The 55,233-nt window shown below is 67.4% G+C and carries 54 protein-coding genes and 2 tRNA genes (2 of these 56 running past the window's edge); 29 read left to right on the top strand and 27 right to left on the bottom strand.

All coding sequences use genetic code 11. The features are described from left to right. The 3 genes in view from rpoZ to BM43_RS28140 are tightly spaced (at most 59 nt apart) and all read right to left on the bottom strand, a layout consistent with a single transcriptional unit that may run on beyond the window. Positions 1 to 25: the beginning of a DNA-directed RNA polymerase subunit omega gene (rpoZ, locus tag BM43_RS28150; protein WP_006999799.1), read on the bottom strand. Its footprint begins 179 nt before the window's first position; 25 of the gene's 204 nt are visible here — the first part of the coding sequence; it begins with the start codon at positions 23 to 25; its stop codon lies beyond the left edge, outside the window. Positions 26 to 84: 59 nt separating this feature from the next. Continuing rightward, positions 85 to 759: a guanylate kinase gene (gmk, locus tag BM43_RS28145; protein WP_013696952.1), complete on the bottom strand. Its 675-nt coding sequence runs from the start codon at positions 757 to 759 to the stop codon at positions 85 to 87. Between the two features lie 5 nt (positions 760 to 764). After that, positions 765 to 1,688, bottom strand: a complete 924-nt coding sequence (locus BM43_RS28140; RefSeq protein ID WP_045577492.1) for a YicC/YloC family endoribonuclease — start codon at positions 1,686 to 1,688, stop codon at positions 765 to 767. A 309-nt stretch (positions 1,689 to 1,997) separates the two neighbouring features. Between BM43_RS28140 and rph the strand changes: the two genes are divergently transcribed. From rph to BM43_RS28100, 9 genes are all read left to right on the top strand, one after another. Then, positions 1,998 to 2,729, top strand: coding sequence for a ribonuclease PH (gene rph / locus BM43_RS28135; RefSeq protein WP_013696950.1), 732 nt, complete (start codon positions 1,998 to 2,000; stop codon positions 2,727 to 2,729). Position 2,730: 1 nt separating this feature from the next. Next, positions 2,731 to 3,360: an RdgB/HAM1 family non-canonical purine NTP pyrophosphatase gene (rdgB, locus tag BM43_RS28130; protein ID WP_036052442.1), complete on the top strand. Its 630-nt coding sequence runs from the start codon at positions 2,731 to 2,733 to the stop codon at positions 3,358 to 3,360. Further along, complete coding sequence (gene hemW / locus BM43_RS28125) at positions 3,357 to 4,586, top strand: radical SAM family heme chaperone HemW (protein ID WP_036052445.1); 1,230 nt, start codon at positions 3,357 to 3,359, stop codon at positions 4,584 to 4,586. Before rdgB ends, hemW begins: the two co-directional genes overlap by 4 nt. 85 nt (positions 4,587 to 4,671) lie before the next feature. Beyond that, a tRNA-Ser gene (locus BM43_RS28120) sits at positions 4,672 to 4,759 on the top strand. A 357-nt stretch (positions 4,760 to 5,116) separates the two neighbouring features. Next, positions 5,117 to 5,638, top strand: a complete 522-nt coding sequence (locus BM43_RS39475) for a glycoside hydrolase family protein (RefSeq protein WP_080742156.1) — start codon at positions 5,117 to 5,119, stop codon at positions 5,636 to 5,638. Further along, positions 5,635 to 6,060, top strand: coding sequence for a lysozyme inhibitor LprI family protein (locus tag BM43_RS28115; RefSeq protein WP_036052448.1), 426 nt, complete (start codon positions 5,635 to 5,637; stop codon positions 6,058 to 6,060). The genes BM43_RS39475 and BM43_RS28115 overlap by 4 nt, the downstream gene beginning before the upstream one ends. A gap of 115 nt (positions 6,061 to 6,175) precedes the next feature. After that, entirely contained in the window at positions 6,176 to 6,682 is a 507-nt protein-coding gene (locus BM43_RS28110; RefSeq protein WP_036052451.1) for an energy transducer TonB family protein, read from the top strand. A gap of 405 nt (positions 6,683 to 7,087) precedes the next feature. Next, positions 7,088 to 8,398 (top strand): MFS transporter, encoded by a 1,311-nt coding sequence (locus BM43_RS28105; protein ID WP_036052458.1) that lies wholly within the window; start codon positions 7,088 to 7,090, stop codon positions 8,396 to 8,398. A 268-nt stretch (positions 8,399 to 8,666) separates the two neighbouring features. After that, positions 8,667 to 10,250 carry a chloride channel protein gene (locus BM43_RS28100; RefSeq protein WP_036052459.1) on the top strand — a complete coding sequence of 528 codons (1,584 nt, stop codon included), beginning with the start codon at positions 8,667 to 8,669 and terminating at the stop codon, positions 10,248 to 10,250. A 139-nt stretch (positions 10,251 to 10,389) separates the two neighbouring features. Here BM43_RS28100 and BM43_RS28090 read toward each other — a convergent pair whose 3' ends face one another. The 5 genes from BM43_RS28090 to BM43_RS28070 form a co-directional block, all read right to left on the bottom strand. Next, entirely contained in the window at positions 10,390 to 10,710 is a 321-nt protein-coding gene (locus BM43_RS28090; RefSeq protein WP_036052460.1) for a YXWGXW repeat-containing protein, read from the bottom strand. A 278-nt stretch (positions 10,711 to 10,988) separates the two neighbouring features. After that, entirely contained in the window at positions 10,989 to 11,243 is a 255-nt protein-coding gene (gene minE / locus BM43_RS28085) for a cell division topological specificity factor MinE (protein WP_013696929.1), read from the bottom strand. Positions 11,244 to 11,255: 12 nt separating this feature from the next. Beyond that, positions 11,256 to 12,071 (bottom strand): septum site-determining protein MinD, encoded by an 816-nt coding sequence (gene minD, locus BM43_RS28080; protein WP_013696928.1) that lies wholly within the window; start codon positions 12,069 to 12,071, stop codon positions 11,256 to 11,258. A 62-nt stretch (positions 12,072 to 12,133) separates the two neighbouring features. After that, positions 12,134 to 12,946 (bottom strand): septum site-determining protein MinC, encoded by an 813-nt coding sequence (minC, locus tag BM43_RS28075; protein ID WP_036052461.1) that lies wholly within the window; start codon positions 12,944 to 12,946, stop codon positions 12,134 to 12,136. 152 nt (positions 12,947 to 13,098) lie between these two features. Beyond that, positions 13,099 to 13,737: a GNAT family N-acetyltransferase gene (locus tag BM43_RS28070; RefSeq protein WP_226284977.1), complete on the bottom strand. Its 639-nt coding sequence runs from the start codon at positions 13,735 to 13,737 to the stop codon at positions 13,099 to 13,101. Between the two features lie 400 nt (positions 13,738 to 14,137). Here BM43_RS28070 and BM43_RS28065 point away from each other — a divergent pair, with 400 nt between their 5' ends. Then, positions 14,138 to 14,353 carry a hypothetical protein gene (locus BM43_RS28065; protein WP_036052462.1) on the top strand — a complete coding sequence of 72 codons (216 nt, stop codon included), beginning with the start codon at positions 14,138 to 14,140 and terminating at the stop codon, positions 14,351 to 14,353. A gap of 189 nt (positions 14,354 to 14,542) precedes the next feature. Here BM43_RS28065 and BM43_RS28060 read toward each other — a convergent pair whose 3' ends face one another. The 6 genes from BM43_RS28060 to BM43_RS28035 form a co-directional block, all read right to left on the bottom strand. Beyond that, a complete protein-coding gene (locus BM43_RS28060) occupies positions 14,543 to 15,685 on the bottom strand; it encodes a hypothetical protein (protein WP_144417699.1) in 1,143 nt (380 codons plus the stop codon). A 396-nt stretch (positions 15,686 to 16,081) separates the two neighbouring features. Beyond that, positions 16,082 to 16,172: transfer RNA gene (locus tag BM43_RS28055), tRNA-Ser, on the bottom strand. A gap of 159 nt (positions 16,173 to 16,331) precedes the next feature. Next, positions 16,332 to 17,633, bottom strand: a complete 1,302-nt coding sequence (gene serS / locus BM43_RS28050) for a serine--tRNA ligase (protein WP_036052464.1) — start codon at positions 17,631 to 17,633, stop codon at positions 16,332 to 16,334. Between the two features lie 87 nt (positions 17,634 to 17,720). Beyond that, entirely contained in the window at positions 17,721 to 19,031 is a 1,311-nt protein-coding gene (locus BM43_RS28045; RefSeq protein WP_013696922.1) for a replication-associated recombination protein A, read from the bottom strand. Positions 19,032 to 19,247: 216 nt separating this feature from the next. Continuing rightward, on the bottom strand, positions 19,248 to 19,931 hold the full coding sequence (gene lolA, locus BM43_RS28040; RefSeq protein ID WP_013696921.1) for an outer membrane lipoprotein chaperone LolA: 684 nt from the start codon (positions 19,929 to 19,931) through the stop codon (positions 19,248 to 19,250). 44 nt (positions 19,932 to 19,975) lie between these two features. After that, positions 19,976 to 22,288 (bottom strand): DNA translocase FtsK, encoded by a 2,313-nt coding sequence (locus tag BM43_RS28035; RefSeq protein WP_013696920.1) that lies wholly within the window; start codon positions 22,286 to 22,288, stop codon positions 19,976 to 19,978. A gap of 294 nt (positions 22,289 to 22,582) precedes the next feature. On the opposite strand from BM43_RS28035, the gene trxB reads away from it, so the two are divergent. Together trxB and BM43_RS28020 are read left to right on the top strand one after the other, a co-directional pair. Next, the gene (gene trxB / locus BM43_RS28025; protein ID WP_036037547.1) at positions 22,583 to 23,545 is read left to right on the top strand and encodes a thioredoxin-disulfide reductase; all 963 of its coding nucleotides are present in this window, start codon (positions 22,583 to 22,585) and stop codon (positions 23,543 to 23,545) included. Between the two features lie 138 nt (positions 23,546 to 23,683). After that, positions 23,684 to 24,475 (top strand): Smr/MutS family protein, encoded by a 792-nt coding sequence (locus tag BM43_RS28020; protein WP_036052466.1) that lies wholly within the window; start codon positions 23,684 to 23,686, stop codon positions 24,473 to 24,475. A gap of 116 nt (positions 24,476 to 24,591) precedes the next feature. On the opposite strand, the gene BM43_RS28015 is transcribed toward BM43_RS28020, so the two are convergent. The 4 genes from BM43_RS28015 to BM43_RS28000 form a co-directional block, all read right to left on the bottom strand. Then, a complete protein-coding gene (locus BM43_RS28015; RefSeq protein ID WP_013696917.1) occupies positions 24,592 to 25,710 on the bottom strand; it encodes an ABC transporter ATP-binding protein in 1,119 nt (372 codons plus the stop codon). A 109-nt stretch (positions 25,711 to 25,819) separates the two neighbouring features. Beyond that, complete coding sequence (locus tag BM43_RS28010) at positions 25,820 to 26,677, bottom strand: carbohydrate ABC transporter permease (protein ID WP_036052468.1); 858 nt, start codon at positions 26,675 to 26,677, stop codon at positions 25,820 to 25,822. Continuing rightward, positions 26,667 to 27,608 carry a carbohydrate ABC transporter permease gene (locus tag BM43_RS28005; protein WP_013696915.1) on the bottom strand — a complete coding sequence of 314 codons (942 nt, stop codon included), beginning with the start codon at positions 27,606 to 27,608 and terminating at the stop codon, positions 26,667 to 26,669. The genes BM43_RS28010 and BM43_RS28005 overlap by 11 nt, the downstream gene beginning before the upstream one ends. A 132-nt stretch (positions 27,609 to 27,740) precedes the next feature. Then, positions 27,741 to 28,988 carry an ABC transporter substrate-binding protein gene (locus tag BM43_RS28000; protein WP_036037544.1) on the bottom strand — a complete coding sequence of 416 codons (1,248 nt, stop codon included), beginning with the start codon at positions 28,986 to 28,988 and terminating at the stop codon, positions 27,741 to 27,743. 536 nt (positions 28,989 to 29,524) lie between these two features. Between BM43_RS28000 and zwf the strand changes: the two genes are divergently transcribed. The 3 genes from zwf to BM43_RS27985 all read left to right on the top strand — a co-directional run bounded on the left by zwf (position 29,525) and on the right by BM43_RS27985 (position 33,670). Then, the gene (zwf, locus tag BM43_RS27995) at positions 29,525 to 30,997 is read left to right on the top strand and encodes a glucose-6-phosphate dehydrogenase (RefSeq protein ID WP_013696913.1); all 1,473 of its coding nucleotides are present in this window, start codon (positions 29,525 to 29,527) and stop codon (positions 30,995 to 30,997) included. 101 nt (positions 30,998 to 31,098) lie between these two features. Then, the gene (gene pgl, locus BM43_RS27990; protein ID WP_036052470.1) at positions 31,099 to 31,779 is read left to right on the top strand and encodes a 6-phosphogluconolactonase; all 681 of its coding nucleotides are present in this window, start codon (positions 31,099 to 31,101) and stop codon (positions 31,777 to 31,779) included. Then, complete coding sequence (locus BM43_RS27985) at positions 31,757 to 33,670, top strand: bifunctional transcriptional regulator/glucokinase (protein ID WP_036052472.1); 1,914 nt, start codon at positions 31,757 to 31,759, stop codon at positions 33,668 to 33,670. Before pgl ends, BM43_RS27985 begins: the two co-directional genes overlap by 23 nt. 124 nt (positions 33,671 to 33,794) lie before the next feature. Here the strand turns inward: BM43_RS27985 and BM43_RS27980 are convergent, their stop codons facing one another. Beyond that, positions 33,795 to 35,009 (bottom strand): Bcr/CflA family multidrug efflux MFS transporter, encoded by a 1,215-nt coding sequence (locus BM43_RS27980; protein ID WP_025098123.1) that lies wholly within the window; start codon positions 35,007 to 35,009, stop codon positions 33,795 to 33,797. A gap of 263 nt (positions 35,010 to 35,272) precedes the next feature. Between BM43_RS27980 and BM43_RS27975 the strand changes: the two genes are divergently transcribed. The 4 genes from BM43_RS27975 (at position 35,273) to BM43_RS27960 (ending at position 39,013) form a co-directional block, all read left to right on the top strand. Next, positions 35,273 to 35,728: a hypothetical protein gene (locus tag BM43_RS27975; protein ID WP_036052476.1), complete on the top strand. Its 456-nt coding sequence runs from the start codon at positions 35,273 to 35,275 to the stop codon at positions 35,726 to 35,728. 200 nt (positions 35,729 to 35,928) lie between these two features. After that, positions 35,929 to 37,215, top strand: coding sequence for a glutamate-1-semialdehyde 2,1-aminomutase (gene hemL, locus BM43_RS27970; protein ID WP_036052478.1), 1,287 nt, complete (start codon positions 35,929 to 35,931; stop codon positions 37,213 to 37,215). A gap of 21 nt (positions 37,216 to 37,236) precedes the next feature. After that, positions 37,237 to 38,355: a bifunctional diaminohydroxyphosphoribosylaminopyrimidine deaminase/5-amino-6-(5-phosphoribosylamino)uracil reductase RibD gene (gene ribD / locus BM43_RS27965; protein ID WP_036052479.1), complete on the top strand. Its 1,119-nt coding sequence runs from the start codon at positions 37,237 to 37,239 to the stop codon at positions 38,353 to 38,355. Between the two features lie 22 nt (positions 38,356 to 38,377). Next, positions 38,378 to 39,013 carry a riboflavin synthase gene (locus BM43_RS27960; protein ID WP_036052480.1) on the top strand — a complete coding sequence of 212 codons (636 nt, stop codon included), beginning with the start codon at positions 38,378 to 38,380 and terminating at the stop codon, positions 39,011 to 39,013. 115 nt (positions 39,014 to 39,128) lie between these two features. On the opposite strand, the gene BM43_RS27955 is transcribed toward BM43_RS27960, so the two are convergent. Continuing rightward, positions 39,129 to 39,848, bottom strand: coding sequence for a DUF1223 domain-containing protein (locus BM43_RS27955; protein WP_036052482.1), 720 nt, complete (start codon positions 39,846 to 39,848; stop codon positions 39,129 to 39,131). Between the two features lie 195 nt (positions 39,849 to 40,043). Between BM43_RS27955 and BM43_RS27950 the strand changes: the two genes are divergently transcribed. Then, positions 40,044 to 40,481 carry a hypothetical protein gene (locus tag BM43_RS27950; protein ID WP_036052484.1) on the top strand — a complete coding sequence of 146 codons (438 nt, stop codon included), beginning with the start codon at positions 40,044 to 40,046 and terminating at the stop codon, positions 40,479 to 40,481. Positions 40,482 to 40,560: 79 nt separating this feature from the next. Here the strand turns inward: BM43_RS27950 and BM43_RS27945 are convergent, their stop codons facing one another. The 3 genes from BM43_RS27945 to BM43_RS27935 all read right to left on the bottom strand — a co-directional run bounded on the left by BM43_RS27945 (position 40,561) and on the right by BM43_RS27935 (position 42,687). Next, the gene (locus tag BM43_RS27945; protein WP_036052485.1) at positions 40,561 to 41,316 is read right to left on the bottom strand and encodes a molybdopterin-dependent oxidoreductase; all 756 of its coding nucleotides are present in this window, start codon (positions 41,314 to 41,316) and stop codon (positions 40,561 to 40,563) included. Further along, positions 41,316 to 41,942, bottom strand: a complete 627-nt coding sequence (locus BM43_RS27940; RefSeq protein WP_013696902.1) for a cytochrome b/b6 domain-containing protein — start codon at positions 41,940 to 41,942, stop codon at positions 41,316 to 41,318. The genes BM43_RS27945 and BM43_RS27940 overlap by 1 nt, the downstream gene beginning before the upstream one ends. A 61-nt stretch (positions 41,943 to 42,003) precedes the next feature. Further along, a complete protein-coding gene (locus BM43_RS27935) occupies positions 42,004 to 42,687 on the bottom strand; it encodes a hypothetical protein (RefSeq protein ID WP_036052487.1) in 684 nt (227 codons plus the stop codon). A gap of 103 nt (positions 42,688 to 42,790) precedes the next feature. On the opposite strand from BM43_RS27935, the gene BM43_RS42020 reads away from it, so the two are divergent. Further along, positions 42,791 to 43,144: a hypothetical protein gene (locus tag BM43_RS42020; RefSeq protein WP_080752215.1), complete on the top strand. Its 354-nt coding sequence runs from the start codon at positions 42,791 to 42,793 to the stop codon at positions 43,142 to 43,144. A 106-nt stretch (positions 43,145 to 43,250) separates the two neighbouring features. Here BM43_RS42020 and BM43_RS27925 read toward each other — a convergent pair whose 3' ends face one another. Together BM43_RS27925 and BM43_RS27920 are read right to left on the bottom strand one after the other, a co-directional pair. Beyond that, positions 43,251 to 43,964 (bottom strand): LbetaH domain-containing protein, encoded by a 714-nt coding sequence (locus BM43_RS27925; protein ID WP_036052492.1) that lies wholly within the window; start codon positions 43,962 to 43,964, stop codon positions 43,251 to 43,253. Positions 43,965 to 44,096: 132 nt separating this feature from the next. Next, a complete protein-coding gene (locus BM43_RS27920; RefSeq protein WP_025098134.1) occupies positions 44,097 to 44,549 on the bottom strand; it encodes a winged helix-turn-helix transcriptional regulator in 453 nt (150 codons plus the stop codon). Positions 44,550 to 44,680: 131 nt separating this feature from the next. Here BM43_RS27920 and BM43_RS27915 point away from each other — a divergent pair, with 131 nt between their 5' ends. From BM43_RS27915 to BM43_RS39465, 5 genes are all read left to right on the top strand, one after another. After that, on the top strand, positions 44,681 to 45,910 hold the full coding sequence (locus tag BM43_RS27915; RefSeq protein WP_036052495.1) for an MFS transporter: 1,230 nt from the start codon (positions 44,681 to 44,683) through the stop codon (positions 45,908 to 45,910). A gap of 93 nt (positions 45,911 to 46,003) precedes the next feature. Then, entirely contained in the window at positions 46,004 to 46,891 is an 888-nt protein-coding gene (locus BM43_RS27910) for an EamA family transporter (RefSeq protein WP_036052497.1), read from the top strand. Between the two features lie 17 nt (positions 46,892 to 46,908). After that, entirely contained in the window at positions 46,909 to 47,145 is a 237-nt protein-coding gene (locus BM43_RS27905; protein ID WP_036052499.1) for a DUF7661 family protein, read from the top strand. 275 nt (positions 47,146 to 47,420) lie between these two features. Then, positions 47,421 to 48,677, top strand: a complete 1,257-nt coding sequence (locus BM43_RS27900; RefSeq protein WP_036052501.1) for a transglycosylase SLT domain-containing protein — start codon at positions 47,421 to 47,423, stop codon at positions 48,675 to 48,677. Positions 48,678 to 49,039: 362 nt separating this feature from the next. Beyond that, positions 49,040 to 50,179, top strand: a complete 1,140-nt coding sequence (locus BM43_RS39465; protein WP_080742159.1) for a LysR family transcriptional regulator — start codon at positions 49,040 to 49,042, stop codon at positions 50,177 to 50,179. Here BM43_RS39465 and BM43_RS27890 read toward each other — a convergent pair. Further along, a complete protein-coding gene (locus BM43_RS27890) occupies positions 50,066 to 51,370 on the bottom strand; it encodes an Nramp family divalent metal transporter (RefSeq protein WP_036052502.1) in 1,305 nt (434 codons plus the stop codon). The genes BM43_RS39465 and BM43_RS27890 overlap by 114 nt on opposite strands. Before the next feature lie 118 nt (positions 51,371 to 51,488). Further along, positions 51,489 to 52,745, bottom strand: coding sequence for a cupin domain-containing protein (locus BM43_RS27885; RefSeq protein WP_013696893.1), 1,257 nt, complete (start codon positions 52,743 to 52,745; stop codon positions 51,489 to 51,491). Between the two features lie 337 nt (positions 52,746 to 53,082). Here BM43_RS27885 and tatA point away from each other — a divergent pair, with 337 nt between their 5' ends. The 3 genes from tatA to BM43_RS27870 all read left to right on the top strand — a co-directional run. Beyond that, complete coding sequence (gene tatA, locus BM43_RS27880) at positions 53,083 to 53,322, top strand: Sec-independent protein translocase subunit TatA (protein WP_013696892.1); 240 nt, start codon at positions 53,083 to 53,085, stop codon at positions 53,320 to 53,322. Between the two features lie 616 nt (positions 53,323 to 53,938). Next, complete coding sequence (locus BM43_RS27875) at positions 53,939 to 54,622, top strand: type 1 glutamine amidotransferase domain-containing protein (protein WP_036052506.1); 684 nt, start codon at positions 53,939 to 53,941, stop codon at positions 54,620 to 54,622. 286 nt (positions 54,623 to 54,908) lie between these two features. Then, positions 54,909 to 55,233, top strand: the 5' end (the start) of a protein-coding gene (locus BM43_RS27870) for a KAP family P-loop NTPase fold protein (RefSeq protein ID WP_158380929.1). The gene runs 2,726 nt beyond the window's last position; 325 of the gene's 3,051 nt are visible here — the first part of the coding sequence; it begins with the start codon at positions 54,909 to 54,911; its stop codon lies off the right edge, out of view.

The following is a 55,233-nucleotide window of genomic DNA, read 5'->3' as shown; positions in this document are numbered from 1 at the left end:
AGTCTTCGACGGTAATGCGAGCCATGTTGGGTATTCCTTCTGAATATGTTGCGTATTCTACCTTATGTCCCTCGTGCGCCGCCTTCAGTCGGCGTGCGGGAGATGGATGCCGAGCTCGATGAAAAGCTCGGTGTGCCGCGCGTATTGCGAGGCCACGCGCAAGCGCGTGGCCGCCACGATGCGTTGCAGCTCGGACAGCGCCGTGTCGAAGTGCTCGTTGATCACCACGTATTCGGCTTCCGAGGCGTGCGCGATCTCGCTGCCGGCGGCCAGCAGGCGCCGCGTGATCACGTTCGGCTCGTCCTGGCCGCGCTTCTTCAGGCGCTCCTCGAGCGCTGCCAGCGAGGGCGGCAGGATGAAGATGCCGACCGCGTTGCGGAACTGCTTCTTGACCTGCTGCGCGCCCTGCCAGTCGATCTCGAGCAGCACGTCGCGACCGCTTTGCATCTGCTCCTCGATCCACACGCGCGAGGTGCCGTAGTAGTTGCCGTGCACCTCGGCGCTTTCGAGGAATTCGTGACGCGCGTGGCGCGCGCGGAAATCCTCGACGCTGGTGAAGTGGTAGTGCTCGCCGTCCTGCTCGCCAGGACGCGGCTTGCGCGTGGTGTACGAGATCGACAGGCAGATCTCGCTGTCCTTGGCGAGCAGCGCGTTCACCAGGGTCGACTTGCCCGCGCCCGAGGGCGCCACCACCATGAACAGGTTGCCGGGATACGCGCCGGCATGCAGCGCATGCGCGTCTCGGTTCGATTCGATCATCTTGCTTACTCCAGGTTTTGCACTTGCTCGCGCATCTGCTCGATCAGCAGCTTCAGCGCCATCGAGGCGTCGGCCAGTTCCTTGGCCGCCGCCTTCGAGCCGAGCGTGTTCGCTTCGCGATTCAGTTCCTGCATCATGAAGTCGAGGCGCTTGCCGACGCGGCCGCCCTTCTCGATCACATGGCGCGTTTCGTTCAAGTGCGCGGTGAGGCGCGACAGCTCCTCGGCGATGTCGATGCGGATCCCGTACATGGTCACTTCCTGGCGGATCCGTTCGGCCGCTTCCTCGCGCGTGACCACCGTCTGCCCGCCTTCGGGCGCGGCCAGGCCGAGCGCTTCCTGCAGGCGCTCGACGATCTTCTGCTGATGCCTGGCGATCAGCTCCGGCACCAGCGGCGTGATGCGCGCGACGATCGCCTCCATCTCGGTGACGTTGCCCAGCAGCATGGTGGCCAGTTGCGCGCCCTCGCGCTGGCGCACCACCACCAGCTCGCCGGTCGCTTCCTTGCCGCAGGCCAGCACCGCCTCGCGCAGCGCCTCGGCCGACACGCCGCTCTCGGCCAGCACGCCGGGCCAGCGCAGGATCTCGCCGGTGCGCAGGCGCTCCGAATCCGGGAACGACTCCAGCACCGCGCGCTCGAGCTCGGCGAGCTGGTCGAGCGCCGCGCGATTGAGCGCGCCGGCCTGGCTCATCTGCTCGCTGCGCTGCAGGTTGATGCGCACGTCGACCTTGCCGCGCGAGAGCTTGTTCATCAGCATCTCGCGCAGGGCCGGTTCGCACACGTGCACGTCGTCGGGCATGCGGAAATTCAGGTCGAGAAAACGCGAATTCACCGTGCGCAGTTCGACCGACACGCTGGTGGCGCCGTTGCCCGAGTTGGCCACGAGTTCGCGCGTCGCGCTCGCATAGCCCGTCATGCTGTAGATCATGGTTGGTCTCGCCGGTGAGGGGGCCGGTATGGCCCGGAAATCCAGGAGCGCCCAGTGCTCACGAGGCACGGGGCGCGAAACCGGCATTATCCCATTTTTGGCGACACCCTCGCCCGGCTGGACAATCGGCTCGCGCGTGCCCGACGAGGGCCGCTTTGCGACGATCGATGCAGGTGCCGCACGGCCGTTCATGAAAGCGCGCAGCGCGGCGGAAACCAGACCTTGGCCAGCGGCTTGCCGAGCGACGGCCGGTGCGCGGCCGGCATGCGCGGTAAAATCGCGGTTTCCCTCCGAATGCCCCACTTCCCCATGACGAATTCCTCCTCCCGCCCGAGCGGCCGCCCAGCGGATCAACTGCGTGAGGTGCGCCTGACGCGCCATTACACCAAGCACGCCGAAGGCTCGGTGCTGGTCGAGTTCGGCGATACCAAGGTGATCTGCACGGCCAGCGTGGTCGAGCGCGTGCCCGAGTTCCTGCGCGATCGCGGCCAGGGCTGGCTGACAGCCGAATACGGCATGCTGCCGCGCGCCACCCACACCCGCAGCGACCGCGAGGCCGCGCGCGGCAAGCAGACCGGCCGCACCCAGGAGATCCAGCGCCTGATCGGCCGCGCGCTGCGCGCGGTGGTCGACCTGGAGCAGCTCGGCGCGCGCACCATCCACATCGACTGCGACGTGATCCAGGCCGACGGCGGCACGCGCACGGCCAGCATCACCGGCGCCTTCGTGGCGGTGCAGGACGCCGTCGCCAAGCTGATCGCCGCGGGCAAGCTGGCGAGCTCGCCGATCACCGATTCGGTGGCCGCGATCTCGGTGGGCGTCTACCAGGGCACGCCGGTGCTCGACCTCGACTACGCCGAGGATTCGCGCTGCGATACCGACATGAACGTGGTGATGACCGGCAAGGGCGGCCTGGTCGAGGTGCAGGGCACGGCCGAGGGCGTGCCGTTCACGCGCGACGAGATGAACGCGCTGCTCGATCTCGCGCAGAAGGGCATCGGCGAACTGATCGCGCTGCAGAAAGCGGCGCTGGGCGACTGACATGAGCATCGCCAAGGATCCGTCGCACGGCCTCTCGCGCATCGTGCTGGCCTCGAACAACGCCGGCAAGCTGCGCGAATTCGCGGCCTTGTTCGAGACGGTCGGCATCGAGATCATTCCACAGGGCAAGCTGGACGTGTCCGAGGCGGACGAGCCCTATCCGACCTTCATCGAGAACGCGCTGACCAAGGCGCGCCACGCCTCGCGCGCCACCGGCCTGCCCGCCATCGCCGACGATTCGGGGCTCTGCGTGCGCGCGCTGCGCGGCGCGCCCGGCGTGCATTCGGCGCGCTACGCGCAGCTCGCCGGCCTGGAGAAGAGCGACGCGGCGAACAACGCGCACCTGGTGGCGCAACTGCGCGAGACCGACAATCGTCGCGCCTACTACTACTGCGTGCTGGCACTGGTTCGGCATCCCGACGATCCCGAGCCGCTGTTCGCCGAAGGGCGCTGGCATGGCGAGGTGGTCGACACGCCGCGCGGCGAGCACGGCTTCGGCTACGACCCGCATTTCCTGCTGCCGGCGCTGGGCGCCACCGTCGCCGAGCTCGAGCCGGCCGTCAAGAACGGCATCAGCCATCGCGCGATCGCCCTGCGCGCGCTGCTGGCCCGCCTCGGAGAATCAGCGTGAGCCAGGCCGCCGAAACCGGCCAGCGCATCGTCGCCACCTTCGCCTCGCCGGGCAAGGTGCGCCTGAGCGCGTTGCCGCCGCTGGCGCTCTACGTGCATTTCCCATGGTGCGTGCGCAAGTGCCCCTATTGCGATTTCAACTCGCACGAATGGAAGGGCGAGCGCTTCCCCGAGGAGGCCTATCTCGACGCGCTGCGCGCCGATCTCGAGCAGGCGCTGCCCTTCGTCTGGGGCCGCCAGGTGCATACCATCTTCATCGGCGGCGGCACGCCCAGCCTGCTTTCGGCGGCCGGGCTCGACCGCCTGCTGTCCGACGTGCGCGCCCTGCTGCCGCTCGATGCCGACGCCGAGATCACGTTCGAGGCGAATCCCGGAACCTTCGAGGCGGCCAAGTTCGCGCAGTTCCGCGCCAGCGGCGTGAACCGCCTGTCGATCGGCATCCAGAGCTTCAACGAGGCGCACCTGAAGGCGCTGGGCCGCATCCACGACACCGCGCAGGCGCGCGCGGCGGTGGAGATCGCCGCCAGCACCTTCGACAACTTCAATCTCGACCTGATGTTCGCGTTGCCGAAGCAGACCCTCGCGCAATGCCAGGCCGACATCGAGACCGCGCTGTCGTATGCGCCGCCGCACCTGTCGCTCTACCACCTCACGCTCGAGCCGAACACGCTGTTCGCGAAGTTCCCGCCGGCCGTGCCCGACGACGACGCCTCGGCCGACATGCAGGAATGGATCCAGGAGCGCACCGCGCAGGCCGGCTACGGGCGTTACGAGGTGTCGGCCTATGCGCGGCCGAACCGGCAGTGCAAGCACAACCTCAACTACTGGCGCTTCGGCGACTACCTCGGCATCGGCGCGGGCGCGCATACCAAGCTCTCGTTCCCGAACCGGATCCTGCGGCAGGCGCGCTACAAGCATCCCGCCACCTACATGGAGCAGGCGATGGCCGGCACGCCGGTGCAGGAGGAGCGCGAGGTCGGTCCGCGCGACCTGCCCTTCGAGTTCATGCTGAACACGCTGCGGCTGGCCGAGGGGTTCCCGGTGGCCAGCTATGCCGAGCGCACGGGGCTGCCGCTGTCGACCATCGAACCGGTGCTGGCCGAGGCCGAACGGCGCGGGCTGATCGCGCGCGACTACGCACGCATCGCACCGACGCCGCTGGGCCAGCGCTTCCTCAACGACCTGCAGGAGCTGTTCCTGCGCGACGCCGACGACGCGGCGGGCTGAGCCGGCAGGCCGACCACGCAGGATGCGCACGATGCCGCCCCAAAGCTGGGGACGGCAGCGGCATTTCGGTTACAATGCCGGCCGTGGAAGCGTGGCCGAGTGGTTTAAGGCACCGGTCTTGAAAACCGGCGACGGGCAACCGTCCGTGAGTTCGAATCTCACCGCTTCCGCCAGGAATGCCCGCTCAGCCTGATGGAGCAAGGATGAAAATTCTTGCTGTGGCTCCCGCCCATATGGCAACACGCGCTTTGTGCAGCGCGATTCCCCTTCCTCGAAACGAAAATCGTATTTCTGCCCCTCAAGGCACGAAATGTCGGGGTTCATACCGCCTCGGCCGCGCTACTCCCGCCTTTTGCCGGCAATCTGTTCGAATTGTTCGCTGACCGGCAATCTCAAAGACACTTTTACACCTCGAATAATTTGTCGCGGTGCAGTTGCCGTTGTCGGGCTAGACATCCCTTTCGACGATGCTACAGTGCGTTGTCCGCGCGGCAGTCGCGGATTGACCACTACGTTTGAGAGGACGACAGATGGCAAACGAAAACATGCGGTTGAGCCAGGCAGGCTGGGCAGCGCTACGCCAGCGCGAGAACGCGATCATGGCCTACTACAACGATCAGGCTAACAATTGCACCTACGGCGTCGGTACGCTGGTTCACGCCGGACCATGCACGCCGCAAGAGCTGGCGCGCCCCGTGTCGGCCGCACAGGTCAATGCGCAACTGGCGGCTCGAGTCAGCACTGCGGAGGCGGCCGTGCGGCGCGCGGTATCGAATCGAGACTTGACCCAGGCACAGTTCGACGAACTGGTCAGTTACACATACAACGCCGGCAATACGGGCGCACAGACGGCTCTCAGGGCCGCGAATCAGAGCAACGACGCGGGCGTGGTCTCATCCATCAACCAGCGCGTATATATCCATCCACGCGATGCACAGGGTCGCCGGCTCGCTCCGGTCCGATCGCGAGGGCTCGTGAATCGCCGGCGCCTCGAATCGGCGCCGTTCGCGCAGCAGCCCGCCGCGTCACAACCGCAACAGAGAACGCGATGAAAAGCGCTGTTGTTGTCCTCGCCTTGTTCGTCGCGACGAATGCGTTCGCCGAGCCGTCGCCGGCCGACGAGATCGCGGCACGCAGCGGGTTGCCGGCAAGCCAGGTCCAGGCACTCCTGCAGGACTGTGACTCGAACCAGACCAGCATGAATTTTTGCGCCTGGCGCGACCAGATCGTCGCGGAGCGTGAGCTGCAGCAGGTCGTCGATCAGCGCATCAGCGAGCATCCCGATCGGAAATCGGCCCTTGAGTCGAAAATCGCGAAGTGGAAGAAGGCCCGCGACGCCTCATGTGACAAGTCCGCCCGCAAGGAATGGAGCGACGGCTCGATGCTGCCGGCCGCGCGGGCCACTTGCGCGACGGCGGCCACCAGGGCGATGGCCGAAAAACTGGCCAAGAAACCGGCTCACGGGCCGTCCTAGCTGGATTGCCGATGGCGCTCGCCATCGGCACGGGATCGTTTATCCCGATGTTTTCCGGGCGGGCAAGGCCTATGCTCAAGAAGATCCGATCGCTCCTCCCGCCGAGCCATCCGCCATGTCCACCCTGCTCCCTCCCGCCTCGCCCGGCAGCATCGCCCGCCTCAGCGGCAGGATCGCCGCGCTCGCCGGCGCCCTGCTGCTGGCCGCCTGCACCGTCACCCTGCCGCAGCGCGCCCTGGTGCTCTCGCCGGGGCCGGGCGCCGGCGCCGCGACCCAGGCCCAGTATCGCGACGCGGTCGCCCAGCGGATCCTGGACGCCAACGCCGCGCGCGTGCTGCACGGCACGCCGCAGGCGATGCTGCGCTCGCTGGTCGTCGTGTCCTTCACCGTCGATCGAGACGGGCGGCTCGCGCAGTCCTCGGTCTACCGCAGCAACGGCGACGACGACGCCGAGGCCATCGCCCTGCAGTCGCTGCGCCGAGCCGCTCCGCTGCCGCGTCCGCCCGCCGGCCTGCTGAACGGCCGCGGCCAGGTGGAGATGATGGAAAGCTGGCTGTTCAACGACAACGGCCAGTTCCAGCTCCGCACCCGCGCGCAGCAGCAGGCGCAAACCATCGAGTGAAACGCGTGCCGACCGCACGCGCGTGCCGGCGCGGATTGCTTCGGTCTGCCAAGCGCGGCCAGCGCCGCGGCAACGCGCTGCCCGGCCACGGCGCGCCCGCTTCGGATCCACGCACGACGCAGCGCCGGCGGCCGAAACGCCGCCCGGCCGCTTGCTATAATCGCGGCCAACCCGCCCCGTCCTTCTTCAGGACACCTCGCCACGGCCCGCCTACCCGGCCGGTACGACTCGCGAGCCAGACAGGCCTGCGCTCGCGCGACGCGCGCGACCCGCCCTAGACATCGCCGGCACCACGAGCCGGCGCCCGCGCCGCCGGATGCCCCGGCGCGGCAGGAACCCCAACCCGAATCGATCCTCCGTCCGGCACGCCCCTCGCGCCGTTCGAACCCGCACCACGGAACCAACATGTCCTCTACCTCACCGGCCGTCAGCGACGCGTCGAATGGCGCGAGCCCCGTCAGCCAGCGCCGCATCGTGTTCGCCAGCTTCATCGGCACCGCGATCGAGTTCTACGATTTCTACGTCTACGCCACCGCCGCCGCGCTCGTGATCGGCCCGGTGTTCTTCCCGCACGGCTCGGCCACCGCGCAGGCGCTGTCGGCCTTCGTCACCTTCGGCATCGCCTTCATCGCGCGCCCGATCGGCTCCTTCCTGTTCGGCCATTTCGGCGACCGCTTCGGCCGCAAGTCGACCCTGGTCGCCTCGCTGCTGGTGATGGGCGTCTCGACCACCGCGATCGGCTTCGTGCCTGCCTACGATTCGATCGGCGCGCTGGCCCCGGTGCTGCTCTGCGTGCTGCGCTTCGGCCAGGGCATCGGCCTGGGCGGCGAATGGGGCGGCGCGGCGCTGCTCGCCACCGAGCACGCGCCGGCCGGCAAGCGCGGCTGGTTCGGCATGTTCCCGCAACTGGGCCCCTCGATCGGCTTCCTGATGTCCAACGGCCTGTTCTTCGCGCTCGCGATCGGCCTGTCCGACGAGCAGTTCCGCAGTTGGGGCTGGCGCGTGCCGTTCCTGGTCAGCGCGGCGCTGGTGGCGGTCGGCCTCTACGTGCGTCTGAAGATCGCCGAGACGCCCGCCTTCCAGGCCGCCATCGAGCGCAACGAGCGCGTGCGCGTGCCGGTGGTCACCCTCGTCACGCAGCACTGGGCGCCGACCTTGCTCGGCGCGCTGTCGATGGTGGTCTGCTACACGCTGTTCTACATCTCGACGGTGTTCTCGCTGTCCTACGGCGTCGGCACCCTGCATATCGCGCGCCCCGACTTCCTCGGTCTGCTCTGCATCGCCGTGGTGTTCATGGCGATCGCCACGCCGATCTCGGCCTGGGCGGCCGACCGCTACGGCCGCAAGCCGGTGTTGATCGTCGGCGGCCTGCTGGCCCTGCTGTCGGGCTTCACGATGGCCCCGCTGCTCGGCAGCGGTTCGATGCCCCTGGTAGCGCTCTACCTGATCATCGAGCTGTTCCTGATGGGCGTGACCTTCGCGCCGATGGGCGCGCTGCTGCCCGAGCTGTTCCCGACCAATGTCCGCTACACGGGCGCCGGCGTCGCCTACAACCTCGGCGGCATCCTCGGTGCCTCAATCGCGCCGTACATCGCGCAACTGCTGGCCGCGCGCGGCGGCCTGTCGTGGGTCGGCGGCTACGTGTCGGTGGCCGCGGCGATCAGCGTGATCGGCGTGCTGCTGATGCGCGAGACGCGCGATACGCGGCTGATGTAAGCCGGGCACGCTGCCTGCCCGCGGCGGCAGGCAGCCCCTCGGGCGCGGGCGCGCCGCCTTCGGGCAAGCCTTGCCGCGCCCCACCTCCCGCGCCGTCCACCGCGCTCGCCGCCCGCCCCGGGGCCTGGCGCAATTGCCTGTCGCCCGCCGGCTTTCGATTCGCCGACAGTGCGCCGACGCCCCCTCCGAGCCGGTACCCTTATGGATTGACCCGGCTGCGCCTGCCGGCGACCTCCGTATAATTCTCCCTTTGCCCCCGCCCGCAGCCATGTCGCGAACCACCGCCTTTCTCCAGACCTTGCCGCGCCGCTCCCTGCGGCTGTGGCGCCTGTACGGAGTGTTCTGGCTCGGGGCGATCGTGGTCGGCATCGTGGCCGTGCTCTATGCGCGCCTGATCGACTGGGGCTACAACAGCTTCCGCTCGCTGCAGCACGAGCACGCCTGGCTGCCGCTGATCCTCACGCCGGCGGTGGCAGCCGCCTCGGTCTGGCTCACCCGCCGCTTCTTCCGCGGCGCCGAGGGCAGCGGCATCCCGCAGGTGATCGCCACCCTGCAGGCCAGCCCCGCCGCCTTCGGCTCGCGCCTGCTCACGCTGCGCATCCTGTTCGGCAAGGTGCTGATCTCGCTGCTCGGCATCCTGGGCGGCTTCACCATCGGCCGCGAGGGGCCGACCGTGCAGATCGGCGCCGCGCTGATGTTCAACCTGCGCCGCTTCTACCCGCGCTCGAACGCCCTGATCGAGCGCCAACTGGTGCTGGCCGGCGCCGCGGCCGGGCTGTCGGCCGCCTTCAACACGCCGCTGGCCGGCATCGTGTTCGCCATCGAGGAGCTCACGCGCAGCTTCTCCGCGCGCGCCAGCGGCGTGCTGATCACGGCCATCATCATCGCCGGCGTGATCGCGCTCGGCATGAACGGCAACTACACCTATTTCGGCACCATCGACGCCGGCACGCAGTTCTCGCGCCTGGTCGCGCTCGCCGTGCTGGCCACGGCCGTGCTCACCGGCATCGCCGGTGGCCTGTTCGTCTGGCTGCTGCTGAACACCGGGCGCTGGCTGCCGGCCCGCCTGCTGGCGATGTATCGCGGCCGGCCCGTGATGTTCGCGGCGCTGTGCGGGCTGGTGATCGCGGTGGTGGGCCTGCTGTCCGGCGGCACCACCTTCGGCAGCGGCTACGCCGAGGCGCGCGGCCTGCTCGACGGCCACAGCCAGCTCTCGCTGTTCTACCCGGTCACCAAGATGATCTCGATGGTCGCGTCCTACCTGCCCGGCATCCCCGGGGGGATCTTCGCGCCCTCGCTGTCGATCGGCGCCGGCTTCGGCAACCTGCTGCACCTGGTGTTCGGCGACATGCCGCTGGCGCTGCTGATCGCGCTGGCGATGGTCGGCTACCTGGCTGCCGTCACGCAGTCACCGATCACCTCCTTCGTGATCGTGATGGAGATGATCAACGGCCATGCGCTGGTGATCTCGCTGATGGCCACCGCGCTGATCTCGAGCCGCGTCTCGCGGCTGTTCGTGCCGCCGCTCTACGAAGCGCTCGCGCATCGCTACCTGCATCCGACCGCGCCGCCGGCAACCGCCACGAGCGCGGAAAAGCCGGCGCCCGCCGCGCACGACGACGACCGCCTGACCAATGCCGAGGATGCCGAAGCGTCGCCGGCCGATCCGCTGCGTCGGCTGCGCGATGCCCACGCCGGCGCACCGCACGAGGCGTCGGCGGAGCACGACGCGCAGCCCAAAAGCAAGGATGACGAAGCATCGGCACCAGACGACAAAGTCGAGGCGGAAGCGGCGCGGAGCGCCTCGCCCCCGGCCGCGCCGCGCGAGGCGGACGAGCCGCCGCCGCGCTGACACGCCGGCCGCGTCAATACACGACGACGCGCGCCGGATGGTAGTACACGGGCCGGGCCGGCACGACCACGCAGCCGGCCAGCACGATCGCCGCGAGCGCGACGACGAACAGGGTTCGTTTCATGCTCGTGCTCCCGCATCAGGCCCAGTGGCCGCGCACCCAGACCCAGTTCGGGCCGCGCGGTGCCCAGTGGCCCGGCGCCCAATGCAGACCGACCCGCTCGGCCTCCCAGTGGCCGCCGATCCAGACATAGCGGCCATGTTCCCAGTTCCAGTGGCCACGATCCCAGACATAACCAACGCGCGGCGCCGGCACCACTTCGTAGCGCACCGGCGGCGGCGCGCTCGGCGCGACGATCACGACTTCCGCGGCGCTCGCCGTGAGCGGCGCGACGGTGGTGCCGAATGCCGTCAGGGCCAGCGCGAGCGGAACCAGATAACGGGCAGCAATGCGAATCATGGTGACCTCCTTGTGATCGATTCGGATACGCGTTCAGTGCGTACCGGTTCAATGCGCGAGCCTCGTCGGCCGCCTACAGCGGCCGTATTACGGCGGGGGTCAAAGTGCAACAGCTGGTAAGAGCGGCAATCCGAATGAAAGCCACCCTCGGCGCGACGCGTCCGATGGAGCGCTGGAAGGGACTTGGGGAAACAGCGGGATGAGCCGGGAACGGCGGAGGAAAACGGGCGGCGGGCAGCGGGCGGCGCGCCGCATTGCGCGGCGCGCCCGGATCACGCTCAGGCCTGCGGGATCTCGATCTTGACCTCGAGCACCTCAAGGTCGTCCTGGCGCTCGAGACTGACGCGGATATCGTCGTTCGAGATCTTGACGTACTTCGAGATGACGTCGAGCAGTTCTTTCTGCAGCGCCGGCAGGTAGTCCGCCGGCGGGCGACCGCCGATGCGCTCGTGCGCGATGATCAGTTGCAGGCGCTCTTTCGCGACGGCGGCGGACTTCTTCTTCTCCCCGAGGAGGAACGACAGGATCGACATGATGCGCCTCCCTTACTTGCTGCCGAAAAGGCGTTGCAGCAGGCCCGGCTTCGAGTAGTCGACGAAACGCATCGTCTTTTCCTCGCCGAGGAAGCGCGACACCACGTCCTTGTAGGCCTCGGCGACGTCGGTGCCGTCGAGGTGCACCGCCGGCAGGCCCTGGTTGGAGGCATGCAGCACCGCCTCCGATTCCGGGATCACGCCGATCAGCTTGATGCGCAGGATCTCGCCGATGTCCTCCAGCGAGAGCATCTCGCCTTCGCTGACGCGCTTCGGGTTGTAGCGCGTGATCAGCAGGTGCTCCTTGATCGGATCGCCGCCGTCGGCCGCGCGCTTGGTCTTCGAGGCGAGGATGCCGAGGATGCGGTCCGAATCGCGCACCGAGGACACTTCCGGGTTGGTCACCACCACCGCCTCGTCGGCGAAGTACATCGCGTGCAGCGCGCCCGACTCGATGCCGGCCGGCGAATCGCAGACGATGTAGGCGAAGTCCATCGCGATCAGGTCGTTGATGACCTTCTCGACGCCCTCACGCGTGAGCGCATCCTTGTCCCGCGTCTGCGAGGCCGGCAGGATGAACAGGTTCTCGCACTTCTTGTCCTTGATCAGCGCCTGGTTCAGGTTCGCCTCGCCCTGGATCACGTTGACCAGGTCGTACACCACGCGGCGCTCGCAGCCCATGATGAGATCGAGATTGCGCAGGCCGACGTCGAAGTCGATCACAGCCGTCTTGTGGCCGCGCAGCGCGAGCCCGGAAGCGAAGCTCGCGCTCGTCGTCGTCTTGCCGACACCGCCCTTGCCCGAAGTCACCACGATGATTTTTGCCATTACCCTACCCTGTGTTCGTCAATGAGGTCCGATCGATCCGTTGCCGCGTCGCGCGCTCGCGCTCAGGTCAGCCGCAACGGCTCGATCATCAGTTTTTCGTCCTCGAGCCGGATCTGCACCGATTTGCCAACCACCTCGGCCGGCAGCGGGTTCTCCGTGGTTCGATAGATACCGGCAATCGAAATGAGTTCCGGCTCCAGGCACGTACAGAAGATGCGCGCATCGTGATTGCCGAGCACGCCGGCCAGCGCGCGGCCGCGCAGCGGCGCATAGACGTGGATGTTGCCCTCGGCGATCACCTCGGCGCCGTTGCTGACGGGCGCGAGCACCACCAGGTCGCCCTTCGCGTAGATCTGCTGGCCCGAACGCAGCGGCCGGTCGATCACCAGCGTCTGCGGCGCGCCGCCCGAGGCCGCTGCCGAAGCGCCCATCGCCCCTGAAGCCGCGCCAGCCGGCTCCGCCGCGACGGCCGCCACCTCGGCCACGCCGGCGGCCGGTGTCGCCGAGGCCTCGGCCGCCGGTGCCTCGTCCTGCGCCGGCTTGGCGGTCGGTGCCCGGCGATCGCGCGCCTCCAGCAGCGGCAGCCCGCCCGCAGCGGCCCAGCCCTGCTGCTCCGGCTGCGCGACCACGCCGATCGGACGCATCCGTACGTCGTTCAGCATGGCTCGGAGTTCGTCGAGCGAGACACGCTCGTCCTCGGCCAGGCGCCGCACGTCGATCGCCACCACGTCGTCGGCGAAGAATTCCGGCGTCGCCTCGAAACGCTTGACCAGCTCGGCCCGCAGGACATCGAGATCGGCCGTCTTGACAACGAACAGCAAGGAATCGACCGAGCCGCTGCGAAGCTCGAAGAATGGCGATTTTTTAAGCGACATGGACGTCCTGCAAAAAATTTTTGCGTATTTTACAGGCGTCCGGGCGGGCGGCCATCATTTTCAGGGCGCCAGGGCAGGCGCGATGGGCGTTTTGGGAAAGGCCGGGGCGGCAATCGGAAAAGCGAGGCGGGAATCGGTGCGCGGCGGCGAGCTCAGGCACCGAAACGCCAGACGAATAGCGACTTCATCGCGCCCGGTACGCGGGCGATCGGCGCATGCTCGCCGAGATTGGTGAAGCCCATGTGCTCGTAGAAGCGGATCGCGTTGCGGTTCTGCTCGGCGATCCATGCGTAGATCTCGGTGGCGCCCTGCCCGGCCAGCCAGTCGCGCGCGGTGTTGACCAGCAGCACGCCGCCGCGCAGGTGCCGCACCGCGTGCGCGACCCACAGCTCGCTGACGAAGGCGCGCCGCTCGGGCGTGTTGTCGAGATAGGCGCCGATCATGCCGGCGGGATGGCCTTCGGTATAGAGCAGGAAGGTGGTGGACTGATCGGAACTCGCCCGCTGCGCGGCAATCGCATCGGCCGCGTCGGCGTCGACGGACAGCTCCGCCTCGGGCGCTTCGCCGGGCGCATAGGGCTCGCGCAGCGACGCAGCGCGCAGCTCTCGATACACGCTGCCCTGGTCGGCGGCGATACGGCGGACGGTCAAAGTCGAACTCATGCAGGGACATCCTTCGGACAGCAAGCTATTAGCTTCAACCGAAAGCGGGGTATGAGTCAAATCGTTATTTTCAAACGATCGAGCGAATTGGCAAAGCCTAAAATCGAGATACGGGCGATGAAAAATCATGCTGCGGCGCACACTGGATTTCAGCACGTTACAGGGATGGAGAACGGCTTTTCGATCAGGGATTTCCGAGTGTGAATCGGTAGTCACGATGGGGGTTTCGGAAGAGTTCACGACTCGGAATGCCGCAACGCAACAATCGAGACTGGGAAGCCACCTATTGTTGGAGAGGTATGCCTCGTTAGTGACAGCGCTGCGATCGCGCTGATGATCGCCGGCCATGGCGCGTCAATCGTCGTCTGCCCAGACGCCGCGAAAGCCGTAAGCTGCGGTCTCGATGAAAAACCTGATCCGATGGCTGCTATCGATGAGCCACTCAATCATCTGGTTCGACGCGCGGACAGTCCAGAGGCACACGCGACATGCCTACGGCTTTCATGCGCCAACGCGAGGCGAAAATCGCATGAACAGCTTGCTCGATCGTATTGCATTGCTCGTCACCGCCCTCGCATTGCTGCTCGCCTCCTGGGCGGTCTTTCGCATCGGTGCAGAATGGGTGTTTCCAGTCCTGACGCTGATTGCACTGGTCGCGCTGTTCGCCGAGAACGCGCGACTGAGAAAAAAGTTGCGTGAGCCCGGTGCCGAACCATGGTCGCGCGACAAGGACCCCAAAGCCTGAATCCTCCAAAATTCGACGATATTCCCCATCGCGCCGGCTCCATTTTCGCCACATCCGTTTTCGAACGGCTAAAAGCCCCGGATTTCTTGAAAAATCGGAAAAAACCGACCCCGCCTCCACCATGATCGACAGTTGATCTCGCCAATTCCGGCGCCGCGAGCCGGGCCGCGCTCACGACGCCATCATGGATCAACGCGGTTGCAATGCCTTCTGGATTTCCTGCGCGATGAAGGTCGCCGCGACGCGGTTGTAACCCAGCGGAAGATCGGTCAGGACATCGCCTTGCTTGCGAATCTCGCCCGCATCGATTTTCCCGTTGTATTCGACCAGGGCCGTGTTGTCGCCCGGATGATCGAGATAACGATAGGCGCCGAGCGTGCGGATCGTGCCGCCATTGTCCACCTGCGCCGCCTCCAGCGTCGGGTAGAAACCGTTGCCGCTCCAGTCGCGCAACATCCAGATATTGGTGGTCAGAACCGTCTCGGTCGTCTGGTAGATGTGCGAGCCGGCCGGCATCGGCGTCTTGTCGCTGGCCATCAAGGCGGCCAGGCCGCCGTTGACGGAGCGGCTATCCTTGGCGAGCACGTCGGCAACGGCCTGCCCCGACACATCGACGGCCATCAGTGCGACGTCGTACAGCGGCGTCGGCAGTTTGTCCAGGCTGAACTGGAAGCCCTGCGGCGTGCGCTTCGAGATGGCGCCGACCGGCCCCCAGTCCATGTCCTGGTAGCCGAACACCTCCTCGGCGCCATCGGCCGTGATATAGGCCTGGGTCGACTGGTTCAGCGCGAACGAGGCGCCGGCGGGCCATTGCGGACGCGAACCGAATTGCTTGTCGCCCTGCTGCGCCAGGTAGCTCTCGACCACGATCGCCCCCGTCACCGCGGTGAAAGTCGCCGGGAAATTCGTATCAAACTGGAAATAGCCATCGCCGCTGTTGTCGACGAAGATGCCATCGGTGTACGTCGACTCCTCCACGCTGGCCTGGGCACTGCTGCCGGCGCTGTTGCCGGTGCCTGCCTGCGTCGTGCTGCCCTGCGCCCTCGGGACAACCGTGCCGCCGTCGTCCCCGCCGCATCCCGTCAGGATCGCAGCCGCCGCCAGCGCCGCCATCGCGGAAAACCGCCAACCCCGTGTGGTGGTGTTATCGAACATGCTCGTTTTTCTCCTTGTTGTGAGTTCGCGTCGGCTCTCTCTTGGCCGCGCGATCGATGACGCCTTGGCGTCAAAGCCATGCAAACGATGAAGGCCGGCGAATGGGGCAGAAGTGCCGGCCGTGATGGTCGGGCATCGCGCGCGATGCGCGGACACCGCCGGCGGCTTAAGCGGCATCAGCCAAGAAGTCGAGATGGAAAGACGGGTACACGTATCGGCACCGATCGCGATATCCCCAGTGAATGCGACGCGTGCGTCTGGCGCTGCGCGACCGCATTCCGATGTCCGCCGTGATCCGGACGAATGGCCCCATGCTTCATCGTTGTTCTGTGTTCTTGATTGGTCGTGTCGAGTGGCACGAGCGATACATGCATACCCGCTCGACATCGAGGCGCTTCCCGACAGACGGACGCGCCCTCTCGATTCAAGCCACCTATTACGACCCCGCCCCGGACTTCTTTAGTTTTTTCGATTTCTACGGGGAGAACGAATCGCGCCCGCTAAAGGCCGGAGAAAACCCGCTCGGCAAAGAAAAAACCCCTCGAGCTTTTCGGCTTCGAGGGGTTTGCATTCTGGCGGAAAGGGTGGGATTCGAACCCACGGTACGGTATAACCGTACACCGGATTTCGAGTCCGGCGCATTCGACCTCTCTGCCACCTTTCCTTCTACTGCTTCGCCGTTCGTAGGTCTCGTCCCGGCGAAGCAAAGATTATAGAACAACTCTTTCCGTCTTTCCAAGCCCTTTTCGCAAAAAATTTCTCGGCCGGACTGACGAGGATGCCGCGTGCGATTTCCTCACGCAGCGGCATCCGATTCGCGACCTCAGGCCGCCGAGCCCGGCAGCTCGATCTTCTCCAGGCCACCCAGGTACGGACGCAGCGCGACGGGCACCGTCACCGAACCATCGGCGTTCTGGTAGTTCTCGAGCACGGCCACCAGCGTGCGGCCGACCGCGAGGCCCGAGCCGTTCAGCGTGTGCACGAGTTCGGGCTTGCCTTGCGCGTTGCGGAAACGCGCCTGCATGCGGCGCGCCTGGAACGACTCCGTGTTCGAGCAGCTCGAGATCTCGCGATAGGTGTTCTGCGCCGGCAGCCAGACTTCCAGGTCGAAGGTCTTGGCGGCCGAGAAGCCCATGTCGCCAGTGCACAGCGTGATCACGCGGTAGGGCAGCTCGAGCTTCTGCAGGATCGCCTCGGCGTGGCCGACCATTTCGTCGAGCGCCGCGTAGGATGCGTCCGGCGCCGCGATCTGCACCATCTCGACCTTGTCGAACTGGTGCTGGCGGATCATGCCGCGCGTGTCGCGGCCATACGAGCCTGCTTCGGAGCGGAAGCACGGCGAATGCGCGGTCAGCTTGATCGGCAGCGTCGCGGCGTCGACGATCGAATCGCGCACCGTGTTGGTCAGCGTGATCTCGGAGGTCGAGATCAGGTATTGCGTGACGGTGTTTTCCTCGCCGCCCTTCTCGACGCGGAACATGTCGTCGGCGAACTTCGGCAACTGCCCGGTGCCGTAGAGGATTTCCGGGTTCACGATATACGGCGAATAGGTTTCCGTATAACCGTGCTGCAGCGTGTGCGTGTCGATCATGAACTGCGCCAGCGCCCGGTGCAGACGCGCGATCGGGCCGCGCAGCATGGTGAAGCGCGCACCCGAGAGCTTCGCCCCGGTCTCGAAATCGAGGCCGAGCGGCGTGCCGACGTCGACGTGGTCGCGCACCTCGAAATCGAAGCTGCGCGGCGTGCCCCAGCGACGCGCCTCGACATTGCCGGCCTCGTCCTTGCCGACCGGCACGCTCTCGTGCGCCAGGTTCGGCATCTCGAGCAGCAGCGCCTGCATCGCGCCCTGGATCTCGTCGAGCCTGGCGGCCGAACTCTTCATCTCGTCGCCGATCCCGCCGACCTCGGCCATCACGGCCGAGGTGTCCTCGCCCCGCCCCTTCATCGCGCCGATCTGCTTCGACAGGCTGTTGCGGCGCGCCTGCAGTTCTTCGGTGCGGGTCTGGATCGCGCGGCGATCCGCCTCGAGCGAGGAGAACCTGGCGACGTCGAGGATGTAGCCGCGATCGGCGAGGCGCTTGGCGACGCCGTCGAGGTCTTTGCGCAGCAACTGGATGTCGAGCATGGGAGGACTTGGAAAAATCGTTGTGTGAAACGCGGATTCTAACGCACGGCGGTGGCGGCCCGGCGGCCCCGCCGCGCATCACGCGACTTATTCGGGCTTGCCGGCCTCGCGATCGAGCTCGCGCAGCCAGCTCAGCTTCTCGGCGATCTTGGTTTCGAGCCCGCGCGGCACCGGCTGGTACCAGCGCGGCTCGCGCATGCCTTCGGGCAGGTAGCTCTCGCCGGCCGCGTAGGCGTTCGGCTCGTCGTGCGCGTAGCGGTACTCGTGGCCGTAGCCGAGCTCCTTCATGAGCTTGGTCGGCGCGTTGCGCAGATGGACCGGCACCTCGCGCGACTTGTCCTGCCGCACGAAGGCCATGGCGGCGTTGAAGGCGTTGTAGCCGGCATTGCTCTTGGCCGCGCAGGCCAAGTAGATCACGGCCTGGCCGAGCGCCAGCTCGCCCTCGGGCGAGCCCAGCCGCTCGAAGGTCGCGGCCGCGTCGTTGGCCATCTGCATCGCGCGCGGATCGGCCAGGCCGATGTCCTCCCAGGCCATCCGCACGATGCGCCGCGACAGGTACTTGGGATCGGCGCCGCCGTCGAGCATGCGGCAGAACCAGTAGAGCGCCGCGTCCGGATTCGAGCCGCGCACCGACTTGTGCAGCGCCGAGATCTGGTCGTAGAAGTTGTCGCCGCCCTTGTCGAAGCGGCGCGCGTTCAGCGTCATCGCGTTCGAGACGAAATCGGCGTCGATCCGGTTGGTGCGCGCCGACAGCGCCGCCGTCTGCGCCTGCTCCAGCAGGTTCAGGAAGCGCCGCGCGTCACCGTCGGCGTAGCCGATCAGCGTATCGACGGCCTTGTCCTCGAACGTGAGCCCGTCGAGCGCGATCTGCTGCGCGCGCGCCAGCAACTGGCGCATCTCCGCGTCGTCGAGCGACTTCAGCACATAGACCTGGGCCCGCGACAGCAGCGCCGAGTTGACCTCGAAGCTCGGGTTCTCGGTGGTCGCGCCGATGAAGGTGACGAGCCCCGATTCGACGAAGGGCAGCAGCGCATCCTGCTGGCCCTTGTTGAAGCGGTGGATCTCGTCGACGAACAGGATCGTGTGCCGGCCATTGCGATGCAGCGTGTCCTTGGCCTGCTCCATCGCCTCGCGGATGTCCTTCACGCCGCCGAGCACGGCCGACAGTGCGATGAACTCGCAATCGAAGGCATTCGCGGTGAGCCGCGCGAGCGTGGTCTTGCCGACGCCGGGCGGACCCCAGAGGATCATCGAATGCGGCCGGCCCGACTCGAACGCGAGCCGCAGCGGCTTGCCCTCGCCGAGCAGGTGCGTCTGGCCGATCACCTCGTCGAGCGTCTTCGGGCGCAGCGCCTCCGCGAGCGGGCGGCGCGGTTCGATTTCAAACAGGTCGGACATGGACCTCGACTCCTGCAATGACCGGCGCGGCGTCCATCGCCGCGCCAGCCGGACATTATGACAGCCGGGCGCGCCAGCCGCCCCCGGCCGATCGGACAGGATGGCGACTCGCCGCGACATCGGCGCGCCCGGCGCCTCGCGCCGCGCCGCCGGGCGCCTCGAAACGAAACGGGCCTGCCATCGCTGGCAGGCCCGTCCCGGCACCGCGGGCGGTGCTCAGCCCTTGATCACGTCGGCGCCCTTGGGCACCGCGAAACGGAAGGTATCGGCCGGCAGCGCGGGATTCGTCTGCATATTGGTGAAGGTCAGCAGAGTGACGTTGCCGAACACGTCGTGCAGCTCCATCGCCGCCAGCGTGCCGCCCTTGAAGCCGATGCCGATGCGCTGGAACTGCGTGTCCTGCGACTTCGGCTGCATCTCGACCCAGTCGATGCCGCCCTTCTCGCCGGCGTCGCGCAGCGTGTAGTTCTTCTCGATGTCGTTGCTGCCGAACAGGATCGCGGCCGGGCTCGCGCCGAGCGCGCCCGAAAGCTTGCGCTCGGTGACCTGGTTCAGGTCCTTGTCGTAGACGTAGAGCGTGTCGCCGTCGGCCTGCAGCAGTTGCTGGTACGGCTTCTCGTAGGACCAGACGAACCGGCCAGGGCGCGAGAACACGAAGGTGCCGCTGGAATTGTCGGTCGGCTTGACGGTCGGCATCGCGCCGCTCGCCCCCTTGGAAGGGGCCTTGACGATCTGCTGGGTGAAACCGCCCTTGGCGGTCTTGACCTGGGCGATGAAGGCCTTGAGCTGGTCGGTGCCGCCCGCGAAGGCCTGCGAGGCGACCGCCATCAGCGAGGCGCCGGCCAGCGCCGCGACGAAGCGGCGAACCGCGGGGAACTGCACGAACGAGAATGCTTGCATGAGGTGGGTTTCTCCCTGATTGGCGGGCCGGCGCCGATGCGGCGTCATTCCGCGTCGCGGGCCGGCACCAGGATTTCGCGATTGCCGTTGGACGACATGGCCGACACGAGCCCCGATTGCTCCATCTGTTCGAGCAATCGCGCCGCGCGGTTGTAGCCGATGCGCAGATGGCGCTGCACCAGCGAGATCGAGGCGCGGCGGTTCTTGACGACGACCTCGACGGCCTGGTCGTAAAGGGGATCGGACTCGTCGCCGCCCTCGCCGGTTCCCGCGCCGGCCGAGCCTTCCTCGCCGTCGGCCACGCCACCCTCGAGCAGGCCCTCGATGTAGTTCGGCTCGCCGTGCTCCTTGAGCTTCTCGACGACGCGGTGCACCTCGTCGTCGGACACGAAGGCGCCGTGCACGCGCACCGGCAGGCCGCTGCCGGGCGGCAGGTAGAGCATGTCGCCCATGCCGAGCAGCGATTCGGCGCCCATCTGGTCGAGAATCGTGCGCGAGTCGATCTTCGAGGACACCTGGAAGGCCATGCGGGTCGGCACGTTGGCCTTGATCAGGCCGGTGATCACGTCCACCGAGGGGCGCTGGGTGGCGAGGATCAGGTGGATGCCGGCCGCGCGCGCCTTCTGCGCGATGCGCGCGATCAGCTCCTCGACCTTCTTGCCGACCACCATCATCAGGTCGGCCAGCTCGTCGATCACCACCACGATATTGGGCAGGCGGCCGAGCGGCTCGGGATCCTCGGGCGTCAGGCTGAACGGGTTCGGGATCTTCTCCTCGCGCTTGGTCGCCTCGTCGATCTTGTTGTTGTAGCCGCCCAGGTTGCGCACGCCGAGCTTGCTCATCAGCTTGTAGCGGCGCTCCATCTCGGCGACGGTCCAGTTCAGCGCGTTGCCGGCCTGGCGCATGTCGGTGACGACCGGGCAGAGCAGGTGCGGAATGCCTTCGTAGACGCTCATTTCCAGCATCTTCGGGTCGATCAGGATCAGCCGGACCTGGTCGGCGGTGGCCTTGTAGAGCAGCGAGAGGATCATCGCGTTGATCCCCACCGACTTGCCCGAGCCGGTGGTGCCGGCCACCAGCAGGTGGGGCATCTTGGCGAGATCGGCGCATACCGGCTTGCCGCCGATGTCCTTGCCCAGGCCCATGGTGAGCGCCGAGGACGCGGCGGCATAGACCTCGGAGCCGAGGATCTCGGACAGGCGCACGGTCTGGCGGCGCGGGTTCGGCAGCTCCAGCGCCATGTAGTTCTTGCCGGGAATCGTCTCGACCACGCGGATCGACACCAGCGACAGCGAGCGCGCCAGGTCCTTGGCGAGCCCGACGATCTGGCTGCCCTTCACGCCGGTGGCCGGCTCGATCTCGTAGCGCGTCACCACCGGGCCCGGATAGGCGGCCACCACGCCGACCTCGACGCCGAAATCCTTGAGCTTCTTCTCGATCAGGCGCGAGGTGAATTCCAGCGTGTCGGCCGGGATCGCCTCCTGGGACTGGGTGGCGGCATCGAGCAGGGAGATCGCCGGCAGGGTGGAGTCGCCCGGCAGGTCGGTGAACAGCGGCACCTGGCGCTCGCGCTCGACGCGCTCGGACTTGGCCGGCGTGACGATCGGCGGCACGATGGTGACCGGCTCGTGCTCCTCGATGCGCACCCGCTCCTCCTCGACCTTGCCCTCGCGACGCACCGCGGCGGCCTCGCCGAGCTTGCGGTCGCGCTCGGCCTCGCGGCGCAGCTTGGCCAGCGTGAAGGCGTTGATGATCGCGTCGCCCACGCGCTCGCAGACCGACAGCCAGGAGAAGCGGAAATACAGGGAAAGGCCGATCGCGAGCGCGATCAGCAGGAACAGGGTACCGCCCGTGAAGCCGAGCGCGTGCGAGACGCCGCGCGCGACCATCTCGCCGACCACGCCGCCCGGCGCGCGCGGCAGCGGCACCTTCAGCGACCACATGCGCAGCGCCTCGATGCCGTCGCTGGCGAGCATCACCAGCACGAAGGCGAAGCCCTCGGCCAGCCAGCCGATCGGGCGGGCCGGCGGTTCCTCGTCGAGCGCCTCGTGGCGCGTGATGCGGCGGTAGTTGGCGGCCACCCGGCGCGCCAGCAGCACCACCAGCCAGTAGGCGGAGATGCCGAACAGCAGCAGCAGGATATCGGCCGTCCAGGCGCCGACGCGCCCGGCCCAGTTCGAGATGTGGTCGATCTGGACCGCATGCGTCCAGCTCGGGTCGCGACGGCTGTAGCTCAGCAGCGCCATCAGCAGGAACGCGAACACCGCGACCTGCAGAATCCAGCGAATCTCGACGAACAGCCGCGACATACGATGCGGTAGCGCCTGCGCCTGAGCCGTAAAGGGAGCTTTTGCCATGAATCCGTGTAGAAGAGGCGGCCACGCCGGGCCGGCCGCCGATCGTTCGATCGCGATTATTGTAAACGCAGCCGCGACCGGGCAAGTGTAAATGACGGTAACCCGCCGATCGAGGCATGCTATCGGCGCGATAAAAACGCCGGTTCGGCAGTGCAGCAAACGCCCCTTTATAATGCGCGTCTGGTACCCATCTATGGCATCGTCCCCGGCGCGCAAGGCGCGGCCGGGCCGGCATGCCGCCTTGCCGAGCGCCACGTCATCCGGGCGCCCGGCCGCTTTTAACGGATCCTGCACATGTCCACGCCCAAACACGCGAAAGTCCTGATTCTCGGTTCCGGCCCCGCCGGTTATACCGCGGCTGTCTATGCCGCCCGCGCCAACCTGTCGCCGCTGCTGATCACCGGCCTGGCACAGGGCGGCCAGCTGATGACCACGACCGACGTCGAGAACTGGCCGGCGGACCCGAACGGCGTGCAGGGCCCGGAACTGATGCAGCGCTTCCTGGAGCACGCCGAGCGCTTCAACACGGAAATCGTGTTCGATCACATCCACACGGCCAAGCTGGAGGAAAAGCCGATCCGCCTGATCGGCGATTCGGGCGAATACACCTGCGACTCGCTGATCATCTCGACCGGCGCCTCGGCCCAGTACCTCGGCCTGGCCTCGGAAGAAGCCTTCATGGGCAAGGGCGTGTCGGCCTGCGCGACCTGCGACGGCTTCTTCTATCGCAACCAGGAAGTGGCGGTGGTCGGCGGCGGCAACACCGCGGTCGAGGAAGCGCTCTACCTGACCGGCATCGCCAAGAAAGTGACCGTGATCCACCGCCGCGACAAGTTCCGCGCCGAGCCGATCCTGATCGACCGCCTGCTGGAGAAGGAAAAGGAAGGCAAGGTCGAGATCAAGTGGAACCACGTGCTCGACGAAGTGACCGGCGACGACTCGGGCGTCACCGGCGTGAAGATCAAGCACACCGGCACCGGCGAGACCGAGCAGCTCACGCTGCAGGGCGTGTTCGTGGCGATCGGCCACAAGCCGAACACGGACCTGTTCCAGGGCCAGCTCGAGATGAAGGACGGCTACATCGTCACCAAGAGCGGCCTGGCCGGCAATGCCACGGCCACCAACATCCCGGGCGTGTTCGCGGCGGGCGACGTGCAGGACCACATCTACCGCCAGGCGATCACCAGCGCCGGCACGGGCTGCATGGCCGCGCTCGACGCGCAGCGCTACCTGGAAAGCCTGCACGACGCGAAGTGAGACGTCGGCCGGCCGGGCCGCGCGCGGCGACGTTACAATAGCGTCGCCACGCGCCGCAGCCCGCCCGGCCTTCCGAAGGCCGCTGCTCCGCGCAGCGGCCTTTTTCATTCCCGCCCCACCTTCGATCCGTAGACCATCATGGCGAAGAACCAGCCCCATCCGAGCGACCCGGCCAAGCGCCGCGCCGCCGCCCCCGCGGCCCAACCGGCCGAGCCGATCGTGCCGAAACCCGAGCCCGGCGCCCTCCAGGGCGGCCTGGCCGGCCTCGGCGCCCTGCGCGATTCGCTCAAGGGCGAGGCCGAGCGGCGCGCCAGGCAGCAGGTGCAGGTCGCGCGCGAGACGCGCGAGGCCGAGCTCAATGCCAACCTGTTCCGCAACGAGATCGGCGCGATCACGCCGCTGGCCACGCCGCCGCGCGTGCCTGCCCGCCGCGAGCCGCCGCAGCCGGTGCCCAAGCAGACCCGGCTCGACGAGGAAGCGGTGCTCAGCGAGACGCTGTCCGACGAATTCGACCCCGAGACGCTGCTCGACTCCGACGAAAGCCTCTATTACCACCGCCCCGGCATCAGCCGCGAGGTGGTGCGCAAGCTGCGCAGCGGCGCCTGGATCGTGCAGGCCCAGCTGGACCTGCACGGCATGCGCCGCGACGAGGCGCGCGAGGCGCTCGCCGTGTTCATCCGCGAGGCCGGCAAGAAGGGGCTGCGCTGCCTGCGCGTGATCCACGGCAAGGGGCTCGGCTCGGTCGGCAAGGAGCCGGTGCTCAAGGGCAAGGTGAGGGCCTGGCTGGTGCAGAAGGAGGAAGTGATCGCCTTCTGCGAGGCGCGCGGCAACGACGGCGGCGCCGGCGCGGTGCTGGTGCTGCTGCAGCCGACCTCGATGCTGGGCCTGCTCAACGAGAGCGATCGCGGCACGCCGCGCGAGGTGCGCTGACGCCGCGTCGAGAATCGATGGCGCGGCGGCGGCGTCGAGCGCCGCGCCGCCCATGCGAAACGGGCCGCCCTTGGGCGGCCCGTTTTTTTGTCGCCACGGCCTTCGCCGCGCCAGGCTCAGGCGATCCGCGCTTCCGTCGACGGATCGAACACCACCGCCTTCGAGACGTCGAACAGCAGCTTGAGCTGCTGCTTCGGCTGCGGGTTCGCGGCCGGGTGCACGCGGCTCACGATGCGCTTGCCGTTGACCTGGGCGAACACGTGCGTATCCGGGCCGGTCGGCTCGGTGACGTCCACCACCACGTCGATCGGCTGCAGCGAGGAAGCCTGGCCGTCATGGGCATTGCGCGCGTCGGTGATGCGCTCCGGGCGCAGGCCCAGGATCACCTCGCGGCCCACGTGGCCGTTCATCTTCGAGCGCTCGAAAGGCAGGTTCAGCACGCCGCGCGAGGCGCCGGTATCGATCTCCAGGCCCACGCCGCTACCCTGCTCCACGACCCGGCCATTGATGAAGTTCATCGGCGGCGCGCCGATGAAGCCCGCCACGAACAGGTTCGAGGGCGAATCGTAGATGTCCTGCGGCGCGCCGAACTGCTGGACCACGCCGTCCTTCATCACCGCGATGCGGTCGCCCAGCGTCATCGCCTCGATCTGGTCGTGCGTCACGTAGACGATGGTGGTGCCCAGGCGCTGGTGCAGCAGCTTGATCTCGGCGCGCATCTCGATACGCAGCTTGGCGTCGAGGTTCGAGAGCGGCTCGTCGAACAGGAACAGCGAGGGATCGCGCGCGAGCGCCCGGCCCATCGCCACGCGCTGGCGCTGGCCGCCCGAGAGCTGGCCCGGCTTGCGGTCGAGCAGGTGCTCGATCTGCAGCATCGCGGCGACGCGATCGACGATCTGCTTCTGCTCGTTCTTGGGCACCTTGCGGATGTTCAGGCCGAAGGAGATGTTCTCCTTGACCGTCATCGACGGGTAGAGCGCGTACGACTGGAACACCATCGCGATGTCGCGATCCTTCGGCGAGAGATCGTTGACGACCTTGCCGCCGATGCGGATCTCGCCCTTGGTGACGGTCTCCAGGCCGGCGATCATGTTGAGCAGCGTCGACTTCCCGCAGCCCGAACCGCCGACCAGGATCAGGAACTGGCCGTCCTCGATGTCGATGTCGACGCCCTTCAGGACCGGCACCCCGTTCGGATAGGTCTTGTACACGTCACGGATGGAAAGGCTTGCCATGCTGTGAATCCTCTGTCTCAGGTGCGGCGTCTCGCGCCGCGTCGGTTCTGCTCGCCGCGCGGGACGATGTGCCCGCGCAGCCGGTTCGTTCAGGAATACTGGCCGCGGATCAGCCCTTCACCGCGCCCGCCGTGAGGCCGCGCACGAAGTAGCGGCCGGCGACCACGTAGACCAGCAGCGTGGGCAGCGCGGCGATGATCGCGCCCGCCATGTCGACGTTGTATTCCTTCACGCCCGTCGACGTGTTCACGAGGTTGTTCAGGGCCACCGTGATCGGCATCGAATCGACGCCCGAGAACACGATGCCGAACAGGAAGTCGTTCCAGATCTGGGTGAACTGCCAGATCAGGCAGACCATGAAGATCGGCAGCGAGACCGGCATCAGGATCCGCGTGAAGATCGTGAAGAAGCCGGCGCCGTCGATCCGCGCGGCCTTCACCAGTTCCGCCGGCACGCTCACGTAGAAGTTGCGGAAGAACATGGTGGTGAAGGCGATGCCGTAGACCACGTGCACCAGCACCAGGCCGGCGGTGGTGTTGGCCAGGCCGAAGTAGCCCTCGACGCGCGCCATCGGCAGCAGGATCACCTGGAACGGGATGAAGCAGCCCACCAGCAGCAGCGTGAACAGCGCGTCGGCGCCGCGAAAGCGCCAGTGCGTGAGCACGTAGCCGTTGAACGCGCCGATCAGCGAGGAGATCAGCACGGCCGGGATCACCATCTTCAGCGAGTTGAAGAAGAACGGCTTCATGCCGTCGCAGCGCACGCCGGTACAGGCCGAGCCCCAGGCCTTGAGCCAGGGGTCGATGGTCCAGCTGGTGGGCGGCGTCAGCAGGTTGCCGGTACGCAGCTGGTCGAGATCCTTGAAGGAGGTCGACAGCATCACGTACAGCGGGAACAGGAAGTAAATCGCGAACAGGATCAGCACCGCGTAAATGACGGCGCGGCTGATCGTCATCTTAGGCTGCATTGCGGGTGCTCCTCGATTCCATATACATCAGCGGCACCAGCACCGCGACCACGGTCGCGAGCATCATCACCGACGAGGCCGCGCCGACGCCGAGCTGCCCGCGATTGAACGAATAGGTATACATGAACATGGCGGGCAGCGAGGACGAGGTGCCGGGGCCGCCGGCGGTCAGCGCGACCACCAGGTCGAAGGTCTTGATCGTGATGTGGCAGAGGATCAGCAGCACCGAGAAGAACACCGGGCGCATGCTCGGGATCACGATCTTGCGGTAGATGGTCGGCAGGGTCGCGCCGTCCACCTGGGCCGCCTTGAAGATCTCGCCGTCCACGCCGCGCAGGCCGGCCAGGAACAGCGCCATCACGAAGCCGGTCGATTGCCAGACCGCCGCGATCACCACGCAGAAGATCGCCTTGTCCGGATCGTCCAGCCAGTTGAACGAGAAGCTGGTCCAGCCCCAGTCGTGCAGCACCTTCTCCAGGCCCAGGCCCGGGTTCAGGATCCACTGCCAGGCCGTGCCGGTGACGATGAAGGACAGCGCCATCGGGTACAGGAACACCGCGCGCAGCGCGCCTTCGTTGCGGATCTGCTGGTCGAGCAGGATCGCCAGGAACAGGCCGAGCACCACGCACAGCACGATGAAGGGAATCCCGAACCAGCCGAGGTTGGCGGCCGAGGTCCACCACACGTCGTTCTGGAACAGGTCCGTGTAGCGGCCGAAACCGTCGAAGGTGTAGTTGGGCAGCAGTCGCGACTTGGTCAGCGACAGGTAGCCGGTGATGACGATGAAGCCATAGATGAACACCACGGCGATCGCGATGCTGGGTGCGAGCACCAGCTTCGGTATCCAGCGATCGGCCAATGCCGAGAGCGGCGACGTGCGGCGGGCGACGTCAGCGCGGCCGGGTTCGTTTCCGCTGAGAGGGGCAGCCACTTGATTCGACTCCTGGAACGAGGGTGCCGCCGCCTTGGGGGCGAGGCGCGCGGCATCGGGTACGGCGCGGGCCGCGTGCGGCCGGCCCGTTTGCGACGGTACGGGCGAGGCCAGGCCTCGCCCGTGCTGCCTTTACTTCACCTTCGCGGCCTTCACCAGCGCGGCGACGGCTTCCTTCGGATCCTGCTGCGAGTTCATGAACTTGGTCACGACGTCGCTGATCGCGCCGGCGGTGGCATCGCCCTGCGCCATGCCGTGGGCCAGCGAGGGCACGTAGCCGCCGGCCTTCAGCGCGGTCTGCTCATCCGCGTAGGACTTCTTCGCGCAGTCGTCGTACTTGTCCATCTTCACGCCCAGGCGCACCGGGATCGAGCCCTTCAGCAGGCTGAACTGCTCCTGGAAGTCCGGCGTCATGATGGTCTTGGCCAGCGCGAGCTGACCCGGCGTGGCGTTCTCCGAGCCCTTCTGCTGGAAGAACACGAAGGAGTCGACGTTGAACGTGTAGGCGTTCGAGGTGCCCGGCACCGGCGCGCAGATGTAGTCCTTGCCCGACTTCTTGCCGGCGTTCTCGAACTCGCCCTTGGCCCAGTCGCCCATGAACTGCATGCCGGCCTTGCCGTTGATCACCATCGCCGTGGCCAGGTTCCAGTCGCGGCCGTTACGGCCGGCATCGAAGTAACCCTGGATCTTGCGCACCGTGTTGAACACGTCGAGCATCTTCGGCGAGCCCAGCGTGGCCGGGTCGAGGTTGACGATCGCCTTCTTGTAGAAGTCGGCGCCTTCGGACAGCACCACGTCTTCCCACAGCGTCAGGTCCTGCCACGGCTGGCCGCCCATCGCGATCGGCTGGATGCCGGCGGCCTTGAGCTTGTCGGCCAGGGCGAAGAATTCCGGCCAGGTGGTCGGCACCTTGGCGCCGACCTTGTCGAGCGCGGCCTTGTTCAGGTACAGCCAGTTGACGCGGTGCACCGAGAACGGCGCCGCCACGTAGTGGCCCTTGTACTTGATGATCTTGTCGATTTCCGGCGGCAGGTTCTTGCCCCAGTCGCCGGCGGCCGAGTCGATGTTGACGAGCACGCCCTGGTCCGCCCAATCCTGGATCAGCGGGCCCTTGATCTGCGCGGCCGACGGGGCGTCGCCGCTGATCACCTTGGTCTTGAGCGCCGTCATGGCCGCGGCGCCCGCGCCGCCCGCCACCGCGAAGTCCTTCCACACGTAACCTTGCTTCTGCAGGTCGTCCTTCAGCACGCCGACCGCCTTGGATTCACCGCCCGAGGTCCACCAGTGCAGCACCGTGACGTTCTCGGCAGCCTGTGCCGTGGCGGCGCCGAACATCAGGCCTGCGGCGCACAGCGCGCCCATCATCGCGCGAACTTTCATTACTCATCTCCTCCAGTTTGGATTAACCGACTCGTGAGGCTCTCGTGCGTGCGAGAGCCGGCTTGCTCAGGAACTTGCGAAACGAAACAACCGGGATATCGCGCCGCGAACGACCGGAAGACGGTCGGGCCGTGGCCGGCCGCAGGCGCTCAGGGACTGAGTGGATCGAGATTCAAAGAGTGTCTCCTCTGATCTGTTGGTTCCGGTCCCGCCGCCGCGCGGCGCCGAACCTCGGGGCCGTCGCGGACCGGCTCGTGATGCGTTTCGCCAATGTCCTTTAACATGCGGTCTCGGCGCGCTGCCGCACCGGCCGTCCCGTCCGAAGAGCGCGCTTCCCCGACATCCATCGTGTGCGCTTCTTTTTCTTCTTCCGGGTCTACCCCTTGCGGCGGATTGTAGTTAAACTACAATTCAGTGTCAAAAATATTTTTATCGCACTACGGCTCCGCTTGCCGCCGTCCGCGCCCGTCGGAACGGCCCAGCCAGGCGGCTTCCCTCCATGCCGTGGTACGCGCATTTCCAACCGGGCGGAGACAATGCAAAACGATTCCAGCAGCTTCACCTTCGTATTGTTCGGCGGCACCGGCGACCTGTCGATGCGCAAGATCCTGCCGGCACTGTTCGAGGCCCATCGCGCCAACATGCTCGCCGAGTCCGGCCGCATCGTCGCGGTCGCGCGCCACGATGCGGATCGCGCCGGCTATCACGACTGGGTCGAGGAGCACGTCAAGCCGCATGCGAGGAAGGCGTCCGGCAGCGCCTTCGACGAAGCCGCCTGGAAGCGGTTCCTGGAACGCATCGACTATCTCAACGTCGATCTCGGCCGCCCCGCGGACTACCAGGTCCTGCGCGAGGCGATCGGCGAGCTGCCCGGCACGCGCGTGTTCTACCTGGCCACCGGCCCTTCCCTGTTCGAACCGATCTGCAAGGCGCTGGCCGGCGTCGGCCTGAGCGAGGGCGCGCGCATCGTGCTGGAGAAGCCGCTCGGCTACGACCTGGCCTCCTCCAACGAGATCAACGACGCGGTCGGCGAGATCTTCGCGGAAGACCAGATCTACCGGATCGACCACTACCTCGGCAAGGAGCCGGTGCAGAACCTGCTCGCGCTGCGCTTCGGCAATGCGCTGTTCGAGCCGCTGTGGCGCCGCGAATGGGTGGAGAGCATCCAGATCACGATCGCCGAGGAACTGGGCGTGGAGGCGCGCGGCGACTTCTACGACAACACCGGCGCGCTGCGCGACATGGTGCAGAACCACCTGCTGCAACTGCTCTCGATCATCGCGATGGAGCCGCCGCATTCGATGGATTCGGATTCGGTGCGCGACGAGAAGCTGCGCGTGCTGCGCGCGCTCAAGCCGATCGATCCGCGCGACATCAGCAAGGTGGCGGTGCGCGGCCAGTATCACGCCGGCACCATCAAGGGCAACCCGGTGCCCGGCTACGCGACCGAACCCGGCGTGAAGCCCGACAGCAACACCGAAACCTACGTGGCGCTGAAGGTCGAGATCGAGAACTGGCGCTGGGCCGGCGTGCCCTTCTTCCTGCGCACCGGCAAGCGGCTGGCCGATCGCGTCGCCGAGATCGTGGTCAATTTCCGCGCGGTGCCGCATTCCGCGCTCGGCCCCAATGCGTTGCGCGCCGGCACCAACCGGCTGGTGATCCGCCTGCAGCCCAACGAGACGATCCGCCTGTATTGCCTGGCCAAGCAGCCCGGCGAGGGCATGAACTTGGCCAGCGTGCATCTCGACCTGGCCTTCGACCAGTTCTTCAAGGAAGGTCAGATGGAGGCCTACCAGCGCCTGCTGCTCGACGTGATCAACGGGCGCCTGGCGCTGTTCGTGCGGCGCGACGAGCAGGAAGCGGCCTGGCGCTGGGTCGAGCCGATCCAGAACGAATGGCAGAAGTCGCTCAAGCCGCCCAAGCCCTACGCGGCCGGCACCTGGGGCCCCGCGGCGGCCAGCGCGATGCTCGCGCAGCACGGCACCTGCTGGCTCGAGGAAGAAAACTGAAACACGCGTTTGCAACACGCCTGACGCGGCCCGCCCCGGCCGCGACTCGCCGGAGTCCCCCGCATGACCACCGAATTCAATAAAAGCAGCCTGGAGGAGAAGTGATCGAGCTTCACGCATTCGAAAGCCCGCAAGCGCAGTGCGAGGCGCTCGCGCAGGCGGTGCGCGCGGCGCTGGCCGCGCCGCTCGCCGAGCACCCGCGCGCGACGCTCGCCGTGTCGGGCGGCACCAGCCCGCGTCCGTTCCTGCAAACCCTGTCCACCGCCGAGCTCGACTGGGCCCGCGTGGACGTGAGCCTGGTCGACGACCGCTGGGTGGCCGACACCGACGGCGCCAGCAACGCGCAACTGGTGCACGACACGCTGCTCCAGAACGCCGCCGCCGGCGCGCGTTTCCTGCCGCTGGTCGACACCTCGGCCACGCTCGAGGCGCAGGTCGCCGCGCTCAACGCGAACCCGGCCTACCGGCTGCCGAACGTCGCCGTGCTCGGCATGGGCGAGGACGGCCATACCGCCTCGATCTTCGCCGACGCGCCCGAATGGGAGCTGGCGATCTCGACCACCGCGCGCTACGTCGCCGTGCATCCCGGCGCCGCGCCGCATCCGCGCGTGAGCCTCTCGCTCGACGCGCTGCGCCGCGTCGAGCGGCTGTTCCTGCTGATCGCGGGCGCCCGCAAGCGCGAAGTGCTGGAGGCCGCCGCCGCGGCGCCGCAGCGCAACGCAATTTCCCAACTGGCCAACGACAAGGGGACCCAGCTCGATGTCTACTGGTGCGCAAACTAAACCGGCTGCCGGCCAGCACGCCGACGGCCCGCGCCTGCTCGCCGACGTCGGCGGCACGAACGCGCGCTTCGCGCTGGAGACCGGCCCCGGCGAGATCACGCAGATCCGCGTCTATCCCGGCGCCGACTACCCGACGCTGACCGACGCGATCCGCAAGTATCTGAAGGACGTCAAGATCGGCCGCGTCAACCACGCGGCGATCGCGATCGCCAACCCGGTCGACGGCGACCAGGTGCGGATGACCAACCACGACTGGAGCTTCTCGATCGAGGCCACGCGCCGCGCGCTGGGCTTCGACACGCTGCTGGTGGTCAACGACTTCACCGCGCTGGCGATGGCCCTGCCGGGCCTGACCGACGCGCAGCGCCAGCAGATCGGCGGCGGCACGCGCCGCCAGAACAGCGTGATCGGCCTGATGGGCCCGGGCACCGGCCTGGGCGTGTCGGGGCTGATCCCCGCCGACGACCGCTGGATCGCGCTGGGCAGCGAGGGCGGCCATGCCAGCTTCGCGCCGATGGACGAGCGCGAGGACCTGGTCATGCAGTACGCGCGCAAGAAGTGGCCGCATGTCTCGTTCGAGCGCGTGTGCGCCGGGCCCGGCATCGAGATCGTCTATCGCGCGCTGGCCGGTCGCGACAAGAAGCGCGTGCCCGCCAACTTCGGCACGCCCGAGATCGTCGATCGCGCGCATGAAGGCGACGCGCTCGCGCTCGAGGCGGTCGACGTGTTCTGCGCGATCCTCGGCACCTTCGCCGGCAACCTGGCGGTCACGCTCGGCGCGCTCGGCGGCGTGTACATCGGCGGCGGCGTGGTGCTCAAGCTCGGCGAGCTGTTCCTGAAGTCGCGCTTTCGCGAGCGCTTCGAGTCGAAGGGCCGCTTCTCCGACTACTGCGCGAACGTGCCGACCTACCTGATCACGGCCGACTACCCGGCCTTCCTCGGCGTCTCGGCGATCCTCGCCGAGCAACTGTCGAACCGCTCGGGCGGCGCCTCCTCGGCGGTGTTCGAGCGGATCCGCCAGATGCGCGATGCGCTGACGCCGGCCGAGCGACGCGTGGCCGACCTAGCGCTCAATCACCCGCGCTCGATCATCAACGACCCGATCGTCGACATCGCGCGCAAGGCCGACGTCAGCCAGCCGACCGTGATCCGCTTCTGCCGCTCGCTGGGCTGCCAGGGCCTGTCGGACTTCAAGCTGAAGCTGGCCACCGGCCTGACCGGCACGATCCCGATGAGCCACAGCCAGGTGCACCTGGGCGACACCGCCACCGACTTCGGCGCGAAGGTGCTCGACAACACCGTGTCGGCGATCCTGCAGTTGCGCGAGCACCTGAACTTCGAGCACGTCGAGCATGCCATCGACATCCTCAACAATGCGCGGCGCATCGAGTTCTACGGCCTGGGCAACTCGAACATCGTGGCCCAGGACGCGCACTACAAGTTCTTCCGCTTCGGCATCCCGACCATCGCCTACGGCGACCTGTACATGCAGGCCGCCTCGGCCGCCCTGCTCGGCAAGGGCGACGTGATCGTGGCGGTGTCGAAGTCGGGCCGCGCGCCCGAGCTGCTGCGCGTGCTCGACGTGGCGATGCAGGCCGGCGCCAAGGTGATCGCGATCACCTCCAGCAACACGCCGCTGGCCAAGCGCGCCACCGTGGCGCTCGAGACCGATCACATCGAGATGCGCGAATCGCAGCTGTCGATGATCTCGCGGATCCTGCACCTGGTGATGATCGACATCCTCGCGGTGGGCGTGGCGATCCGGCGCGCCGCGCCGAACGCCGAGATCACCGAGGCGGTCGCGCAGGCCAAGGCGCGCGCCGGCGAGGACGAATCGGCCGACGTGCTCGACTGGCTCAGCCACGGCGCGGCCCCGGCCACGCGCGACTGAGCGCGGCCGGCGGCGGTAGCCGCGATGAACGGCCGGAAACACGAAGGGCCGGCGCTTTCGGGCGCCGGCCCTTTGTTTTTGGCTGCTGTTAAGGCGCGGCCGCGAACGCGCGCGCCGCGCGAACTCAGTCGCCGCGCACCGGCCGGCCGTGCCAGCGGATCACCAGCCGGCGGCCCAGGAAGCAGAGCGCGCCGGTGATCGCTATCGTCACGCCCATGCCGAACGGCGTGCCGTCCGCGAGCAGCCCCACCACGGCGCTGGCGACCGCGCCCAGGCCGAGCTGCATCGCGCCGAACACGGCCGCGGCCGCGCCCGCGTTGTGCGGATAACGATGCATCAGGTCGGTCGAGCAGTTCGCCGACAACAGGCCGATCACGCCGACCACGAAGAACAGCCCGGCGACGATCGACCAGAGTCCGCCGATTCCCGTCAACGAGAAGAAGGCCACGCAGAACGAGGCGATGCAGCTGATCAGCGAGGCCGCCGAGATCAGGCGCAGCGAGCCGAAGCGGCCGACCGCGCGAGTGTTGATGAAGTTGCCGATCATGATGCCGGCGATGTTCAGGCCGAACAGCAGGCCGTAATGCTGCGGCGAGACGTGGAAATACTCGATGTAGACGAAGGGCGTGGCGGTGATGTAAGTAAGCATCGACGCGAAGGCCATGCCGCCGCAAAGCATGTGCCCCCAGGCCACCGGATCGCGCAGGATGCGCCCGTAGGCCATGAAGGACTGCAGGATCGCCGAGGACTTGCGGCGCTCCTTGGGCCAGGTCTCGGGCACCTTCAGGAAGGCCGCGATGGTGCAGCCGATGCCGAACAGCGTGAGCACCACGAACACCATGCGCCAGCCGGCGAAGCGCAGGATCTGGCCGCCCAGCAGCGGCGCGAGCAGCGGGCCGACCGAGGTGACGATCGCCACCATCGACAGCACCTTGGCCGCGTCGGCCGGCTCGTGCGCGTCGCGCGCGATCGCCCGCGACAGCACCGAGGCGGCACCCGCGCCGAGCGCCTGCAGGAAGCGCAGCACGATCAGGCTGCCGATCGACGGCGCCACGAAGCAGCCCGCGCCGGCCACGGTGAACAGCACGATCCCGCCCAGCAGCACCGGGCGGCGCCCCAGCGAATCCGACAGCGGCCCGTACAGCAGCATGCCCAGCGAGAAGCCCGACAGGAAGCTGGTCAGCGTCCACTGCACCGCCGATGCGCTGGTGCCCAGGCTCTCGGCCACCGAGGGCATGCTCGGCAGGTACATGTCGGTGCCGATCGGCCCGCACGCGGCCAGCGCACCGAGCAGCATGATCAACCGGGCGTCGGGCCGGCGCCGTATCGCGTTCGACATGGGAATTCTCGCGTGCGGCCGGGACCTCGCACGGCTAGGCGCCACGCGGCCCGACTCGGTTTGAACGACGGCCGGGCGGCCGCCGCGAAGCCACGATTGTACGCGCGAGCCCGGCTTCGCGAGTCCAAGCCCGCGCCGCGCGCCGGGCCTTGGCGTGCCGGTCGGCCACTCGCGCGCGGGCGATCGGGTAAGCTCGCGCTTTGCGTGCGCGCGCGCCGCCGGGCCCGCTTCCCGTCTTCTTTACGTTCTCCTGCTGCCACGACATGACTGCCTTCCTGCTGATCTGGAGCCCCAAGAAATGGCCCTGGCCCGAGCTGCCCGAGGTGGCCGCGCGCGTGCGCGCCGGCGAGGCCGTGCGCGACGTCTGGGGCTGCGGTTTCTCGCGCAGCATCCTGCCCGGCGACCGCGTGTTCCTGCATCGCGTCGCCCAGGAGCCGAAGGGCGTGTTCGGCTCCGGCTACGTGATGCGCGCGCCCTACGAAGTGGCGGACCCGAACACGAAGCGCGGCTACCGGCTCTGCATCGATTTCGTCTACGACTGGCTGGTCGACGGCCACAGCGAGGTGGTGATCGCGCGCGACGCGCTGCGCGTCCACCCGTTCTCGGTGCAGACCTGGGACGCCCAAACCTCCGGCACCTCGATCAAGCCCGTCGCCGAGGGCGCGCTGGAAAAACGCTGGGCCGAACTGACCGGCAAGCGCAAGCCGCCCAGGCTCTGAGGCAACCGTCCCCGCCCTCGCTCCCGCCCTCGTCCGCGGCCCGGCAGGCCCACCCCGCGCGAGGGCCGGGCGGGCCGCGCCAGAACCGCCCCGGCGACTCTTCGGTACAATCTGACGATCGTTTCGTCCGCATCCGGCGCGGAAGATGCGGCCCCCGCCGCGCCTGCCCGGCTGCCGCCTCCGTCTAGCAGGACCTATCCATGTCGAACAATCAAACGCTCTTCGAACGCGCCCAGCGCACCATCCCGGGCGGCGTCAACTCGCCCGTGCGCGCCTTCCGCTCGGTCGGCGGCACGCCGCGCTTCGTGTCCCGGGCCCAGGGCCCCTACTTCTGGGACGCCGACGACAAGCGCTATATCGACTACATCGGCTCGTGGGGCCCGATGATCGTCGGCCACGTCCATCCCGAGGTGCTCGAGGCGGTGCAGCGCGTGCTGGCCGACGGCTTCTCGTTCGGCGCGCCGACCGAGGCCGAGATCGAGATCGCCGAGGAGATCTGCAAGCTGGTGCCCAGCATCGAGCAGGTGCGGATGGTGTCGAGCGGCACCGAGGCGACCATGAGCGCGTTGCGCCTGGCGCGCGGCTTCACCAACCGCAGCCGCATCGTCAAGTTCGAGGGCTGCTACCACGGCCACGCCGACAGCCTGCTGGTGAAGGCCGGCTCGGGCCTGCTGACCTTCGGCAACCCGACCTCGGCCGGCGTGCCGGCCGACATCGCCAAGCACACCACGGTGCTGGAGTACAACAACGTGGCGGCGCTGGAGGAAGCCTTCGGCGCATTCGGCGACGAGATCGCCGCCGTGATCGTCGAGCCGGTGGCCGGCAACATGAACCTGGTGCGCGGCACCCCCGAATTCCTGCAGGCGCTGCGCGCGCTGTGCAGCAAGCACGGCGCCGTGCTGATCTTCGACGAGGTGATGTGCGGCTTCCGCGTCGCGCTCGGCGGCGCGCAGCAGCATTACGGCATCCAGGCCGACCTGACCTGCCTGGGCAAGGTGATCGGCGGCGGCATGCCGGCGGCCGCGTTCGGCGGGCGTCGCGACATCATGGCCCAGCTCGCGCCGCTGGGCGGCGTCTACCAGGCCGGCACGCTGTCGGGCAACCCGATCGCGGTGGCCGCCGGCCTCAAGACCCTGCAACTGATCCAGGCCCCCGGCTTCTACGCGGCGCTCACCGCGCAGACCAAACGCCTGGCCGACGGCCTCGCCGCCGAGGCGCGCGCCGCCGGCGTGCCGTTCGCGACCGACGCGATCGGCGCGATGTTCGGCCTCTACTTCACCGAGGCGGTGCCGACCAGCTTCGCCGAGGTGACCAGGAGCGACATCGCCAGCTTCAACCGCTTCTTCCACCTGATGCTCGACGAGGGCGTGTATTTCGCGCCCTCGGCCTACGAGGCCGGCTTCGTCTCCAGCGTGCACGACGACGCCGTGATCGATGCAACGCTCGCCGCCGCGCGCCGCGCCTTCGGCGCCCTGGCTGCCGCCTGACCACCGGATAGGGAGACGCGCATGTTCTCGGAATCGGATTTCGCGCATATGCAGCGCGCGCTCGACCTGTCGTCGCGCGGGATGTACACCACCTCGCCGAACCCGCGCGTGGGTTGCGTGATCGTCAAGGACGAGGTGGTGATCGGCGAGGGCTACACCCAGCCGGCCGGCCAGGACCACGCCGAGGTGCAGGCCATGAAGGACGCGCGCTCGCGCGGCCACGACCTGCGCGGCGCGACCGTCTACGTGACGCTGGAGCCCTGCAGCCACTTCGGGCGCACGCCGCCTTGCGCGCTGGGCCTGATCGACGCGCGCGTGGCCAAGGTGGTGGCGGCGATGGAGGACCCGAACCCGCTGGTCTCGGGCAAGGGCCTCGGGATGCTGCGCGACGCCGGCATCGACGTGCGCTGCGGGCTGCTCGCGCAGGAAGCGCGCGAGATGAATATCGGCTTCGTGTCGCGCATGACGCGCGGCCAGCCCTGGGTGCGCATGAAGTCGGCCATCTCACTGGACGGCCGCACCGCGCTGCCCGACGGCCAGAGCCAGTGGATTACCGGCGAGGCCGCGCGCGCGGATGGGCACGCCTGGCGCGCGCGCGCCTGCGCGATCCTGACCGGCATCGGCACGGTGCGCGAGGACGATCCGCAACTGACGGTGCGCGGCATCGACACACCGCGCCAGCCGCTGCGCGTGCTGGTGGACAGCCGGCTCGAGGTTTCGCTGGAGGCGAAGCTGCTGAGCGGCGCGCCGATCCTGATCTTCTGCGGCGAGCTCGACGCGGCCGGCGAAGGCCGCGCCGCCGCCCTGCGCGACCGCGGCGCCGAGGTGGTGCCGCTGGCCGGCCCGAACGGCAAGGTCGATCTGCCGGCCTTGCTGCAGGCGCTCGGCAAGCGCGGCATCAACGAGCTGCATGTCGAGGCCGGGCACAAGCTGAACGGCTCGCTGCTGCGCGAAGGCTGCGTCGACGAGCTGCTGATCTACGTCGCGCCGACCCTGCTCGGCGACAACGCGGCAGGCATGTTCAATCTCGCCGCGCCGGCCACGCTGGAACAGCGCGCGCGCCTGCAATTCCATACCATCGACCGGATCGGCGAGGACCTGCGCATCCTTGCGCGCTTCGCCGCCGCGTCGGCCAACTGAATCTGCTTACGGGAATCTCACGATGTTTACCGGAATCGTCGCGGCGGTCGGCCGCATTGAATCGATCGCACCGCTCGGCACCGAGGCCGATGCCGGCGTTCGGCTGGTGGTCCGCGCCGGCGGGCTCGACCTGGGCGATGTCGCGCTCGGCGACAGCATCGCGATCCAGGGCGCCTGCATGACGGCGATCGAGGCCACCGCCGAAACCTTCACCGTCGACGTATCGCGCGAGAGCCTGAACAAGACGGTCGGCCTGAGCGAGCTGGGCGAGGTCAATCTCGAGAAGGCGCTGCGCGCGCACGACCGGCTGGGCGGGCACATCGTGTCGGGCCATGTGGACGGGCTCGGGACGGTCACGCATTTCGCGCCGGTGGGCGAGTCGCACGAGCTGCGCGTGCTGGCGCCGAAGGCGCTGGGCAAGTATCTGGCCTACAAGGGCTCGATCACGGTCAACGGCGTGAGCCTGACGGTCAATGCGGTGAAGGATCTCGCGGACGGCTGCGAGTTCTCGATCAACCTGATCCCGCATACGGTGCAGGTCACCACGCTGCGGCATCTGAAGGCGGGCTCGAAGGTGAATCTCGAGATCGATATGATTGCGCGGTATGTGGAGCGGATGCTTGGCGCCGGCCAGGATGGCGCCGCGGTACTGAAATAATCCGGAGCCTGGATGCGCCGGCGCCCTGCCGGCGTTTTGCCGGATCATCTACCGTTGCTTGCGAAGGTAGACGGCCGTGTTCCGCGGCTCGTCTGCCGTCAGCTCTCCATAACGATCAACGCGAAGGCTCAACGCGTGCGTCCGCCACGCGAGCAGCGCCGACGATCGTCCCATCGGGCGCCTCGAGCAAGACCGCCAGCTTCTCCCCGGCCGGGGGACTCGCCTGCAGCGTGAGCGCCGTGCCGGACCAGCTGCCGATGCTCGCCAGCGCTCGCACGATATTCGATTCGGTAAGCGTGTTCCCGCTGTTCTCCCCGCGTCCGACCGGCGTCACATGACGCGTGTCGTAACCCACCAGCAGGACCTGGGCCTGTCCGCTTCCTGAGCCGATCGACACTGTCACGCCCTTGCCGTTGGCCATTGCGCTGACGTTCGCGGACGTCGTCGCCGACGACCGCGCACGATCGATCGCGGCATCCACCGCCGCGCGATTCGAACCCACCACGGCGGATTTCCCATCCACCACCAGTTCGGGGGTATAGGCGAAGCCGTGGAAACGCTGCACATACCGATCCTGGCGCGCGTCGGAAATCGAAAGCGAGAACGGATCCTTCCATCCCAGCTGGTTCCAGTAGGTCACGTGAAAGGCCAGCGGCAACACGTCCTTGCGCGCGTCGCTCAGCTCGTTCAGGTAGCTGTCGGCCGGCGGGCAGGACGAGCAGCCCTGCGAGGTGAACAGTTCGATGACGACCGGGCGAGGCGCGTCGGCAAACGCGGGGAATGCCAGCAAGCTGGCGGCGCTCGCGCAGATGACGGAAAGGAAACGGGCGAACATGGGAGGCTCCGGGGTGGCTGATCACGGTAGTTCGTTCGCCGGTGCCGTTCGGTTACGCACGGCGGTGATCAAGCATCGAGGAGGATTCGGCCCCTTGCCGTGCATGCGGCAACAGCCCGCGACATCGGAGCGTTCGACACCCGCCAATCTGGCCCCCACAATCCCCGCTTCCCCTCAATGGAATCGAGAACGCCCATGTCGATGGAATTCGAAGTCCCGCCGGGAATCGGGAATGTGGATCAGTGGCGCACGCATTGTCGAAGGATCCGCGCCCGGGCGGAGGATTTTCTCGCGGATCGCCTGAGCCTCGTCGAGACAGCGCGGGAGCTGTTGCGGCTGGCCTACTGGGCCAAGGTCGGCGGCGATCCGGAGTTCCAGGTGTTTCGGATGATTGACACGGAGACGCGTTTCCTGCCCGTCGGCGAAGTCCGGAAATACTGGGCACCTGAAGCCCTGGAACGCGAGGACGTCCAGATCCGCGCGACCGAGGCAACCTGGAGCGAGCGTGCACGATACGCCGCCGATCGGCTGGTGGAGCGGTATCAATGGACACTCCCGCGCAACCGCCGCCTCGCGACACGACGCGAAACGCCCAGGCCGGCCGCCGGCCCCGATCAAGCTCCCCATTCTTGAAGGCATCGAGCGCGTGCAGCATTGGCGCATGGTTCGCCTCGCTCCTGCCGCCGCTCATCCGACATGACGAGCCGCCCCCTCAAACCCCCGCGAACCAGTCATACCCCTGCTGCTCCCAATACCCGCCCGGGAACACGTTGGTGACCTCGATCGCCTCCAGGTTCTTCGCGCTCTTGAACCCCAGCTTGGTCGGGATCCGCAACCTCAGCGGCGCCCCCCATTGCGGCTCGAGCGGCTTCGAATCGAAATCGAGCGCGAGGATCGTCTGGGGATGCAGGGCGCTGGCCATGTCGATGCTGGTCGAGTAGTCGTCGAAGCACTTGAAGGCGACGTAGCGCGAGTTCAGATCGGCGCCGACTCGCTCCAGGAACACGCGCAACGGGATGCCGCTCCACTGCCCGATCTGGCTCCAGCCCTCGATGCAGATATGGCGGGTGATCTGGCTCGCCTGCGGCAGCGTCATCAGCTCGGGCAGGGTCCACGGCTGCTTGCGCGCCACTCGCCCGGCGACGCCGAGCGCCCAGTTGTCGGGCACGCCCCGCACCTGCCAATCGGGATAAAAGGCATTGAAGCGGAACGGGCGCGTGATATCGGCAGCGCTATAGGTTCTCGCCAGCCGCTGCGAACCGAACAGCGCCGCCTGCACGCGATCGTCGAAGCGCAGCATGGCTTCGAGCGCGGCGTCGACGCCCGAATGCGTGGACAGGTCGCAGCCGCTCAGCATGGCCAGGCCGCCGAGCGACAAGGTCCGTTTCAGGAAGCCGCGCCGGCTCGCGCGGCTCAGTTCCGCCTTGATGTCCTCTTGCCGGACGGCGACGGTTTTACGCTCGGCCATCAGTGCTGCTCCTCGGATTCCGCCGGCACCGGGGCGATCATCGCCACCAGCGTGCGCGGATGAATCGCCACCAGCGTCACATGCACGACGACGAAGGCGACGATGCCGAACATCAGGGCGAGATGAATGTTGCGGGCGATCGCATACTGCCCGAACAACTCCACCAGCCATTGAAACTGCACGGGCTTCCAGATCGCCAGCCCCGTGACGATCTGGACGATCGCGGCCGTCACCACGCCGACATACATCGCGCGCTGCACCGCGTTGTAGTGCCCCTGCCGATGCGCGAGCCGGAACGCCAGCGCGGCGCGCAGATCGCGAATCACCGCCATCGGCGAAGGCAGGCGAAGATCGCGCCGAAAATGCCCCGACGCGATCCCGTAGACGAGATAGGCCAGCCCGTCGATCACCAGCAGCCACATGGCGCTCAGATGCCAGGCCAGCGCGCCGCCCAGCCAGCCGCCGAGCCCGGTCCATCGCGGAAACACGAAGGGCAGGTCCGGCGAGGCGTTGTAGATCGCCCAGCCGCTGAAGATCATGCATCCCATGGCATACACACCAATCCAGTGCATGATCCGGATCGGGGCGGGGTGCGCGGGTCGTGGCGACCGGGAACTAGGGCGCATGAACAGGCTCCTTGGCGGTTGATCGGGTGGCGCGGGTAAGCTCGGATGACGACCAGCCGCCTTACATCGGCGGCTTGAGGCCATCCTTGCCGATCGCGACCACGGCCGCCGTGGCCTTGTTCTGGTCCGTCGCGGCATTGATGAACACCGCCGCGCCCTTGGTCAGGTCGGCCGTGGTGGCGGGATGGAAAGTGACGATCGGCGCGGTGGGCGGCACCAGCACGACCTGCTCGCCGCCCTTGTAGCTGACGGTCAGGCGCTTCACGCCGCCCTGGTCGGTGGCCGCGCTGACGCTGCCGTTGGTCATCGCGCTCTTGACGGTGGTGCTCGACGGCGCGGCGACAGCCGTCACGCTGCCATTGGTCATCGAGCTGGAGGTGGTGCCCGCGCCCGACAGCGTGGTGTCGGGAATCGTATCCCAGGCGTAATGGCCCTCGCCCACACCCTTCATGGCGGGCGGGAACACCACCACTTCCAGCGCGATCTGGTTCGCGCCCGTGCTCTTGGTGGCGGTGCCGATATAGCTGCCCGGCTCGATATTGGCCAGGTCGGCCTTCACCACCTGCAGGTACTTCGTGTTGGCGCCCAGCGCGACCTGCACATCGGCGCCAGCCGTCGTGTGGACCGTGATCTCGCTGGCGCTGACCGAGGCGATCGTGCCGCGGATGCGGGTGGGGGTCGGCGAGGCGGCAAGTGCCGAGCCGCTCAGCATGACGGCGAGAATGGCGACATGAATGCGTTTCATCTGTGCTCCTGGGTTTGAGGTGCCTGAAATCGGGCAGGATAGGTCACCCGCCTTTCACAATCATGAAGAAGCCCAACCCGGGCAGGTATCGGTCAAATGACCGATGCGCGGCTTGCAAGCCGCGCACGGCACCTGTTTGTCCCATGCGCTGCCACGCGCCGCGCCCTCCCGCTATCGTGCGGGCCATCCATCGCCCATCGATATCCCAGGAGAGCGCCATGACCGTCTTTTCCCTTCGCCACCTCGTTCGCCACCTGCTCCTCGCCTCGGCCGCCTCCATGCTGCCGGCAGCCGGCGCGGCAGTAGCCGAGGCAAGGACCACGCCAACCGCCTCGCGCAGCGCCGCTATTACGCGCTCTACCCGCGCTCCCGCCATGTGCCGCTGAAGGTGCGGGCCTTCATCGATTTCATCTCGGCGCGCTACGCCGAGGAACCCGGCGCTTCGGCCGCCGGCTGAGGAACGACCGCGCGCATTCGGCCACCGCCAGCCAGGGCAGCGGCCGGCGAACGCGCGGATGTGGCCAGCGCGAACGTCGGCATGCCCTCGTCCGCCCGCCGGAGGCTCAGCCCTGGCTCAGCGCGCTGAACTTCGCCCGCTTGAGCTCGGCGAGGATCTCCAGCGCCTTGCCCTCGTCGCTCGTCAGGTCCGCGAGGAAGGCTTCGTTGTGCTGCTTGATCCACGACAGCGGCATGTCCCACCAGGCCAGTTCGAGCAGGCTCTCGCGCACCCGCTCCGGGAAGCGGAATCGCACCAGCCTGGCCGGCGAACCCACGTAGATCCCGTAAGGCTCGGCGCGGAAATTCGGCGGAATCACCGCGCGCGCACCGATCACGCAGCCGCTCTCCACCACCGAGCCGCCCAGGAACAGGGCCTCGTCGCCGATCCAGACGTCGTTGTGGATCACGGTATCGGCATACTGCGGCGGCGGCGCATTGCGCAGGCCGTCGCCGAAGACGCTGAACATGGCAGTCGAGATGGTCCGCATGTCGTGCTGGCCATTGAGCAGGAAACGCAGGCGCAGGCCGCCGGCCACGAACTTGCCCACGCTCAGCTTCTGCAGACCCGCATCGTACTTGGCGATCGAGCCGACCCCGAATCCCGAGCCGCGGCCAATATAAAAACTGCCTTCGGTCGCTTCCTCGTCGAGCCAGTTGCGAAAGAAGTTGTTGGGGATCGACGAATACGCGCCGTCGCGATACCCGAACACGACGAAGTGCTTCGCGAGAGGGTGATTTGACAGGATCCCGGTGCAGTCGTCCGAGGTGGTTACGTTCATGGCGGTCTATGAATAATGATGGCGATGGTTCGCATGGGCCTGGACGATGCCCCGTGACATCGTCCCGACAAGCCGGATCGCGTGGCAGCCAGCGCGACGCCGCCGATTCTATTACGAAAGAACCGCCGCGCCTCAGCGCTCGTCGAGCTTGCGGATCGCGCTGTTGGCGGCGTTCAGCGGCCGGCCGTCCTCGTGCTGCAGGGTCTGCTTGCGGATCTTGCGGCCGCTCTTGCGATCGACCATCACCGAATGCGGCTCGCCGGGCGCGAACAGGTTGGCCTCGCCCCACTGGCGCAGCATCACGATCACCGGGAACAGGCCCTCGCCCTTGCGGGTCAGCACGTATTCCTGGTAGGCGGAACCGTCCGATGCGGGCACGATCTCGAACACGCCCGCCTCCACCAGTTGCTTGAGCCGGTCGGACAGGATGTTGCGCGCCACGCCGAGGCTGGCGAGAAACTCGCCGAAGCGGCGCATGCCGTCGAACGCGTCGCGCACGATCAGCAGCATCCAGCGATCGCCGACGATGTCGGCCGCCCGGCCCACCGGGCATGGCGAATCCGCGAAACTTTTCTGCCTGGCCATCCCGCCCTCCTCGATGCGTCACGACAAGCCACGTCCGGCGGTCCTGCCGGATAAGAAGTTGCATTTTAAAACAAGCTTCCCTACACTTCCGACAAGTTTTGTTTTGCAACCAGATGTGAGGAACTGCCGGCATGAATGCCATCCTGCCTTCGGAAGCCGCGCTCGATCCTCGGCCGCCGCGATCCGTGCCCCGGTCGATCGTCATGCTGCTGTCGGCCTGCTGCGCGGCCAGCGTCGCCAATGTCTATTACGCCCAACCCTTGCTCGATTCGATTGCGCGTGATTTTCATATTTCGCACTCCGATGTAGGTGGCGTGATCACGGCGACCCAGCTCGGCTGCGCGCTGGCGCTGATGTTCGTGGTGCCGCTCGGCGACCTGCTCGATCGCAAGTGCCTGATCGCCGTCCAGCTCGTGTTGCTGGCGCTGGCCTGCGTGCTGGTTGCCGCCTCGCGCGGCCCGCTCATGCTGCTCGCCGGCATGGTCGGCGTCGGCCTGCTGGGCACGGCAATGACGCAGGGCCTGATCGCCTGCGCGGCGGCCCTCGCCAGTGAAGGCGAGCGCGGGCGGGTGGTCGGCGCGGCGCAAGGCGGCGTCGTGATCGGCCTGCTGCTGGCCCGCTCGGTGGCGGGCCTGCTCACCGATATCGCGGGCTGGCGCGCGGTCTACCTGGGCTCGGGCGGCATCGCGCTGGTGATGCTGGCCGTGCTCTCGGCCCGCCTGCCGCGGCCGACCGCGCCAAGGCCACGGCTCGGCTACCCGCGGTTGCTGCGATCGATGCTCGGCCTGCTGCTGCGCGAGCGTGTGCTCCAGGTACGCGGCACGATCGGCCTGCTGATGTTCGCGGCCTTCAGCATCTTCTGGAGCGCGCTGGTGCTGCCGCTCAGCGCCCCGCCCTATTCGATGTCGCACACGGCGATCGGCGCCTTCGGGCTGGTGGGCGCGCTCGGCGCGCTGGCCGCCGCGCGCGCGGGCCGCCTCGCCGATCGCGGCCTGGGCCAGGCCGTCACCGGCATCGCCTTGCTGCTGCTCTGCCTGTCGTGGCTGCCGATCGCCTTCACACCGCATTCGATCGCGGCGCTGGTGCTCGGCATCGTGCTGCTCGACATTGGCGGCCAGGCCGTGCACGTCGTCAACCAGAGCCTGATCTTCCGCACGCATCCCGAGGCGCATGCGCGCCTGGTCGGCTGCTACATGCTGTTCTACGCGGCGGGCAGCGGCCTCGGTTCGATTGCGTCGACGGCGACCTATGCACAGGCGGGATGGACCGGCGTCTGTGCGCTCGGCGCGTGCGTCAGCCTGCTGGCCCTGGCGTTCTGGTTCTTCAGCTCGGGCCCCGCCCGTCGCCACGCGCCGAGATAAGCATATGAAGTCTTTCCGGTTGTGATTCGCAACCCGATCGGGGACCATGCATCGAAAGCCCCGCGTCTCCATCCACTCCTCATCGTTCTCGTCATGAAGCTTCGCGATACGCTGCTCGCCATCCTCGTCACGGCCATCTGGGGGCTCAACTTCTCGGTCATCAAGCTCGGGCTGCAATCGACCGATCCGTTCGTGCTCGCCGGCATCCGCTTCACGCTCAGCGCGCTGCCGGCGGTGCTGTTCATCCGTCGCCCGGCGGTGCCGCTGTCTTACCTCGCCGCCTACGGGCTGCTGTTCGGCGTCGGCCTGTGGGGCATCGTCAACCTCGGCATCCAGGCCGGCCTGTCGGCCGGGATCGCCTCGCTGGTGCTGCAGTTCAGCGCCTTCCTGACGATCCTGCTCGGCGCCGCCGTGTTCCGCGAGACCGTCTCTCGCTACCAGTTCGCCGGCATCGCGATCGCCCTGCTCGGTCTGGCCTGCGTGATCGCCATCACCGACGGCAGCGCCACGCCGGCCGGCATCGCGCTGGTGATCGTCGGCGCGCTGGCCTGGAGCGGCGCGAACCTGGTGATCAAGCTGTCCGGCACGCGAGAGGTGCTGGCCTTCCTGGTCTGGTCCAGCCTGTTCTCGCCGCTTCCATTGTTCGCGATCGCCTGGCTGCAGCACGGCGCGGCCGTCTACGCCGCCACCTTCGCGCACTTCGACGGCAAGACCGTGTTCTCGATCCTGTTCCAGGTCTACCCGACCACGCTGTTCGGTTATGGAGTCTGGAACCTGCTGCTCAGGAAGTACCCGGTGTCCACCGTCGCGCCCTTGTCGCTGCTGGTGCCGATCTTCGGTATGCTGGGCTCGGCCCTGATCTTCGGCGAACCGATCGGCACGCTGAAACTGCTCGCGACCGCCCTGATCGTGCTGGGGCTGGCCGTCGGCCTGTACGGCAAGCACCTCGGCGCCCGCCTCGCGAGGCGAGCCGGCACCTGAACCCGCTCCGGAGCCCCATGAACACCCACGCGCGCTACTTCAACCTGTTCGGCCGCATGGTCTCGATCGTGCACCAGCAGGGCCGCTGGCAAGCCTACGACTTCGGCGCGGAAGGCAAGCGCCGCCCGGCCGATTTCCAGATCCCCGACTTCGTCGAGGCCGACGAACTGCTCCAGTACCTCGACGACCTGTTCCACGAGGACGCGACGCCCAGGCACCCCGCCGTGGTCGAGATGCCGCCGCCCGCGCCCTGAATCGCCACCACCGCCAACCAACCCGTCGCCACCGGCCCGGCCGCCCCGATTCCGGGCATCATCCGTCCCCGTCATCGAAAAGCACTCGATCCGCCCGGCAACTGAAACTAAAATACCGACCTCGGCGGCGTCCGGGCCGACGCCCGCCGAGCCGCGATCCCCGGATCGCGCAGTATCGATGCTGCCCATAGCACGGCCGAATCGCCCGCGCGCCGCCATCCGGCAGGCGCCGCGGCGCCCGGCCGATAAAACATACAGGCATCAGCACGGGTTTCATGATGGGAATCTCGCAGCACCAAAAACGGGGCTCGACCGGCAGGCGCGCGCGCCGAGGCGCGCTGGCCGCCGCCAGCCTGCTGGTGGCGATGCCGGGCCTCGCGCGGGCCGACTGCATCGACGACGCGGCCAGCTTCCAGCACGTCAACGTCGGCCTGATGCGCGCGATCGCCCAGGTGGAATCGGGCACGCGCACCAATGTCATCAGCCCCAACAGCAACGGGACCTACGACATCGGCCTGATGCAGATCAACAGCTCCTGGCTGCCGCGGCTCGCGCGCGAGGGCATCACCCAGCAGAGCCTGCTCGATCCCTGCACCAATGCCTACGTGGCAGCCTGGATCCTGTCGCAGAACATCCAGCAGTTCGGTCCGACCTGGAACGCCATCGGCGCCTACAACGCGAGCTCGCCCGACAAGCGCCTCGCCTACGCGCAGAAGGTCTACGACACCGCGCAATCGATCATCAGCACGCAGGATGTGTCCATGCCTATCATTCCGCCGTCGTTTACGCCGCCGCAAACCTACAATCCGTTCGCCAGCCTCGGCGTCTCGCAGGTGAAGATGGCGCCCGCCAACGGCGCGAGCGGCAGCACCCCGCGCCGCCCGGCGCCCGCCCCGGCACCGGACGCGGCGCCCGGCACCTACAACTTCGGCTGGACCGTGACGGGCGCCGACGACGCCAAGCCGGTGCAGGTGTTCGACGACGGCGCCCGCATCTACGTGCAGTTCAGCGACATGAAGCGGGTGCCGGCGATCTTCGGCGACACGCCGCGCGGCCGCGTGATCCTGCGCTGGGATCCGCAGCCGCCTTACGCGGTGATCGCCACGCTCGAGCCGAAGCTGGTGTTCCAGATCGGCCAGGCCGAGGCCATCGCGCAGCGAGCGCCGGCCGCGATCACGCCGAAATCCGCTGGTTCGACCTCGACCCAGGCCGGCGCGGCGCCGACGCGCGCTCCCGCCGTACCGGGCAGCAACGCCGTGCCCGCCACGGCAGCCGTCGCGAGCGCCGCCGCCGCGCGCAAAGCCGCCACCGCGTCGACCGACGCGCTCTGGTATCTCTCCACGCCCTCCTCGCGCGACAACAAGGACAAGGCCCTGGCCAGCCAGACGCTGCCGGTCGCCGACACGGGCACGCGCAACGATCCGCCGCCCGCCCCGCAGGCACCGGTGGCCACCGCCACCGACAAGCCCGCCGCCAAGACGCCGTCGCCGCGCAACACCGGCACCGACGCGCTGTTCTACCTCACCAAATAAGCGCCCCATCACGCGTTGAAACCCGGTCCGCCTCATGCGGCGGACCGGGATCGCCCAGGCACGCTCCGGATTATCTCGCTTTAGGCATTTTCATTTCTTATAGCAGTGGAATTTCGTAAGAATTTCTGAAAGCCGTATTTCTCTTCGCCTCGTAATATTCATTCGTGCATGACGAGCACGAATAATTTCATTTCGCTTTCCATTTTTAAAAATATCGCGACCTGCACGGCTTCTCCCAGCCTGCAAGCAAGGGTGATCCCTTGCAAGCCGAATTACGATAGTAGGTCTAAACTTCGAGGAAGCCGCCGAGCGTCGAACCAGGAGGCATTAAAAATGTTCCCCAATAGGAGACATGGCTTCATATGAAAAACATAACAATTCGCCAACTCAAGACTTTCGAAAGTGTTGCGCGTAATTTGAGCTTTTCGCGTGCGGCCGAGGATCTGCATCTGACGCAGCCGGCCGTGTCGATGCAGATCAAGCAGATCGAGGACCATGCCGGCGTTCCCTTGTTCAACCACGTCGGCAAGCGCATCGTGCTGACCGAGGCCGGCAAGCTGATGCTGCGCCACAGCATGGCGATCCTCGCCGACCTGAAGGCCGCCGAGCAGTCCTTCGCGGTCCTGAAGACCGGCGCCGCGCAATGCCTGCGCGTCGGCCTGATCACCTCGGGCAGCTATTTCTTCCCGCACCTGATCGGTGCCTTCCTGCATGCGCAGCCCGGCATCGATCCCGAGATGACTGTGCGCAGCCGCGACCAGTTGATCGCCCTGCTGCGCGCCGACCGGATCGACCTCGCGATCATGGTGCAGCCGCCCGACGACGCGGCGATCGTCGCCGAGGCCTTCGCGCCCAACCCCTTCGTGCTGGTGGCCGCGCCCGATCATCCGCTGGCCGGCGCGCGCGACATTCCCTACGCGCGCATCGCCGACGAATGCCTGATCGTCAGGGAACGCGGCACCGATACGCGCGGCGTCGCCGACGAGACCTTCGGTACCCTGCCCTCGGCGCCGCGCTTCATGGAGATCGGCTGCGCCGAGGCGATCAAGCAGTCGGTGATGGCCGGCATGGGGATCAGCTTCCTGTCGGCGCAGACGGTTCAGTCCGAACTGCGCGCCGGCCTGCTGGTGGTGCTCGACGTGCAGGGTTTCCCCCGCAAGCGAAGCTGGTGCGTGATCCATCGCGCGGATCGCCACCTGCCGCCCGCCGCCGTCCATTTCCGCGAATTCCTTCTCGCAGAGGGCGGCGCGCGGCTCGAGCACTTCACGGGTATCGACAAGGTGCACACGGGCATGGATCTCCAGCGGGCCGAGCCCGCCGCTCCGGAAACGCGCGCGCTCGCCGCCAGCGGCGCGAGCCTCGAGGTGGCGCTGCGCACGCGCGCGCTGTTACGCGACGAGGGCCTGCCAGATCAGCGTTACGTTGAGCGCCAGGATCACGGCGGTGGCGACGGCCGCCGTGGCGATCAACTTCCGGCTGGCGGTAAATCCACCCATCACTGAACGGCGCGAGGACAGCACCACCAGCGCGATCAGCGGCACCGGCAGGACGATGCTCAGCACGATCTGGCTGTCGATCATCGCCGTCATCGGGTTGCAGAACAGGCAGACGATCACGGCCGGCACCATGGTGATCAGGCGCCGCACCATCACCGGCGTGCGGAAGCCGACGAAGCCCTGCATGATGCTCTGGCCGGCCATGGTGCCGACCACCGAGCTCGAGATGCCCGAGGCCAGCAGCGAAACCAGGAACAGCACCGCGGCACCGGTACCGAGCACCGGCGTGAGCGTGTGATAGGCGGCCGCGATATCGGAGATGCCGGGCGCGTTCTTGCGGAACACCGAGGCCGACATCGCCACCATCGCCAGGTTGACGAAACCCGCGAAGCCGAGCGCGACCATCACCTCGCGATTCGAGAAGCGCACCAGCTTGCGGCGCTGGTAGTCGTTGCGGGCCGGCGCGCGATTCTGCGTGAGGCCGGAATGCAGGTAGATGGTGTGCGGCATGATGGTGGCGCCGACGATGCCGACCGCCAGCATCAGCGCATCGCCGTCGCGCAGGTGCGGCACCACCGTGTGGAAGATCGCGGCGTGCCAGTCGGGCGGCGCGATGATGAGTTCGCCCAGGTAGCTCAGGCCGATCACCGTGATGAAGGCGGCGATCACGATCTCGAGCGGGCGGAAGCCCTTCTTGTCCAGCGACAGGATGCCGACCGTGACCACGCCCGTGATCAGCAGCCCCCAGCCGAGCGCCAGGTGGAACAGCAGCGAGATGCCCATCGCGGCGCCCATGAATTCCGCGAGATCGGTCGCCATCGCGGCGATCTCCGAGCCGATCCACATCGCGATCACCAGCGGCCTGGGGAAGCTGTCGCGGCACAGCTCGGCCAGGCTGCGGCCGGTGACGATGCCCAGCTTGGCCGACATCGCCTGGAACAGCATCGCCACCAGCGAGGCCAGCAGCACCACCCACAGCAGCTCGTAGCCGTAGGTCGAGCCGGCCTGGATGTTGGTGGCGAAGTTGCCCGGGTCCATGTAGCCGACCGAGGCGATCACGGCCGGCCCCGCGAACGGCAGCAGCGCGCGGATCCCGCGGCGCTCGTTGTCGAGCGCATCGCGCATGGCCGTCACGGTTGCGGTGCTTGCCGTGCCGGACAGCGCGTAGCTGGCGGTACGTTTGATTGCCATCAGCATGATGAACGCCTCTTGCAGGTGCGGGTGTCGATTCGATACGGGTGAGGAAAACCGGCGCGCGCCGTGCGGCAGGTCGGCGACCTGCGCGCACGCGGCGCGCGCGTGGCTTGACGCGCGCTCAGGCGATCACGTCGCGACGCTGCTTGAGCTTGTGGATCGCGTCGAGCGTCTCGTCGTCGACGCGCAGGTGCTCCCTGAGCAACTGGCGCGGCACGCTGGCGAGCCACTGCGAGAGCGTCACCTCGGAGAAGTGATCCGACTTGAAGATCTCGAGGAACACCAGATCCTCCTTGCCGGTGTTCTTGATGTAGTGCCCGAGGTTCTTCTCGACATAACCCACGTCGCCGGGATTGAAGTCGACGGTCTGCGCGGCCGGCCCGGTGTTGAACACCGTCATGCGGCCGGTGCCCTTGATGAAGTACTGCCACTCGTCGTTGTCCGGGTGCCAGTGCAGCTCGCGCAGGCCGCCCGGCTTGACCGTCACCAGGGCCGCCGCCACCGTCTTCGAGACCGGGAAGTTGTGGCTGTCGACGATGCGCACCTCGCCGCCGGCCGTCGAGATGGTCGGCGCCATCGCGCCCATGCGGAAGATGAAGGGATGGTCGGGGCGCCCTTCGGGCGAGGCGGCATAGGCCTGGTCGGCGGCCAGCGGGCCCGCCTTCGCGCCCTGGTAGATCCACAGCTGCTCGAGCGGGATTTCCTTGAACTTCTCGGCAGGCACGCCGAAGTTCTGCGCGAGGATGTCGGGCGGCGTGTGCGCGAGCCAGTCGGACACCATCAGCGTGTTGAATTCGCCGGCCGCGCCGTTATCGAAGGCCAGCACGAACTCGCCGCCGTTGTCGCCGAGCCCCTGCAGCGAATGCGGCAGGCCGGGCGGGAAGTACCAGATGTCGCCGGCCGCCACGTCGGCCACCTCGGCGCGGCCGCGCGTGTCGATGGTGGTGATGCGCACCTCGCCGCTGACCATGATCGCCCACTCGGCCTGCTGGTGCCAGTGCAGCTCGCGCACGCCGCCCGGCCCGAGGCGCATGTTCACGCCGGCGATGTCCTTCGACACCGGGAAGGCCTTGGTGGTCACCTCGCGCGCCCAGCCGCCGGCCTGGATGCGCTTGTGCGCCATGTTGAACGAGGCCCACGGGATCGGCATGCCGCCGACGTCGGTGGGCGGCGGGTTGTTGAACGAGGGCAGCACGTCGCGCAGTTGCGGGTTCTGCGGACCCGGCTCGGCGATCGCGATCGGCGTGGAGTTGATCGCGCCTTGCGCCGGCGTGTCGGGGTTGCCGAATTCGGCCGCCTTGGCGGCTGCCGCCGCACCGAGTGCCACCGCGCCGGCGGCCGCGCCGACCAGTACACTGCGACGTTTCAAATCGGTCATGTTTTGCTCTCCTGATGATCTCGTCCTGATGGTTTCCCGGTACCGGGGGACCTCCCGGGTGACGCGGGTTGTGATCGGAAGCGGCATGGCGCCGTGCCTCGGTGAACCGTCGTTCGATGCATCGGCATGAACGGCTCACCGCGGCATCGGATGCTCGCCAGCCGCTCCGTGCCGCCAATAGTAGGAATGCATCAGGCCAATGACCAATCAGGATTTCTTGGCCAGATCATCAGGAGCTTTGATACATCGCCGGGCCGATCGCGCTTAGGATCGGCGCACGCGCTGACGGAGATATCGGCGCCTGGAACCGATCGAACCCGATACAAGGAGAGTGACCATGGGAAGTCTGAGCATCACGCATTGGCTGATCGTGCTGGCGATCGTCTCGCTGATCTTCGGTACCAAGAAGATCCGCAGCCTCGGCACGGACCTGGGAGGCGCCATCAAGGGCTTCAAGGAGGGGATCGCGGACAGCGAGGCGGTGCCGTCCGCGGTGGCTGTGGCGTCGTCGTCGGCACCGGCGACGCAGGGCATGGAGGTGGATGCCCGCGCGGACCCGTCGGTCACGCGGCACTGAACGCAGCGCAAGGCCGCCGCGATGGACATCGTGGCGCCGTGTCCAGGCGGGCCGAGCCGCTCGCCACGCATTGCATACCGCGATCCGCGGCGATTGCTCGTCGCGATGCATTCGCGAGCGCGGCCTCGACGCCGGCCATCACGTGCCTTGGTGCCCGGCGTACCGTGCCGCAGGGCCGCAAATTGCTGGAAATAGACCTGCCACGGCCGCTGGCCGACAGCCCCTCCTTTGCTGCCGGGTAGCGATGGACGCCCCATCGAAAGCCAACCCGGCCTCCCCGAGCAGGCGTTCGACCCGCCCGGGCCCTACAACGCGGTCCACCGCGAGCACATGCATGATGGAAGCCCGATCGGCCATGTAGATTAGCCAACGCCGGCCGAAGCCGGCTCGGGCGTCGAAATTGCTGACAAATTACTAACTATCGGGCGCTTAGGGCCGTGCCGCCGCGCCAAGCCTCCCCGGCGCCGGCGTGGCAGCATAGGGCGCGCCAGCCACGCCGCAGTTCCGTCACGGCACTGCGCGACAATCACCTCGCGCGCCCCGCCATGCCTGCGTGGCTTCATCGCGGTACGCGGCCCCTGTTGCCGCAACCCTGGATGTCCCCTGGAGAAATGTCATGAAGATCCTGATGGTGCTGACCTCGCACGACCAACTCGGCGATACCGGTCGCAAGACGGGTTTTTGGCTCGAGGAACTGGCCGCCCCTTATTACGTGTTCAAGGATGCCGGCGCCGAAATCGTGCTGGCCTCGCCGCAAGGTGGCCAGCCGCCGCTCGACCCGAAGAGCAACGAAGCCGATTTCCAGACCGAGGCGACGCGCCGCTTCGAGGCCGACGCCGAGGCCAAGGCCGCGCTGGCTGACACGGCGCGGCTCGGCTCGGTGACGCACGACGCGTTCGACGCGGTGTTCTACCCGGGTGGCCACGGTCCGCTCTGGGACCTGGCCGAGGATCGCGATTCGATCGCGCTGATCGAGTCCATCTTCGCCGCGCGCAAGCCGCTCGCGCTGGTTTGCCACGCGCCCGGCGTGCTGCGCCACGCCCAGGGCGAGGACGGCAAGCCGCTGGTAAATGGTCGGAAGGTGACTGGCTTCACGAATTCGGAGGAGGAAGCGGTGCAGTTGACCGAGGTCGTGCCCTTCCTCGTCGAGGACGAGTTGAAGCGCAAGGGAGGCGACTATTCGAAGGGCGCCGACTGGCAGTCCTACGTGGTGACCGACGGGCTGCTGATCACGGGGCAGAATCCGGCTTCGTCGGAGCAGGCGGCGAAGGTGGTGCTGGAGAAGCTGGGCGGGAAGTAAATCAGAGCAGGCGTCGGTGGAGCGCCCTCGCCTTGGAGAGACGAGCCGGATCCCCTGCATGCGTAAAGCCGGGTTTGCCCCACAAATCCGGACCTCCGGGGTGAATGCCGTCTGCTCCCCGTTGTATTCGATACTCGGGATGGCACCCAGCCATTTCCGGGCATCGACATGCCCATCGAAATCCCGGAAAATTTGCAAAAAAACAACCAGGGCAGCCTGGTCGGAAATCCAATCAAATAAACAGGCGGCGCATGAAACAAGGTGCCGATCAACCCCCGGGGCCGGCATGGACATCCGCGACAGAACAGAGGTTCGTCTCAGCGAATCAATCACCGTTACTTCTCTTTCGATCCCCAAAGCCGACGCCGTTTTTCTTTCGACCGGCTCACAAGGCGCGCCGGGAGAACTCAGCTCGTATGTGCTTGACCAATTCGGACTGAGTAAGGAACATTTTCCAACACCTCAGCAACTGGCAAGCGGATATTTCATTTCACAGATCGGCGCCACCCATTTCTGCTTCATCGTAACCGTCGATGGCAGACAGCCGTCTGAACTGCTCGCAACCAATCTGGGCCGATGCCTGCAGGATTATCGACTCCAGTCCATGGGCT

It is taken from the genome of Burkholderia gladioli (assembly GCF_000959725.1).
Taxonomy (GTDB): domain Bacteria; phylum Pseudomonadota; class Gammaproteobacteria; order Burkholderiales; family Burkholderiaceae; genus Burkholderia; species Burkholderia gladioli.
The sequence above is the reverse complement of the archived record's forward strand: the minus strand, read 5'-3'. Positions and strand labels throughout refer to the sequence as shown.

What these genes read in the sequence shown, in the direction of transcription:
- trxB (WP_036037547.1), top strand. Translation starts at nt 22,583, where the DNA reads ATGTCCACGCCCAAACACGCGAAAGTCCTGATTCTCGGTTCCGGCCCC.
- tatA (WP_013696892.1), top strand. Translation starts at nt 53,083, where the DNA reads ATGGGAAGTCTGAGCATCACGCATTGGCTGATCGTGCTGGCGATCGTC.
- BM43_RS27900 (WP_036052501.1), top strand. Translation starts at nt 47,421, where the DNA reads ATGATGGGAATCTCGCAGCACCAAAAACGGGGCTCGACCGGCAGGCGC.
- ribD (WP_036052479.1), top strand. Translation starts at nt 37,237, where the DNA reads ATGTTCTCGGAATCGGATTTCGCGCATATGCAGCGCGCGCTCGACCTG.
- BM43_RS28060 (WP_144417699.1), bottom strand. Translation starts at nt 15,685, where the DNA reads ATGCCGCTTAAGCCGCCGGCGGTGTCCGCGCATCGCGCGCGATGCCCG.
- BM43_RS39465 (WP_080742159.1), top strand. Translation starts at nt 49,040, where the DNA reads ATGAAAAACATAACAATTCGCCAACTCAAGACTTTCGAAAGTGTTGCG.
- BM43_RS28140 (WP_045577492.1), bottom strand. Translation starts at nt 1,688, where the DNA reads ATGATCTACAGCATGACGGGCTATGCGAGCGCGACGCGCGAACTCGTG.
- serS (WP_036052464.1), bottom strand. Translation starts at nt 17,633, where the DNA reads ATGCTCGACATCCAGTTGCTGCGCAAAGACCTCGACGGCGTCGCCAAG.
- BM43_RS27890 (WP_036052502.1), bottom strand. Translation starts at nt 51,370, where the DNA reads ATGCTGATGGCAATCAAACGTACCGCCAGCTACGCGCTGTCCGGCACG.
- BM43_RS27910 (WP_036052497.1), top strand. Translation starts at nt 46,004, where the DNA reads ATGAAGCTTCGCGATACGCTGCTCGCCATCCTCGTCACGGCCATCTGG.
- BM43_RS27955 (WP_036052482.1), bottom strand. Translation starts at nt 39,848, where the DNA reads ATGTTCGCCCGTTTCCTTTCCGTCATCTGCGCGAGCGCCGCCAGCTTG.
- hemL (WP_036052478.1), top strand. Translation starts at nt 35,929, where the DNA reads ATGTCGAACAATCAAACGCTCTTCGAACGCGCCCAGCGCACCATCCCG.
- rdgB (WP_036052442.1), top strand. Translation starts at nt 2,731, where the DNA reads ATGAGCATCGCCAAGGATCCGTCGCACGGCCTCTCGCGCATCGTGCTG.
- gmk (WP_013696952.1), bottom strand. Translation starts at nt 759, where the DNA reads ATGATCGAATCGAACCGAGACGCGCATGCGCTGCATGCCGGCGCGTAT.
- minD (WP_013696928.1), bottom strand. Translation starts at nt 12,071, where the DNA reads ATGGCAAAAATCATCGTGGTGACTTCGGGCAAGGGCGGTGTCGGCAAG.
- BM43_RS28065 (WP_036052462.1), top strand. Translation starts at nt 14,138, where the DNA reads ATGAACAGCTTGCTCGATCGTATTGCATTGCTCGTCACCGCCCTCGCA.
- BM43_RS28010 (WP_036052468.1), bottom strand. Translation starts at nt 26,677, where the DNA reads ATGCAGCCTAAGATGACGATCAGCCGCGCCGTCATTTACGCGGTGCTG.
- minC (WP_036052461.1), bottom strand. Translation starts at nt 12,946, where the DNA reads ATGTCGCTTAAAAAATCGCCATTCTTCGAGCTTCGCAGCGGCTCGGTC.
- zwf (WP_013696913.1), top strand. Translation starts at nt 29,525, where the DNA reads ATGCAAAACGATTCCAGCAGCTTCACCTTCGTATTGTTCGGCGGCACC.
- BM43_RS27960 (WP_036052480.1), top strand. Translation starts at nt 38,378, where the DNA reads ATGTTTACCGGAATCGTCGCGGCGGTCGGCCGCATTGAATCGATCGCA.
- BM43_RS27985 (WP_036052472.1), top strand. Translation starts at nt 31,757, where the DNA reads ATGTCTACTGGTGCGCAAACTAAACCGGCTGCCGGCCAGCACGCCGAC.
- lolA (WP_013696921.1), bottom strand. Translation starts at nt 19,931, where the DNA reads ATGCAAGCATTCTCGTTCGTGCAGTTCCCCGCGGTTCGCCGCTTCGTC.
- BM43_RS27950 (WP_036052484.1), top strand. Translation starts at nt 40,044, where the DNA reads ATGTCGATGGAATTCGAAGTCCCGCCGGGAATCGGGAATGTGGATCAG.
- BM43_RS27940 (WP_013696902.1), bottom strand. Translation starts at nt 41,942, where the DNA reads ATGCGCCCTAGTTCCCGGTCGCCACGACCCGCGCACCCCGCCCCGATC.
- BM43_RS28070 (WP_226284977.1), bottom strand. Translation starts at nt 13,737, where the DNA reads ATGATTTTTCATCGCCCGTATCTCGATTTTAGGCTTTGCCAATTCGCT.
- minE (WP_013696929.1), bottom strand. Translation starts at nt 11,243, where the DNA reads ATGTCGATCCTGTCGTTCCTCCTCGGGGAGAAGAAGAAGTCCGCCGCC.
- BM43_RS27920 (WP_025098134.1), bottom strand. Translation starts at nt 44,549, where the DNA reads ATGGCCAGGCAGAAAAGTTTCGCGGATTCGCCATGCCCGGTGGGCCGG.
- BM43_RS27980 (WP_025098123.1), bottom strand. Translation starts at nt 35,009, where the DNA reads ATGTCGAACGCGATACGGCGCCGGCCCGACGCCCGGTTGATCATGCTG.
- BM43_RS27915 (WP_036052495.1), top strand. Translation starts at nt 44,681, where the DNA reads ATGAATGCCATCCTGCCTTCGGAAGCCGCGCTCGATCCTCGGCCGCCG.
- BM43_RS27905 (WP_036052499.1), top strand. Translation starts at nt 46,909, where the DNA reads ATGAACACCCACGCGCGCTACTTCAACCTGTTCGGCCGCATGGTCTCG.
- BM43_RS28090 (WP_036052460.1), bottom strand. Translation starts at nt 10,710, where the DNA reads ATGATTCGCATTGCTGCCCGTTATCTGGTTCCGCTCGCGCTGGCCCTG.
- BM43_RS28100 (WP_036052459.1), top strand. Translation starts at nt 8,667, where the DNA reads ATGTCGCGAACCACCGCCTTTCTCCAGACCTTGCCGCGCCGCTCCCTG.
- BM43_RS39475 (WP_080742156.1), top strand. Translation starts at nt 5,117, where the DNA reads ATGGCAAACGAAAACATGCGGTTGAGCCAGGCAGGCTGGGCAGCGCTA.
- BM43_RS28115 (WP_036052448.1), top strand. Translation starts at nt 5,635, where the DNA reads ATGAAAAGCGCTGTTGTTGTCCTCGCCTTGTTCGTCGCGACGAATGCG.
- BM43_RS28105 (WP_036052458.1), top strand. Translation starts at nt 7,088, where the DNA reads ATGTCCTCTACCTCACCGGCCGTCAGCGACGCGTCGAATGGCGCGAGC.
- BM43_RS28000 (WP_036037544.1), bottom strand. Translation starts at nt 28,988, where the DNA reads ATGAAAGTTCGCGCGATGATGGGCGCGCTGTGCGCCGCAGGCCTGATG.
- BM43_RS28015 (WP_013696917.1), bottom strand. Translation starts at nt 25,710, where the DNA reads ATGGCAAGCCTTTCCATCCGTGACGTGTACAAGACCTATCCGAACGGG.
- BM43_RS27935 (WP_036052487.1), bottom strand. Translation starts at nt 42,687, where the DNA reads ATGAAACGCATTCATGTCGCCATTCTCGCCGTCATGCTGAGCGGCTCG.
- BM43_RS28035 (WP_013696920.1), bottom strand. Translation starts at nt 22,288, where the DNA reads ATGGCAAAAGCTCCCTTTACGGCTCAGGCGCAGGCGCTACCGCATCGT.
- BM43_RS28020 (WP_036052466.1), top strand. Translation starts at nt 23,684, where the DNA reads ATGGCGAAGAACCAGCCCCATCCGAGCGACCCGGCCAAGCGCCGCGCC.
- BM43_RS27945 (WP_036052485.1), bottom strand. Translation starts at nt 41,316, where the DNA reads ATGGCCGAGCGTAAAACCGTCGCCGTCCGGCAAGAGGACATCAAGGCG.
- BM43_RS27975 (WP_036052476.1), top strand. Translation starts at nt 35,273, where the DNA reads ATGACTGCCTTCCTGCTGATCTGGAGCCCCAAGAAATGGCCCTGGCCC.
- BM43_RS28045 (WP_013696922.1), bottom strand. Translation starts at nt 19,031, where the DNA reads ATGTCCGACCTGTTTGAAATCGAACCGCGCCGCCCGCTCGCGGAGGCG.
- BM43_RS27875 (WP_036052506.1), top strand. Translation starts at nt 53,939, where the DNA reads ATGAAGATCCTGATGGTGCTGACCTCGCACGACCAACTCGGCGATACC.
- BM43_RS28110 (WP_036052451.1), top strand. Translation starts at nt 6,176, where the DNA reads ATGTCCACCCTGCTCCCTCCCGCCTCGCCCGGCAGCATCGCCCGCCTC.
- BM43_RS27885 (WP_013696893.1), bottom strand. Translation starts at nt 52,745, where the DNA reads ATGACCGATTTGAAACGTCGCAGTGTACTGGTCGGCGCGGCCGCCGGC.
- rph (WP_013696950.1), top strand. Translation starts at nt 1,998, where the DNA reads ATGACGAATTCCTCCTCCCGCCCGAGCGGCCGCCCAGCGGATCAACTG.
- BM43_RS42020 (WP_080752215.1), top strand. Translation starts at nt 42,791, where the DNA reads ATGCGCGGCTTGCAAGCCGCGCACGGCACCTGTTTGTCCCATGCGCTG.
- BM43_RS27925 (WP_036052492.1), bottom strand. Translation starts at nt 43,964, where the DNA reads ATGAACGTAACCACCTCGGACGACTGCACCGGGATCCTGTCAAATCAC.